Origin of the sequence: Bacillus sp. FSL W8-0770 (assembly GCF_038008705.1) — a bacterium.
Taxonomy (GTDB): Bacteria; Bacillota; Bacilli; order Bacillales; family Bacillaceae_G; genus Bacillus_A; species Bacillus_A cereus.
The window spans coordinates 57,672-115,342 of sequence record NZ_JBBOZR010000002.1 but is presented as its reverse complement, the minus strand read 5'-3'; the positions used below and the strand labels follow the sequence as shown (position 1 = coordinate 115,342).

The following is a 57,671-nucleotide window of genomic DNA, read 5'->3' as shown; positions in this document are numbered from 1 at the left end:
ATTCTTATAGAAGCTGGCGCAAATGGTTCAAACGACTTAGATAATTTTAAAGATCGTAATGGAAAAAAGATCTTAAATCGAAATAGTCCAGACTTCAAGGATTCAGGTGCTATTATGGTTGGGGCGGGATCATCAACTGTTCCACATAAACGTTTATGGTTTTCAAATTATGGAAGTCGATTAGATGTATATGGATGGGGAGAAAATGTTGATACAACATCAGCAAATCCAAGTCAAAATACTACAAATTTATATACATCAACATTTAGTGGAACATCAAGTGCTTCACCAATTATTGCTGGAGCAGCAACTTCGATACAAGGTATTGCTAAAGAACATCGAGGCTCTCCTTATACACCAGTAGAATTAAGAAATATCTTAAGTAATCCGAATACAGGAACAAAATCTCAAGATCCGTGGAATGATAGAATAGGTGTTTTACCTGATTTAAAAACTATATTAGATAACTTAGGTTTTAATTCAGATATACCGAACTCTTCTAGTATTTTAGAAGGAAAGCAGTTTGCATGGTCCCTAAAAGGAATTAGTGATTTTGAGTTTGCTAAAATTAATTTCAATAAATCGACAGAAGAAATGCAAGTGGACTTAAAAGCAGGCGTACCGCATCATTATTTTAATGAAACATATGCGAGTATTAAAGTCCAAAATGCATCAGGAAAAGTAGTATACAATAAAGACATTTATGGAAATAAACAACAAAATGCTGAATCGCAAAAAGTTTCAGTCAAATTAGGAGATTATATTGAGTTAACACATCTAGAAGGTGTGCATAGAGCTACTCTCACAAACGTAGATAATAGTAAACAAGAGAGCTTTGGAAAAAAAGTCATATACGAAGTTACAAAAGAAGGCTTGAAGAAAGTAGAAAAAATGCCAGAAACAACAGTTTTAGATGGAAATCAATTTGCATGGTCCCTAAAAGGAATTAGTGATTTCGAGTTTGCAAAAGTTAATTTTAATAAGTCGACAGAAGAAATGCAAATCGACTTAAAAGCAGGCGTACCGCATCATTATTTTAATGAAACGTATGCGAGTATTAAAGTACAAAATGCAACGGGGAAAGTAGTATACAATAAAGACATTTATGGAAACAAACAACAAAATGCTGAATCGCAAAAGGTTCCAGTTAAAGTAGGAGATTATATTGAGTTGACACACCTAGAAGGTGTGCATAGAGCTACTTTAATAAATGTAGACAGCAGTAAACAAGAAAGCTTTGGAAAAAAAGTCATGTACGAAGTTACAAAAGAAGGCTTGAAGAAAGTAGAAAAAATGCCAGAAACAACAGTTTTAGATGGAAATCATTTTGGGTGGTCTTTAAAAGGATATAGTGATAGAGAAATCGCAAAAGTTGATTATAATAGGACAACAGAGAAAATGCAGGTGAATTTAGAAGCAGGCGTACCACATTCTTACTTTAATAATACGTATGCAAGTATTACAGTAAAGAATTCAACCGGTAGTGTTGTATACAATAAGGATATAGTGGGAAATAGTCAACAAACTGCTGAAAGTCAAACCGTGCCGGTAAAAGTGGGAGATTACATTGAGTTGACCCATATAGAAGGGGAAGCAGTAAAGGAAAAGACACGCGCTACACTTATTAACTTTGAGAATAATAAACAAGAATATATAGGCAAAAAAAGAATCTATCAAGTTACTTCAACGGGATTAAACAAAATAGATTAATATGAAGAACATTCTAATTATTAGTTAGATGCAAATAGTCGTTCATTATGAACGGCTATTTGGCTTTTATTTAACAATACGCTCTCTTTTTTATATACTCTCGTTGCCATCAAATGCTACATTTTTTTATAAATATGTTTTTGAATTAATAAATGTTTAAGTGCAATAGATTTGAGAAAAAAGAAACAGAATAGTAGGGTATTTGTTGATAAATACTCTCAAATATTACAATGTTTTACATATTTGATATGATGTAGATGAGTTCTATGTATATTAAGGGAGGAATGGGAATGAAAAGGTTTATAACACGTGCAAGAGGTAATACAGTCTCAAAAAATTTAGTTTTAATGGTGTTGTCGATGGTTTTAATGATATTTATGATTACACCATCCAATGATGTATCTGCAGCCAACCTATCAAAAGCAGCTACATTAAAAGGCGTGAATTTATTTAATGGAAGTTGGACAGTTGCTATACAGGCAGCAAATTTACAATATGTTTCTGCTGAGCCTTTGGGAAATGTAACAGCAAATCGTAATGTAGTTAATGAATGGGAGAAATTTGAATTAATTCCGACTGGAGAATTATATACGTACGCTTTAAAAGCCAAAAGTAATGGGAAGTATGTTTCGTTTGAGCCAAATGGTAGAGTAGTAGCAGATCGTACATCAATTGGGACATGGGAAAAGTTTATCTTATATAATGGTGGAGACAATAGGATATATGTATTACAAGCACTCAGTAATGGTAGGTATATATCAGCAAATGGTGGTAGAGAATTAACGGCTACTAGTTATGTAGCTGGAAGCTGGGAAAGATTTGTTATTGTATACTTCTAAACTTTGAAGTGTAAAGGGCTGCAGGTAATTAGCAGTCCTTTTTACATGCTAAATAAGGACTTACTGAGGTTATAATGAAAAGAAAAAGAACCCTATAGGGTTCTTTTTCAAGGCATATTAACAGTAAGGAGAATCATGAAATGCTACTTCAAATCTTTATTAGGGGAAAGATTTTGAATAAGCTTAACATACATCTATTTTTACATAAATGTAAGATATAGTAAATTGATAATATTTATACTTACTATTACTAATATTCAATTAAGATAGTTAACACTATGTATATAGTGTTAACTGGTGTTTAGTACAGTATACATTTAGAAATTTAATATTAGATTTCATTTGTTAAAAAAGCTAGAGAAAGTAGTTATGAAAGCAATGAACTAATAAAGAATTTAACAAAATAGTTATTTTGTTAAATAAAAAGCTATGTCTTGTCTATGTAAATATATGTTTGGTTTATACAAACTGTGAGTATTTTTAAGTAAATTATTTGTTTATAAACAAATATAAAGAGCGTCCTCCAGGACGCTCTTCCACCCAAACTTACAATGAAAAAGAATACGTGACATTGTATGCGTTTTTTTTCTCTTTGTGTAGTTTATCAACAAAAAAGAGCGCTTTTAAAGGCGCCCAATGATCAAGATTTATGTAAAAAAGGTGCACAAGATATGGTATGTATGCTTCTTAATCTTGGTGCAGATTTAATACAAAATCCTTATTTGAAAACAAGAAGCCTTAGAGTTAGGGCTCTAGGGCTTCTTGTTTTGGTATTCTCACATGGTTTTTCAAAAAGAATAGAACATATTGAAGATAACATGTGAATGTTTCATAAATGTATCAAAAAAGTGAACAAAATTGCTATTGCAGAAGAAGCAGAAATGAAGTTTCTAATACGTAAGTACGTGAAAGGTATTATTTCCAGTGGATAAAATGCGCATGGGACACCTAATCATTATTTTATCGGGGGAAAAGAATATGTTATGAACTTGGTGGAATGAAAAAATGAAAATTTTACTTTTAGAGTGAAACTAAACAAAAATGCTATTTTGTAGAGCTTTAATTCCATGAGAAAAGAGCACTTCGTAAAAGTACTCTTTTGACCAAAATCCATTTTGTAAAAGAGAGGAATACGTAATATCATATGAATTTATTTTTAAATGTGTTTAAAATCGTATAAAAACTTCTTTTTGCAAAACAAAGCAGCCAGCTTAATTAGCTAACTGCTTGTTGTACAAAAGAAAATTAGGCCCTACAAGTAAAAGATATGTAACTTTAAGTTACAACTATATTATAAGCAGAATTAAACATGTTATGCGGTAGTAAAAATAAGCTTAATCAAACTTTCATTTTGTATTAAGTTGGAGTATAAAAAGAGCACTTAGTAAAGTGCTCTCGTGACGAGTCTCATTTTATAACGACTATTTTATAAAGAAAGGAACTCAGGATATTATATGTGCGCCAGTCAATTGAGTACCTTGTACAAATAAAGAGCAGCTAACAAAAGTTAACTGCTCAAGTTGTATTATGAGTAGTATTGTTAGAATATCGAATTTTATCCGTTTAATAAAAAAAGCAGCTAGCAAAAGCTAGCTACTTAGCCCCAAGGAAGGGAGAGGAGCAATCAATTAGGTCTAAGTTTGGAATAAGGTTTTTAGATTTTAAGATCTAACCTAAGTATAGTATCGATTTTATTTGAGTTATTAGGCATATAAATGGTTCCTCTTAAATTATTGCCTTTTTAAGAGAACGGAAAGAGTTTTTCGAGTTAGCATCTTTTGCATAATAATTATTAAAGAGGGAATTTCTACTTAGAAATACTTTTAAGCAGAAGAATAGACTAGTCTATTTTAATTTCTAATGGTCCCAGTATCTTTTATTTTGACGTGCGTCTTTACATTTATTTTAGCCTCTGCTAACGCTTGCAACCAATCTCCTTTTACTTTTTTCCATTCTTTATATTGAAAAGCTCTAGCATATAGGGATAATCCGATTGGATCAATTTTATTCTGTTGTATTTCATTTAATATATTTTGTAAATTATTATTAATTTCTTTTTGAATAGCACTTTTTAAATGATATATATTTTTTTTATTATCATAGTACCCCTTAATTAAATTCGGATTGGTTTTTTCTATTAAAGCTACATTAGCATATATATCGAGATTAAATACAAACTTTCCGTTTTGAAAAGTAACATCTACCTTCCTTGTCGCGTTCTGTACGAAGATAGAAGTATTTGTTTTTTTGTTGGAATTTTTAGGAGGCAGTGCAAGGTGTAGTATCATTCGCCCGTTACTTTTTGACTTATTTAAAAGATTGAAAAATTTAACATCTTTTTTAGGGATATAAGTTAAATATTTCCCTTTTCGATTTAAAAATGCAATTCCTACTGTGTCGATTTCATTCTTTGTTTTTTTGATAATTGGAACAGTTTGCGTCATTCCATCTTCATTTTGTTCTCTCATTAATTGCTGAATTGTAGAAGAGACGGATTGGTTATTTTGAATTGAGGATTCGATTACACCATTTATATAAGATGATAGTGATGGTTTACTAGGCTTATACATTTTAAAAATTTCTTCTGCAGGCCCATCTACAAGTACTACTTTTGCATTAATGGTAGCGTAAGGATCACGGTAAGAAGAATCAAGCTCCTGTAACCAATTTGCTTCTTGCGCTAATTTTTTCCCAATTAAAATGATTTCAGCTTTGGAAGCTGTCATAAAGCCCGTTAACTTTGTATCTATCTTACTGAATCCAGTATATACAGTTGATGCTTTTGTCCAATGTTCTATAGTACTTTTTTGTTGCTTATGATGAAAGAGTGGTATACTTGTTCCAACTTTTATGTCTCCATTAGCGGTTCTATCCAAGCCAATTAACAGGATTAATGAAACCTTCTCAAGAGGAATTCTTTGACTACAACCAATTATATATACACAACAAATTAAAACCCATATCCATTTTCGAATCAAAGTTGTTTCCTCCTAGTAACCCAAGTAAAAAGAATACTGTAAACGAAAAAAATAATTGGTAATAGAATAAAGAAAACGACATTTAAGATATCCATAAGAGAATATATAAACAAATATTGATCCACATCGGGATTTAGGAAAATAAATAGACTAACTATAAATAACATAAAAGCAAGTAGCGCCCAATTACGAACGTTTTTTTGAAGTGAAATGGTCACAGATTCAAAACTGAAAAATAAATACGGATATATTGTAGTGGAAAATACAATCAAGTAGTAAGCGATATATATAATTTCTAATCTTTCCATGAAAGAAAAACGAACCCCTTTTAACAGATGAAATACTGGCCAGATTACGTCTTTTATCCCCTCTGGACTAAAGTATATATAAGAAAGAATAGTCACATATAGATAGAAAAGCATAGTTCCAGTATTCGCTATTAGCAGCCCTTTTATGGCTTTTTGTTTTTTTTGTAAGAACGGGTATATATAATATGCAATTTCTAAGCCAGCATAAGGTGTAATGGTTTCTTTTGTTGCCTTTATAATAGGGTATAATCCATCTTTAAAAATAGGTAGTAGGTGTAAAGGGTTGTAGTTAGTCTTTAGTGAAAAAAGAAGAAATAGTGGCATCCAAGTAGTGAAGAAGAAAACAAGCATAGAATAACTAGTAAGAGCCCTTAACCCACTCAGAGCTAAAATAATAAAAGGTAATAGTAATAATATGGTGATTTGATAAGCAGGAGTGGAAGGGAATATCCACACTTTTACAATATCAGTTGCCTTTAATAAAGTATTAAATCCAGCAAAAAATAGATAAGAGGCATATGCAAGAAAAAGAATTGTTCCTATCCATTTACCAAAGTATGTTTTTAAGATTTGTGAGAAATTTTTTTTGGGATTTTTTTGTAACATTAATATAATAATTACACCGATTATAGAAGTAACTATCCATCCGAGAATGATCGAAATCCAGCCATCTGTACCAGCAGTAGTAGCAAGTGGGCTTGGCATAATTAACATACCAGATGCAAGTTGCAGCGAATGGATGAAAATAATAAATTCGAATAAAGTTATATTTTTGAATTTAAGATTCCCCATGCGGACCACCTTCTTTTTTCTTTTCTTGTTTCGGCTGTCCAGTACTCGAGCGGGTGGTAATCATCGAAATAGGAAACCTTACAAAAGAATCTTTTAACTCTTGAAGCCGAAATGGCGCGATTGGCAATCCGTATGGTGAACCATAGGAAGTCAGTGAAACAAAATGAGCAAATAAGAGCATTAATCCACTAACAATACCTACAACCCCATAAAAGTATGCCAATAACATCATTGGAAAACGAATAAGGCGTATAGAACTTGATAAATCATAATTAGAAACAATAAATGATGCAATGGCTGTAATAGATACGATAATAACCATAACGTTACTCACAAGTCCAGCTTGAACAGCCGCCTGTCCAATTACAATCCCTCCAACAATACCAATAGTTTGTCCAATAGGTTGTGGTAAGCGAATACCAGCTTCACGTAGCATTTCCAGTGTAATTTCCATTATAAAAGCTTCCAATAAGGGAGAGAAGGGGACCTTAACTCTTGACGTTGCAATAGAAGTGTATAAATCTATAGGAATGATCTCAAAGTGAAAGGATACTATAGCAATATAAAATGCGGGTAAAAAAATAGCTATAATAAATCCTGCAAATCGTAATAAGCGAAAAAAAGATGCAATGAGCCAATGAATATTATAGTCATCTGGGGTTTGAAAAAATCCAATCAAATTCATAGGAACAACCATAGCACCAGGGGATCTATCCATTAACACTGCTACTTTCCCATCAAGTATATGGTTTGAAATAGCGTCTGGACGTTCGCTTAAATAAGCCTGTGGAAAAGGAGTCCAATTTTGATCTTTTGTATAATTAGATAGCTCTCCAATACTTAATACCGCATCTGTTTTGATTTTGCAGATTCTAGTTTCTATTTCTTGGACTACATCTGCGTTTGCTACATCACCTAAGTAAATTAAATAGACTAAAGAAGTGGCTCGTTCTCCAATCGTCAGCTTTTTGATTTTTAACTCTGTAGAAGGAATATATCGACGAATTAGGCCTATATTTTTTGTGACATTCTCAATAAAACCATCATGTGAGCCTTTAATAGTAACTTCTGAAATTGGTTCTTGAATGGCTCTCTCTGCCCAGCCTTTTGTATTTATTAGAAGTGACCGATTTTCTCCTTCCATAAACAGTACACATTGACCCTCAAGTAATCCTTCTTTAATTTCATTCCATGTATATACGATTTTTGTATGAGTAGCAATAATATTAGAATTAAAAATTTGACTGTCTTCATTTACTTCTTGTAATAATGGTGTAACAACATTGGCTTTTAATGCAACACCATCTGTAAGGCCTTCAAAATAATAAAGTAAAATATTCGTGTTTGTTTTTAATTGCAAAGGATGTTCAATCAAATCTGCACTAATATCAAAGATATTATCTAGTGTATTTTTAAGTTGTTTTAGGTTATTTGTTTCGATCTTTTCAATGGTTTTATATGTCTTAGTTTCTAAGGTCTCTTCATTTAAGGACAAAATTGACACCTCTTTAATATATACCGATTAGTTGTAGTTATTATTTTTATATAATTGAATTTTATTCATTAATTTAATCGAATTGGATGTAAGAATTGATAAATTTGATGTGCTATATTATTAATTCAATAATTGAGAGGAAAAAAGTAGAGGTAATTTGTGTGAAAATCTAAGTTTCAAGATAGAATTAAAATTTCAATGATTATAACAAAAAAGAACCATTGATAGGCTCTTTTTCATAGTTGGTAAATATGTTATCAACAATAGATGGCGATTAAGGTAGTAATTTAGATGCCTTTAAGTTAATCATCTGAATTTTGTAGGAAGAATTCTTTTTCCATACCTTAATGCTCAATGAAAAAGGATATTTCATTTATTTGGGTGTTCTAGTGTATTTGAATCTTGCGCACTAACAAATTTTGTTTAGGGACAAAATGTATTTTCTTAATAATCAGAAAAATAATGCGGCAAAATTCTTATTAATTATTTTGGTAGGTATCAAATATTCCTTTGGCCTTATTTTCATGATATTACCGTACGCTTATATGTTTCTAAGGGAAAGAAATACTTTCATTTTTATGACCATCTATTGTTTGATTAAGATGGTAACACGAAATAGAAGCGTTTACAACCAGAAAATAAAGAAAAAATATTAAAATAAGACTTTTTTCGACAATTATTTTATGTTTATATTTCATTTTATTATAGGAAAAGGCGGGGGAAGCGGACCTTTTCCTATAAAATGTTTTGTTGGAATTAGAAATAACTAAAAAAGTAATATTAGCTTAAAATTAAAATGAAATTCAATGATAAGATTATAATTGAATTTTTAAACCTCAGGTGTATTGAAAGTATGGTCAAATTTTAATCCACTTTGCGTTTCTTCCCTTTGTAACTAGCTTAATATGGCCAAACACTTGCAAGGAATTTAAAGCCTTACTGATTGTACTTTCTGCAATATCTGGATAAGTGTTACGAATACTCTCCTTAGTAAAAGGTTGTTTTTGTTTAAGTATAAAATCTTGAATTCTCTCAACTTTAGTATGTTTACATATAGAATCTAGAACTGTGTTATGAAGATCTTTGTAAGCCTCTAATATAATTGTTAAAAACGTTTTTAACCAAAAGCTATTATTATGTTCCTCGCAGTACCAATTGACCGAAGATTTATAAATCGAATTGTAATAATCAGATTCATTTTTCTTAATATATTTATCCAAACATACATATTTTACAAATGTATGTCCACTCTTAATTAACAGCAATTGCATTAACATAAATGCCAGCCTGTTATTACCTTGATTGAAAGGGACTATGCAATAAAAATTTAATATAAAACGAGCTATTAATAAAAGTGAATGTAGCCCCTTACTAGTATTTAATGAGTTGTATTGATCACATAATTGCTCCATAAACTGTGGAATGAGTTCATGCGGAAGAATGCGGTAACTATTCAAGTGCATTCCATGCTCAGGAATACCTGGAATAATAAAAGGTTTTTCACGCCATTTGGCACTGTCAGAGGTAAGGTAATGTATTAGTTGAAAATGTAATTCCTGTATAGTTGCTGGATTAATTGATAAAGTACAGGAGTTTTTATGTACAAAAGAAAGTGTTTGATAATAACAAAAAATAGCATCTTCAGAAATATTTTGAGGTACTATATCATCTAAAATAAGTTCTTTTAATCTTTTATTAGGAACTTTTATATCCTCATAAATAGTTGTGAAATTTTTTATGTAATGTAGTGGTATAGTTTTTTCTAAACTATTAAATATGTCAGGGTTTTGTTCCTGATAAGCAGCTAATTTTCCTTTGAATTCGCTAATTTCACTTATTAAATTGATTAACCTCCTTTTTAATTCAATATTTTTGTACTTATCATCAAAAAAGTCTCTCATTTTTGTTCCTCCTGTAACCCCTTAACACGTTGTTGCATATATCTTTCCATTCTAAAGGTATGCTACGACATCATTGTAAAATAAAGATATTTTCGGTCTGATTTTGAATATATATCAGAATCTATATTTTTATTTAACAATTAAAATATGGAAATTATAAAGAAGAATCGTTAGGATTCAATTTTAATAGGCATAATCCTAACATCAAATGCACAAATGTACAATAAAAAAATAAAAAAAATAAAACTATCGACTCTTTTGAAATATTATCTAAAAGAGTTTTAAGAAATTGTAGGTATAGATGTGCTTTAGTTTAGGAGTAAATAATAAAGCGGTAATAGAGTTTTCATAGGTAATTAAAAAGTAGATAGACTATTAATTTGTGACAATTACGTGCCTAATCTATCATATGCTTTTATGAGAATTTTAAAATTAAATCCTAACGAGCTGAATTTTCTATATTTAGCATAAATATTAGGGAGGCGTGCTGATGAAATGTATCATTTTATATAGAAATATGTAACGTTTAACACTCGTATTGTAAAATATTTTGACATACGTTAATTTAAATATTAGGTACAGGAACATTTAATAAAAATTCAGTACTAAAGTACCCTTTAAACGTTTCACCCTAAGAACGTTTCTCAAGCACACTGAAGTTTACCCGTTGTTTCTGTGCCTTATTAGATAAAAATAATATAATAAATTTTTAGAATATGATAATGAAAAATGGGTTTTCAAATCTTTTCTCCTTAAATATTAACAATCTCTTGATAATCTGCTTAAAGTAAGAAAATGCAGGATAGACAATGGTTATTAATAAAGAAAATACAGTTAAGCTAGATACCTTAAGTCATTTTATAAGTAATTAAGCGTTAGATTGAATTAGTAAGAATATTATATGTGATTGCTAAATGGCTTGTTTTAATTGTTCTGTTACTATTAATTTATGAATTTTAACATTTAGAAGCTAGTCAACATATAGGTTATATTGATTATGTGGGTTTTAACCTCAAGTGTATATGTTTAAGGTTAAGGGATTTGTGAGTGTTATAAAAGAAGTGAAAGTCTGGAAGAAACGGATATAATCGGTTTCTTCCAGACTTTTTTTGCTTTTTTGTAATATAAAAAAATTATTTTTCCTACATGATTTAATTATCTGTTTTAATATTTGAATTTTTTGTGAAATTAAACGAAGTTTTTATTCTTTTTTAAAAACATAATGTTACAAAATAGACTTATTGTATTTATTTTATTTTTATATGAGATTAAAAATAATAATAAACGTACCAATGTATGAGAGGTATTAGTATATTTATTAGTAATTTGTTCGTTTATCTCTATATTGCTATTATATTAGCGATAACAATAATATATTGGGGGGACAAGAATGAATTTGAAATTTACATCTAAATTGGAAAGATTAAGAAAAAGTAAAAAAGGAATTGGTGCTTGTGTTTTAGCTGCAGGGGTAACGGCTATTACTATGATTCCTCAAAGTGCTTATGCACATGGATTTGTTGAAAAGCCAAGTAGCCGTGCTGCTTTATGTAGTCAGAATTATGGAGCATTGAATTTAAATTGTGGAAATATAATGTACGAACCTCAAAGCCTAGAAGCACCTAAAGGATTCCCAGATGGGGGACCGATTGATGGAAAAATCGCTTCGGCAGGAGGACTGTTTGGAGGAATTCTTGACCAACAAACATCAAATCGCTGGTTCAAAAACACGATTAAGGGTGGAGCAAATACCTTTACATGGAAATATACAGCTGCACATCCTACAAGTAAATGGCATTATTACATTACAAAAAAGGGATGGGATCCTAATAAACCATTAACACGTGCTGAATTAGAACCAATTGGAACTGTGAAACATGATGGTTCTGCCGCATCAAATAATTTAACACATACAATTAATGTACCAACTGATCGCAATGGTTATCATGTTATTTTAGCTGTATGGGATGTAGCAGATACGTCAAATGCGTTTTATAATGTAATTGATGTAAATCTAGTAAATAATGAAACTCCCGATACAGTAGCTCCAAGTCAACCAACTGAATTAAATGCCTCTAAAGTTTCTGCCAATAGTGTTGAAATAACATGGAAGGCCTCTACTGATAATATAGGTGTAAAAGAATATCAAGTGTTACGTAATGGCGAAGTAATTGATACGGTACCAGGTACAACTTTTATTGATAAAAAACTAAAAGCAGATACGGAATATACCTATACAATAAAGGCATTAGACTCTGCTGGAAACATATCAAAAGAAAGTGAAAAACTAAAGGTTAAGACAACACATGCAATCCCAGATATAGAGGCTCCAACTCAACCAAAAGGATTACATAGTATGGGTACAACAGCGACAACTGTTGATTTGATGTGGAGTCCGTCTGAAGATAATGTAGGTGTTGACCATTATATTGTATATAGAGAAAGCGCTGGGGTTATGAATAAAATTGGGACAGCGGCTAATACATCCTTTATGGATAAAGATTTGAAGGCTAATACATCGTATAAATATGTAGTGACGGCGGTTGATTTAGCTGGAAATGAATCTAGTAGAAGTGATGTTTTGACTGTAACAACAAAGTCAGAGGATTCCACATATGAAAAATGGGATGCAAGAAAAGCATATACTAAAGGCGATAGAGTAGTACATGAGGGAAAAGTGTATGAAGCAGTTCAAGATCATCAAGGAAATGGCGACTCAAATTGGATTTTTGCCTTATCGCTTTGGAAGCCAGTTTTGAATAAGTGACAGGTGGGAAAAGGTAGTTAACATTTTTGGGTTTTCTTTTAAAAATTAAGGGCTGTTCCAAATATGAATTATCTTATGATTTAAATGTTGAACTACTCACCACTTAACGTCCTAACGGACTGTTTGAAGTGGGAGATTCCTGCGAACACCGATGTATCCATCAGTTATCTTAGCAGGCTCTACCCGTAGTCCCTACGGTGAGAACATAAGTATCTTGTACGCTGACTCACCACACTCCCTACTTTAGCTTGGTTTTCGAGATTTTGAGAAGCGTGGGGCGATAGAACGTTGAAGATTTTACGGTTGCAACGTTTTTCTGCAACCAACCTCATATCTTCAGTTTTCGAAGAGCAATCTGTACAAGTAAATGATAGCGAATATGTTGGCTTATGCCAACCGACATTCATCTCTCACCTAAAATTGGTGTTTCACACCTACACATTTTTGAGGAAGGAGTCTTCTGTCGGAAAACGATAAATCAATAAGATTTAAACCCCATCCTAATGTTTACGAAATGAAATTAAAAAAGAATCCCAATGGAATTTCATTGGGATTCTTTATTTTCTAATTTGTAATAGCGTATATTTTCACTGTGAATTTGTTAGTGGCACCCATTGGACTTGCAATATAATATTTAGTATTTGTGTAAGCTTCAGTCCTAGATCCATGTGAAATGTTTTTCCAACGAGTAGAATCTATTCCTAGGGAAACATCAATCATTACATTGAAAGAGATAGTAGAAGAATAATCTTTATCTGAAGGCTCAATAACCCATTTTAATTCTTTGGTACCTACAGGTAAAATATCAATTTTAAAGTTTTGACTGGATCGATTTTGTTGCCCGGATAAAGGACTAGATTCAGATGAAATTTGCGAAATTAATATTTCTTTTTCATTAGAATGTATACCATTTAATTTAATGATACTATCAATTAAACCTGGACCAGGAAAATCAGCTGCGATGATACCAGAATGTTTAATTATGCCTTGTTGTAAGAGTTTGGTCCCAAGTGTATTCATTCCCCCATAGTATACTTGTCCGTTTCTATCGCGAGGGAAATCACTCCATGCATTTGTGGAATTCGTTTGAAGCAATTTAGGACTACTATCAGTATTTCTGCTCTCTTTTCCGCTTGCAATAAACCAAGGATATACATTATTTAAAAATGCCGCTACGCCCCCCGTACCACTAAAATGGTTGAGATGAATTTTTCCATTATTAAAATTAGTATTTGCATTTTGTAGATGGGTTTTTATCGCAATCCATTTTGCATATATTTCGTCTGGTCCGCTTCCAATTTCAAATTTATCTTGTATATTCAAACCTTCGTAATCAATACCGTACAATTGAGTAGATGTAAAGTTTTGTAAGATTACAATTTTCCCGCGGGTATCTCCTAAAGTAGGGTTATTTCTATCTGAGGTTGGTACGGAATTAGGATTCCAAAAATATGAAGCATTAACGTTTTTATATTTTAAAAATATCTCCTCAAATGATAGAGAGCCGCTTTCAGGAGTAGTTTCTTCTTTTAGGCGCATTAATATTGTTTCTGTTGGATGCTCTTTTAAAAATTGAATTGTCTCTTTTAATACATCTTCAAACAAAGCTTTTTGATTTACAATGCCATGATACATTGCAAAAGAATCTTTTACACGTTTAACACGCATATCTACATATCGGATTCCAGAATTTAATTGTTGGGATAGACTCATAGTTTGATTTCTTGTCAAATTTTCATCAAGAAAGCTTGCTCCATGTAAAGCCATTGTACCGTGAGTCCCTGGAATAGATATTTCACTTAATTTTGTTGAATCTTCTATTTTGGACATCCACGATGGATTTTGATATCCTATATTGGATTCATAGGAGTAACCTGGATGACTATCAGCTAAAAGAGTAGATGGTGTACTTAAACTTGCTAGTGTAATACAAGTGAGGATGCTAATTTTAATGAAATTTCTCATTTTTATTTTCTTCATTTTATCTCTCCTGATCTTTAAACAATTGCTAGATGATGTTTTTACTATATTTATTGTTTTTCATTCTTGAGGTAATAAATTTTTGGATTTGAAAATAATTAAAAACAGGGGGAGTAAGTTATTTGAGACTTTAATAATTTGTTTTTATGAATTGTACCTAATAGCCAAACGTATTCTTGAAAAATCGAAATATAGCCTCCAAAAACCAACCGTTGCTCGTATTGTATACAAACAAAACAGAAGCCTTAAAAAAGACTTCTATTTTGTGACATATAATGAATGATAAGGTGGTAAACAAATCAAGATAATGTGAATGAGTAGTAAAAGTTTATTAATAGCTGTTTTAGAATCTCTTATAACAAGGCTGATTACAAAAAGTGAATCCCTACAATGCTAATAAAAATTGAAAAATTCTACTCATTAAAACTTAGACTAACTACAGTTGCGATTGATTGGGCTGCATGTTCCCAGCTTCCATCTATAACTTTACCAATCTGCTGACCAAGTGTATTTAAATCATTTGGATTAACTGGAATTCCATTATAAGCAGCAAGAATTGATAAAAGTGGAGCAGCAAATGGTGTCCAACCACCTCTATCAATACTAAATACAGGCTTATCTACTACTTTTCCATCTTGCACAGTAAACTCATAATAAAATTGATCATCTGGACGGAAACTTAAATGATGAGAAATTTGTCCCTTAACATATTTTTTTCCTGCACCTAGATTTACTACTTCTATTTCCTTTACGTTAAATTCATGTTCAAATACTTTTATTTTTTTGACTTCTGGACCATTTAAGGCAGCATTAACAGCTGTTTCTAAATTATTTTGTGCTAATGGTTGAATACTCATTTGTGCCTTGTTTTGTTGGATAGGAGCCTCTTTTTTTGCAGCAAACACTGATGTGGTAGGTAGTGCACCTGTAGCTAATGTTGCTGCAAGTGCTGTTGTCATCATGATTTTCCTTTTCATCTTCATAGTTTTTCTTCCTCTCTAAAAGTTTTGATATATAATCTTTTAAAGACTGACATTGTGTAATATTTTATTTCATAATGAACAAAAAACTAGTTTAAGAATGATGTGGAATTATGTCAGAGCATTAAAATTAATTATATATGTACTTAAGATGATATATATCTACACATATTTTTTCAATTTTTAGACAAATATAATGTTATGACTTCTTAAGAGTCAATTTAGTACCTTGTTTATCTATAGAAATCCTATAAATAAACTAATTTCATAGTGAATGTAATATATTTGATATTAAATGTCTTACATAATGATATAAAATTTCACATTTTTTTATTTTTAAGAATGAAGCGATAAGGCTTCAAACCGCAAGGGATGCGGGGATAGCCTAGTCAATTAGAGTTTGAAAGAATCTTTACTTAGGAATCCCTCATTTCTAAATGAAGTGAAAGTGGGTGGAGTTCAAGGAGAGTAAGCTTTTGAACGATTTTTCAACTGTAATAATTGATCCATTTAGATATCTTAATACCCAGTAAGAATAGAATAATTAAAGCGTTACAAAACACTGAAGTGAACCCCGAAAACGGGACACCAATCAAAACACCTAAACCACTTGTTCCCTAAATTCTTTAGGGGATAGGTGGTTTGATTTTTCTTGAAATCGCACACAATTGTAGTAATGAATGTATTCTAGCACAATCTTTCGCACAGTTGTGTTGGATACTTTTGTTATCTTTTGTGAATAGAAAGCTTTACTTTTTAAATGACCAAAGAAGCTTTCCATGACGGCATTATCATGGCAATTTCCTCTCTGGGACATGCTGGTGATAATGCCGTTTTCTATGGCATACGCTTGAAATTCTTTTGCTGTATAAATACTTCCTTGATCCGAGTGAAGAAGGATATCTTTTACTTTTCGCCCTCTCATTGCTTGTTTTAATGTCTTCATCGCTAATGTCAATGTTTGTGATTCGCTGATGACACAACTAATAATTTCACGATTAAAGGCATCCATAATCGTTGATAAATACAAGGTACGCTCTCCAAATAAAAGATACGTCACATCCGTAAACCACTTTGCATTTAGTCTGGATACATCGAATTGGCGCTCCAATCGATGAGGGGCTACCATTAGTTCCGCACCATTGATATATTTCTTTTTCTTTCGATGCACTTTTGAAAGAATGTGATTTTGTTTCATGATTCGTAATACTTTTTTATGATTAACACAGAGTCCCATTTTTCGAAGAGTAGCGGTTACTCTTCGATATCCATACCGGAATTTATGCCTAAGACAAACGTCCGTTACTTTCTCTTCTATACCATCTTTCAAATCTTCCGTTCGTTGTAACCAACGATAAAATGTGGAACGGGGTAATTCTAATACGTTACACAATTCTTTTACCGTTATTTTTGTTTTTACATTTTCCCATAAAGTAACTACAGTTTCTGGTTTCAGCCCCTTTCGATTTCCAGATACTTTCCCCATACAAGTAATTTTGTTTTTAGATGTTTATTTTCTAAACGTAGCTTTTCTAATTCACTGAGCTCTTTTGGTCCTTTTTCATAAGAATATTGTTTTCCTACAGGTTGTTGAAAACGATACGTTTGATCTGTACGATACCATTTCATCCATGTCTTAATTTGGAAAATATTTTTAATTCCGAGTTTCTCCATAATTGTACGATTTGAATAGCCGTCTTTCTTCATTTCAATAACTTTCCACTTTGTTTCTTCTGGGTAATGAACTCTTGTCTTCAAACGAAAAACACCTCCATTGAATTTGCATACTTAGTATGCGAATTCAGGAGGTGTTTTTTTCATGTACCACTATTCGGGGTCACTTCAGTACATAATGATAAGCTTTTTATTATTTTCTTCATCTCTTTTTCGTTTTAGGAGGTATTTTATTTTCTTAGCTTAATTGCGATGAGCGGTACCCCATAAAGATCCCTGATACATAATTGATATTCTGCCATTTGTAGAAAACAATCCACTTATACCATTTTAACAAGAAGAAATATCTCGTCCATGTTGTAATATTGGCTTACGTTAAGCTTGTGAATAAATCATATTCATGTATAATACAATTAATGTATGATACATGAGTTGTAGGAGGGTGACCTTTTTGAAAAGAGAAGATGCCTTAAAACTAAGAACAGATATTAAGAAAATGATTATAATAACTGGGGTTTTTGAATCTCAAAATTTGCCCAAAGGACCATTTGAAAAACCTTTACCAACTTCTCAAATGATGGCGTTAGAGGAACTAGAGGTGGAAAAATTAACTGTTTGGCAACTATCCAATAAACTTAGATTAGAGACTTCAACTGTAAGTAGATTGGTAGATAAGTTAGTAAAAAAGGGGCTTATTTATCGTGAAGTAAATGAAAAAAATAGAAGAGAACTTTTTCTGCACCTCACAGAAAAAGGTCACATAACTGTTAATTGCTTAAGAGAGCAATCCATTACATTTTATCAAAGTATTCTCAATAACTTATCAGAATCAGAACAAAAAATAGTTGTGGATGGTTTTGAATTATTTATTGATTCTATTTCTAAGCCTTTTGATTAGAGTGAGGTAAGTCATAACATTTGGAGGATAAAATGAGTTTGCATTTTGAACGTCCTATTATTGAATTAAAAGAGAAATTTGATGAATTAAAGAAAATTATGAAAGAAAATAATATAGATTTATCGTCAGAAATTCATGAATTAGAAAAACGTTTAAATAAAATGCAAGATAAAATTTATTCTAATATTACACCTTTTCAACGAGTTCAAATTGCAAGGCTACGTAACCGCCCCACGACATTGGACTATATACCTTTATTGTTTACAAACTTTCTCGAACTTCATGGTGATCGATTATATGGTGATGATAAAGCAATGATAGGTGGTATTGCAAAATTTAAAGAAATGCCCGTTACGGTTATTGGTCATCAAAGAGGTAGAAATACAAAGGAAAGTATAGAAAGAAATTTTGGAATGGCACATCCAGAAGGTTATAGAAAAGCGCTAAGACTTATGAAACAAGCTGATAAATTTAATCGCCCTATTATTACATTTATTGATACAATAGGCGCCTATCCAGGGATAGGGTCTGAAGAACGTGGAATTTCTGAAGCGATAGCTCGAAATCTATTTGAAATGGCTACACTTAAAGTGCCAATTGTTTGTATTGTAATTGGAGAGGCATCAAGTGGTGGAGCTCTTGGCATTAGTGTCGGTAACCATATCCATATGTTAGAGTATTCATGGTACTCGGTAATTTCTCCAGAAGGAGCAGCATCTATCCTATGGAAGGACGCTAAGTATGCTCCAGAAGCTGCTGAACATATGAAAATTTCAGCAAAAGATTTAAAATATTTAGGAATTATTGATGAAATCATTCCTGAAATTAAAGGCGGAGCACAAAATGATATAAAATTACAGGCAAAAGTGATTGAATCTGTAATCGAATCATCTCTAAAAAAATTGATACTATTATCCTCGGAAGAGCTTATACAACAGCGGTATGAAAAGTATAGACAAATAGAGAATTATAAATGAAAATATTTAAAGTTTGTATTACATTTCGGAGGGATATCGCAAAAAAATTCTAAATGTTTTGTAAGTAACCTCTTAAACTGGGATATGCTGATACTATTACTCTACAAAAGGTGTGTGATCGGTATGGAAAAGGAAAATTTGTTCAAATGGAAGCATTATCACATAACCATCAACTTAAGAAATTGATTGTTCCCCAAAACAAAAAAATGAGCTGAATTCTCATAAATAACTGTAAAAAGGTGAAAATTTCGTTATGGGGGGGGTATCTCAAAAGCTTAGGTTGCTGGTAATGGAGTATCGCCAGCATTTCGGCCCCCGCATGCTAAGAACATGCAAGATTTTATACAACTTTTCGGATAATCCAGTAACAAACAAGAACCCTAAAACCGCGATAGGATAGGAATGTATAAAAAAATGCATAGATCCATAAAACAAAAAAAGAATGTTCTTTTGTGAGAGTAGGGTTACCTCTCTTTTCTTTGCTACCGATAATGAGACGTTATGTTAACCTCACATGCATACGATATACACTGTTTCTTATTTAACTAAATGACAGATCAGTTAAATAAAGAAAAATATAACTCTTATTACCATTTCAATCCATCTTTATATATAATTAATTTGTATTTTTATATAAATAGGGGGAAATTTATGACTACAAATAAGGACTACATCCGTTATATTCGTGAAAAAGTAGGACACGATTTAATATTTCTTAATTTTGCTGGAGGTATTATTTATAACGAACAAAATGAAATTCTTTTACAAAAACGGGGAGATAGAAATGAGTGGGGTCTTCCAGGTGGTGCTATGGAACTTGGAGAATCTCTTGAAGAAACCGCTAAACGAGAAATACTTGAGGAGACAGGATTAAACGTTGAAGTTGAACATCTTATAGGTGTCTACTCTAAATATTTGGGTGAGTTTCCGAACGGAGATAAAGCTCAGACTATCGTTCATTGTTTTCAATGCAAGCCAATTGATGGGGAACTTACTGCAGATGGTATTGAAACTTTAGATTTAAAATACTTCCCAATAGACCAAATACCGAAATTATTCACAAAACTACACGAAGATGCCTTAGAAGATTGGCTTTCCAAAAGAAAAGGTGTATTTAAATAAAAACTTTTAACTTCCTATATCGAAAATTATGTAAATAAGCTGTCCATATGGGCAGCTTATTGTATTTTTTGCTTAGCGTGGGGTTTTTCCAAAATGCTGGAGGCACACTTTTTTTATTAAACTTTAATTCAAATCTATAATTGTATGTATTTTGTTATTTCCTGTTGCAGAATCCTTATGATAAGGATTCTTTTTTTATATCAAAAATCACAAATAAAAAAAGATAAAATCGGCGAACACGATCTTATCTTTAGCACAAGGAGTAAACAAAAGGATAACCATCATATTTTTATTATAATTTATTTTTTGTTAATTTTGAATATTATAACCATTCTTAACAAGTATATCTATATTGAGAAATTTATTACAAAATTAGTTATAAATGATTCAAATCTCCAAAGTAAACTTTTAGCCAAAAGTTTACTTCCAAATTAGAAAAGATTAGGTCCTTAATTGGCTTTACCCCAGCCATAAACCTTCCGATCAAAAACAAAGGGTAATTCAACTATCAAACTCATATAAAATCTTAATCTTGTCTAAGCATTCATTAGGATATACAATTAATCATCTATTTTTCTTTACATAATCTCCAGATACAGTCCATATCAACTATAGATTCTTGCCTTATGCTAAATGTAATCAAAAAGCAAGTAGATAAAGATAATGACTAAAACATTAACTCTAGATACTTTTTTGATGAATATTACAAATATACAGGAGGTAATGAAGAATGATTAAAACATTATTAGCAGGAGCATTTTTAAGTACAGGATTATTAGCGAGTGGTGCAATTGGTGCAGAAGATTCGAAAACGGACAATTTAAAGTCAAATGAAAATTCAAATCAAGTAATTACACAGAGTGTAGATGGAACAACGTCTTCCTCACAAAACTTTGATTTACCTAAAGATGCAGTGCCAGCATCTAAAGGAGATGTAAAAACTGTTGAAAAATCGGAAGGTACAGGTACAGATTCTCAAGAAGGAAAAATGGTAGAAACAAAAGAAGGTACAGAATCACAACCTGGAAAACATGCAAAAACTGTTGAAAGAACAGAAGGTACAGGTACAGATTCTCAAGAAGGAAAAATGGTAGAAACAAATGGAGGTACAGAATTACAACCTGGAAAACATGCAAAAACTGTTGAAAAATCAGAAGGTACAGGTACGGATTCTCAAGAAGGAAAAATGGTACCAACAAATGAAGAAATTTAAATAATATATAGTTATAACGAAGAGCATCCAAAAAGGGGTGCTCTTTTTATATTATAGGGATTAACTAGTTTTACTCAACATAGAGCTGTAGGAGGAATTGAGGATTAGAACATAGGGTACTGTTTCTTCAAATTATGGTGTTTAGAGCAATAGTTTTGGTAGTAACGTTACAATACAAACATTTTGTTAGAGATTTTTTAAATCTACATAGACTCTAGATAGACTACATATAAACTTCGGATACTTGTTTTATGATACAAGTAATTAAACAAAAGGAGGGGGTTACAACAGTATTAACAGGGCAATCTTTTAAGTACAGGAGATTATTAGTAGATGGAGAAAATGTTGAAGATGTACAGACAGATAAAACATATTTCATATAAATAAAATGAATTGCAACAAGCTAAAAGTACGGTTTTAAGAAGTTTGAGTTATAAGAAGAAAATAGATAAGTATAGTGAAAATAGATAAATTGACAAGAGAAAAGCACTTTGTGTATATCACAGGTGCTGTTTATTTTTATTTTAATCTAGGACTTGAATTAAACTTTTATACTAAAATATATATAGGAAAAGGTGGAAGTTCATTGTACAAAATTATGTATGGAATATTAATTTTAATTTATACTTTGTATTCATTTTTTGTAAGTGATGGAAGTGAAATAAGGGTTATAATCGTGTTAACTATAGTACTTATCTTTTCTGTGGTTTTAGAAAAAAGGATTGATTAAAGGTCGTTTTTTTAACACTTTTTAAAGATATCTAATGTAAATTATTATTCATTAGTTTACTTTCATTTCCCCTTAAACATTGAATTTACTATATATACATTCAAATCATTGTAAATAGAGGGATTGAAAAGTAGATGAATAAAAAAACAATATATATATAAGTTTTACAGTAAGAATACACCATTCTTCTCTATTTAACTATACTTATATTTTTATAAATTATTACGATATAAATATAGATTTAAAACGTTTTGTTCAAAATGATAAATTAGGATTTTCAGGGGTTAAGACCGTTATTTATTCTCCTATTTTAAATTAGCAAAATTTTCAAACGTTAAAAGTGCATACGTTAAGATTTTGTATATAATATAATAAACCCGTAGTTATAGTGTTTGCTCCGATTCAAATTATGAGATAGTTTACTTTAACTTTTTTACATTATCTAAAAAAGAACTTGTAGGAATTCCTACAAGTTCTTTTTGTTCTTCGGATTGACGAATAGTAAGTGTTATGGGAGATACCGCTAACATTTTAAGAGTTGTCATATATTCTTATGATAAAATGTTGTAGAAAGCTTAAGAATTCTTAAGAACTTTTACCCCTTTTTCTTAAGTTTTGGACTCTAGAGTATGATAATGAGTTCAAACCTGTAGGATGACTAGGTATGAAAACAATTCGCTTTCTTATTTCTGTATATAATGTACTAAAAATCAGTTGATGCAGATATTCCAAGTTCAAGGTTTCATGGAGACAAAAAAATTGAAGGAATTGATTTGAAGAAAGTAAATTATATTGTCAAATATGGACTGAGTACAGGTGTATTCACAGAAAAATTAATCAAAAGAAGAAATCTCAAGACAATTATTTTATTAGTAGAAAATAATAAGAAATTTTTAATTTTACTAAAAGCAAAATTAAAAGAAAAAGGGAACTTATTAATTGTATATGGATCAGTAGCAAATATTGAACAATATATTAGGGAGAACGATATTACGTATATACAGTATGTTATTTCTTGTCTTTCATTTGCAATCTTAAGAAAAAAAGAAGATACAAATGTCTCACCTGCTTATGTCTTTAGCTGTTTTATACGAGAAAAAATATGGAGGAATCATATGGAATCAAAAATTCTTATTGTCGATGATGATAAAGAAATTAGAAATCTTATCTCTGCTTATTTGGAAAATGAAGGCCTGAAAACTCAAAAGGCAGAAGATGCTATGGAAGCTTTACAACTGTTAGAAGAAAAGGAGTTTGATTTGATTATTTTAGATATTATGATGCCTAATATGGATGGTATTGAAGCGTGTATGAAGATTAGGGAAGACCGCAATATACCTATCATCATGCTATCTGCAAAATCTGAGGATATAGACAAAATTCAGGGGCTAGCCTCTGGTGCAGACGATTATTTATCAAAACCGTTTAACCCATTGGAATTAATCGCTAGGGTAAAATCCCAATTAAGAAGGTTTAAAAAATACAATTCATCAATAGGACATAATAAAAGCATTCTAGAAATTGGTGACTTAACCGTGAATACAGATACACGTCAAGTATGGGTAAGAGGAAAAGAAACAAGATTAACTCCAAAAGAGTTTGCTATTTTAGAACTACTTGCCCGCAACAAAGGGATTGTCATGAGTGTAGCAAAAATATATGAAGCAGTTTGGGAAGAGGTTTTTTATAAATCAGACAATACTGTCATGGTGCATATTACAAAAATAAGAGACAAAATAGAAGAGGATTCTAAACATCCCATTTATATTAAAACTGTGTGGGGAATTGGATATAAAATATGAAGAATGTTAGTTTTAGAAATAAGATCATTATAAAACTTCTTGGTGCTGTTGCAGTTAGTTTTTTTATTTCAATTGGTTTAACAATTCTCATTTTGGCATACGTTATAGATCCGTTATTTGTAAAATACGAAGAGTTTAGTATGTTTGAATTCAAATTGGCACTGTTGTTTTTATTCGCGTTCGCAATCTTTACCTTTATCATACTTTTTTTGATATTGGTTCGAAAGAAAATAGTATATTTGAAGTTCATTTCAGATAATGTAAATGATATTGCCAATGGAAAACTAGGTCTGACAATAGGGATCAAGGGGAATGACGAATTGACCCAACTTGCCCAAAATATCAACTATATGTCCAAGGAATTGGAGCATACATTTGAACAGGAAAGACGATTAGAACGTACAAAAAATGAACTCATAACGAACGTATCTCATGACTTACGCACACCGTTGACATCTATTATTGGCTATATAGATTTATTAAAAAGAGGGCAATACAACAGTGAAACACAATTACAGGAATACCTTGAAACCACGTATTTAAAATCAAAGAGATTGAAATATTTAATTGATGAACTGTTTGAATATACTCGTTTATCAGGCATCGATGCTAAGTTAAACTTTAATGAAGTTGATTTATCAGGTTTGTTGGAGCAAATAGTTGGAGAATACATTCCTATATTTGAAAAGGAAAGTTTAATCGTTCAAAAATCAATTACACAAGAAATAATACCTATCTTCATAGATGCAGAAAAAATGGTACGTGTATATGAAAATCTGTTTATGAATGCGATAAATTACAGCATGAAACCATCCCAATTATTCATATGTCTTGAATTAATGGATAACAAAGCAATTTTAAAAGTATCAAATATAGTCGAGAGACCGCCTGTTAGCGATCCAAATAAATTGTTTGAAAGGTTTTTCAGGGGTGATAAGGCAAGAAAAAATGATCAAGGAAATGGACTGGGACTTGCTATCTCAAAAAGAATTGTTGAACTTCATGATGGTAATATACATGCAGAATATAAAGATGGCTGGATGTCCATTATTGTTGAACATCCAATCAAATAGACCGGCTTATGGAATTACAGGTTCCATAAGCTTTTTTTATAAAACTTAAGAATTCTTAAGGATTTTACAGGGTGTTTCCTAATTTTCATAGTTTATCATAGGTGTATTCAAAGTGATGAGGTGAGCAAAGAAGAAAAAAGGAAAGACTTCATTGTAGCTTTAGGGTGAATGCAACATGACTATTTTATTAGTAGTAAACAAACGTAGTTAGCTTATTGTAATGAAATAAAAAAATGTAGGAGGATATAAATGATAAAGCCAGTTGTAGATGTAAAAAACATTCAAAAATTGTACGGTAAAAAAGGTGAGAATCAATCACATGCATTAAAAGGTGTATCATTCTCAATTCAAGAGGGGGAGTTTGTCGGTATTATGGGGCCTTCTGGTTCTGGTAAAACAACATTATTAAATGTAATTTCAACGTTAGATAAAGCGACAGGCGGCATTGTTGAAATTGCAGGAACGGATATTACGAGAATGAAGCAAGGTGAACTTTCTGATTTTCGTTCACAAAAGTTAGGGTTCATTTTCCAAGACTTTAACTTATTAGAAAATTTATCTATCTATGAAAATATCGCACTCCCACTGTCACTTCAAGGTGTTTCATCTCGTAACATTGGAAAGAAAGTAGAAAAAGTAGCTGATATGTTAGGCATTACAGCTATACTTCAAAAATATCCTTCTGAAGTATCTGGTGGACAAAAGCAACGTTCTGCAGCAGCACGTGCGTTAGTTCATGAACCAGCAATTATTTTGGGAGACGAGCCGACTGGAGCTCTAGATTCTAAAAATGCAACGAGTTTACTTAATGCCATGACAAGCTTAAATAAAGAGCAAGGTGTATCCATTATGATGGTTACGCATGATCCTTATAGCGCAAGTTACTGTCAGCGTATTTTATTCATTCAAGATGGTGAGTTATATAAAGAAATTCATCGCGGTGGTACCCGTGAAGAATTCTATAAAGAAATTTTAGACGTGCTTGCAAACTTAGGCACACAAAAAGCGTAAGGAAGGAAGTTCAATCATGTTATTTAAGCTTTCTATGTCAGGCCTAAAAAGTAAGTTGCAAGATTACATTGTTTTACTTGTTGGTCTTATTGTCTCTATTTCAACTTTTTATATGTTTCAAACGCTAGCATCCAATAAAACGTTCCTTGAATCTAACTCTTCTATTAGGGATATTGTGGCTGTCTTTAAAATTGGTTCCTTTTTGTTAGCGGTTATCACATTTTTTTTTATTTTATATGCAAACTCTTTCTTATCAGCTCTTCGTCAAAAAGAATTTGGTATGTATATGATGTTAGGAGCAAAAAAGCATAAAGTTACATTACTTATGTTTATCGAAACAATCGTATTAGGCGCTGCGTCTCTTGCGATTGGTATTACAGTTGGTGTAGGACTTGCAGAAGGGATCGGTCAGTTATTAATGAAACAACTCGAGTTTGCTGGTGAAGGTTATAAAGCATTTTATCTGCCATCATTAGCTATTACTTGCGTCTTCTTCTTTGCACTATTTGTATTATCTGCAATTATGAATAGTATTAAATTATCGCGTATTTCTGTACTGCAACTTGTACATGCAGATGCACAAACAGAACGTGTTGCCATAAAAGGAAAAATGACAGTTGTAATTGCATTCCTTGGTATTCTTTTATTAGGTATTGGTTATGCATCACTGATCTATATGTCATATGCAAATTCGCTAATTGCTTTGGGATTAATGGCCGTTGGATTAATCTCAGCAACCGCTGGTACTTACCTTATATTTGGATCCCTTCTCCCAGTTATGATTAACAAGCTAAAGAGTAATAAAAAACGTAGTGAAAAAGGCCTCAATGCTTTTACTTTTGCACAATTAAATTTCCGCATTAATAGTCTAACAAATGTGCTTGCAACAGTAGCAATTTTAGTGGCTCTTGGTGCTGGTGGAATTGCTTGTGGTATGGCATTTAAAAACAACATTATAAACATGACAGATCAAATGCGAATTTACGATTCAGTCATTCATAATCCAACTGCGGAAGAAAAGACAATTTTGGGTGGTATCTTATTTCAAGAAAAATTTGAATACCATTACAAAGTTGATGATAGGTATGTTTATTATCTTAAAGAAGATGTAGAAAAAAATCGCCCTTTCTTGCAAGGTATGAAAATAGAGAAAGTTTCAGAGGAAATACCAATTGGTGCATTTTCAATAAAATGGGTTAAAGGAGAAATCGACACAAAACAATGGATTCAGGCTTTCAGAACGATCCAGCCAAATTATATGTATCCTCATTATGAAATCAAAATTGTAGAACAAAACATATACGATGGGTTGAAGGGTAAAGAAAGTACTGTGTTTATAGGGAAAACAGATGATTTTGGATCATACATAAAAGAATGGAAAAAACTTGATGAATTACAGATAGCAAAATATAAAAATGTGAAAGAGGAAGAATTGGATAGTAAGTATCAAAAATATATTATGAGTCATGATTTTGCCAGCGGACTAATGTTTATGGGTTTCTTCGTTGGAATTGCATTTTTAGCAATGATGGCAAGCTGCTTAATGTTTAAAGTTCTGTCGGGAGCATCAAAAGATGTAGCACGTTATCAAATGCTTCGTAAAATCGGTGTTCGTCGTGAGTTATTAATAAAATCGATTTTTAAGGAGTTATTCTTTATATTTTTAGTCCCAGCAATTTTGGGTATTGTTCACGTATTGGTTGGTATGAACATGTTCAGCGTTCTTTTGGCTGATCCTTACTTTCGTATTTGGCTACCAATTATTATTTTCGTAGTAATTTACTCGATTTACTACTTGATTACAGTTCAATTGTATAAAGGAATTGTACTTCCGAAAGAACATTAATGTAATGGTATTATTTATACGGAATATCACCATAATCTGCCCCATTTATTAAACATTCTAAATGGATTTGGAAATAATAAATGGAGTAGTACTATAACCCATAAACGGTGTTTAATGTTCCGTACGATACTTTGTTTTTAGTAATGAGTTTTAGAATTTCCGGAAAGTATTGTTGATAGTGCCATTAGAGAAGTTAAAGAAGAAACTGGTCTTGAAGTTAGCAATCCTGTTTATAAAGGACTTTATGAATATGTTAATTCAATCGTCAAAGACCAAGATATGATATTTAACTATTTTACAAAAGACTTTAAGGGGGATTTACTAAAAAATTCGCCAGAAGGAAAAGCTGTTTGGTTGAATATCAATGAAGTTTATAATCTTTCTATGCAGAAATCCATTCGTAGAATATTCCCTTTGTTCTTTAAAGAAGGAAGAAAAAATAAAGGGAATGGGATCAAGAAAAAAATCAAGAGGGACAAGTTACTATAAAGAGAACATATACAAAACAATGCTGGCCTACACATATTAGTATTATATAATATGTGTAGGCCTTTTAATTTTAAGCATCTATTAATTTAGGTCTTAATAATATACGAAAATCGCGTTTTGTTGACGGATTTCCTTAGGATAAGGATTTTTTTAAATAAAAAATGATAGGATCGGCGAGCATACACTTATCTTTGGCCAAGGAGTAAACCAAAGGATAACCATCATATTTTTATTACAATATCTCTTGTTAATTTTTAATAGAAAAATCATGTGTAATATTCATATCTATATTGAGAAATTTATTACAAATTTAGTTGTAAATTTTTTTTAATGAAACAATCTCGCCTAAAATTAAATTTATATAATTTTAGCTTGATAGCGATGTGGTGCTGCCCCTTATAATAAGGATTCTATTTTGTATCAAAAATTCAAAATTAAAAAGATAAGATCCGGCAATAGGATTTTATCTTTAGCGTAAGGGAAAAACAAGTGACAGAAACCAGCTTATTTTTTATAGTATTATATTTTTTGTTAATTTTCGATATAAAAACCATATATAACATCTATATCTATATTGAGAAATTTATTGCAAATTTAGTTTTAAGTGTTGCCAAAAATGAAAGGAAACTTTTATCCAGTAGTTTACTTTCATAATATTGATTTTTATACGTGTCTGGTAAAGAAGATACAATGAATTACTAATAAAAACTATAACGAAATCTAGTTCGGTATAGTAAAGTGCAAATGAAAATTCCCTCTTCGCTATCTCCCCAAAAAAGAACCACTGCTATAATCTTATAGACTGTATTTTCAGAAACATTACAAGCGTGTAAGTAAAATGAAAGGAAATTCAATATGAGAAAAAAATCTTACTACTATAATGAATAACAGAAACACTCATGAAAAAATGTGTTGCGAATCTAGTTGATTTTTATGTCTTTCCATTAAGGTTTTGTCGCAGGAGCAGTACTGCATTAAAATTCAATTGAAAAATTTGATGAAGTTATCACCTTTAGAAAAGATGATTCCGTTAAGTATACATCAATTAGAGAGAACCACATGGATACGGTATAATTCTGGATTAATAATTACTAGAGGTAACGATACTTCGTTATTTTTATATAGAATATTATTTAAACTACCTAACACGGAACCTAATGGACTGTTGGAAATAGGCGATTCCTGAGAACACCGATGTATCCACCAGTTATCTTAGCAGGCTCTACCTATAGTCCCTGCGGTGAGAACATAAGTATTTTGTACGTTGATTTATCCCAATTTCTACTTTAGCTTTCTTGTCACAACTTTGACAAGCGTGGAGCCATAGAACGTTGAAGAATGATTTGTACCAGTATATAGTGGCGAACAGATTGACTTAGGCCAACCGACATTCATCTTCAACCTAAAATTAGTGTTGCACACCCTCACATTTTTTGGAAAGAGTCTTCTGTCGGAAAAAAATAAAAAACACAGAGGTGTAAAATGAACATTATTTCCGAACTATTCGTTAGTTTTGCAATTCCTACGATACAACTCACATTTTTATTCCTTCTCATACTTATTTTTAGCTATTTTGTAGTATACAAAAAGGTATGTAAAGGTGAAAAAAAGTTTACCGTACAACAAATTATATTATTGATATTAATAATAGGATATTATTCTCTTGCATTATCAGCTACTTCATTTGGTCGTTCAGATGATATAGCTTATGCAAGAACCATTGATTTTGATGTACTTAGTGTTTATAAAAAAGCATGGAATACATTTTCATTTACTTCCTTTTTCCATATCATTGTGAATATAGGTATGCTTTTTCCTTTAGGAATTTTATTGCCTTTATTTAGTAAGGTTTTTCAAAAAACAAAATGGATGTTAATGATCTCAATTATAGCAAGTTTATTAATTGAAATACTTGAATTTACAATGCAACGTGGAAGTATGGAACTTGTTGATTTACTTCATAATATTTTAGGAATGATGCTAGGGTATTCTGTGTTAAACATAGTTCTTATATTATTGAAGAAAAAAGAAACGCATGCACAGATGATGAAATATTTATTCCTTCCCATTACAGTAATTCTCATTGCATTTGGAATAATTATTTCGTACCATATGAAGGAATTTGGAAATATGCCTATTGATCCCAATACAAAAATAGATATGTCTCACGTTACGATAAAAACATCAATAGAGTTAAAAGAAGAAGGGGGAAAAAAAACTGTTTACAAAGATTCCGTTACTAAAAAATCACCTGTTCGAGATGTTGAAATTCTTTCTCCAAAGGAAGCATTTCAAAAACTGAAACAAGGAGAATTTGAACCTATAGGATCTTTCAATGCAGGTGATACATTATTAATTACAAAATATAATATAGATTACTACACTGATACAAAAGGTTTCTCTCAACCTATATATGTCTTTGAGGTACATGTAAATGATAATGAAGAAGATATTTGGTCTCAACCTATTTCCGCAAGGAAATAGGTTGAGAAAATATTATGAAGCTACTAGTACTGGTTGTAACCCATGATACATGGGAAAGGCGGAGTCTGTTTTGGAAGACTTCGCCTTTGTTTGTATAGTGCATGCAAGGGTACGGAAACGATTTAAAGAGAAGGGGACATCATCTATCAACTCTCATTTTTAGTTTGTAAATTTTGGGGGGATTTATCCTATAAATATAGTAAAAGTAAAAGATCTTAGTAAAGAATATACAGGTAAAGCTTCGCATATAGCACTTTTAAATGTAAATTTAACAATCATAGAAGAGAATTTGTTGGGATTATGGACCTTTCTTGTAGTGGAAGAACAACGTTATTGAATATGATTTCTACTATTGATTTTCCAACATCAGGGAGTATATTAATAGTAAAAATCCGTATTAACTTTCTACCAATAATTTAGCTTTATTTTGCAGACACGGGTACGGCCGAGATATATGTAATTTTGAATATAATTCATACATTCTTTTCTAAACGTACTTGTGATTACGGATTTCTTTACCACTTTTTAACTGATTATCATACATCCTAATCATACAGTTGGAACAAAGTGTTTTCAGTAGCTAATAGATGGATTCTTAGGGTGTACCCATAATAGACGAAACTGCATTTATAAGCCAATCTCATGCATACATTAACAGTAAAAGGGAAGATGGTTCTTCCGCTCGTATTAGATGACCTGAATGTGAAAAGAATAAATAAACGAGGATAGGAAATATCAGGAGGACAAGCACAGCGAACAGCGATTGTCTGTGCACCCATTCATTCCCCTAAATTAATTCTACCGATGAGCTAACAGGGAATTTGGATACTAAACTCTCTCAAGATGTAATGGAGATATGAACACAATTAAATATAGAAGAAAAGGAAACAATGATGGACAGTTATATAATGAAATTTGCCACAATGACAATTGTCCATTACTTTATAAAAATATTATGGACAGTCTTTCTATGTTAGGAGGGAATAAAAATGACTTTTCGACAACTAGCATTGAATAATGTTATACGGAATAAACGAATATATCTTGGGTATTTTTTTAGTAGCATATTTGCGGTAATGATTTTCTTTACTTATGGTCTACTTTTCTTTCATCCAAATCTAAAAGGTGAACTGACTCATGTAAGTACTATAATGAGCACATTTGGGAAAATAGGATTTCAACTATCGTATTCCTTAATTTTTGTTTTCTCTTTCTTATTTATTTTCTATTCTGCTAGCGCATTTTTAAAAAATAGAACAAAAGAGTTTGGATTATTAATGTTACATGGAATGTCTCATAAACAGTTTCATCGATTAATTTTTTTCGAAAACATGTTGATTGGAATCCCTTCTATACTAGTGGGTATTGGACTTGGAATGATTTTTTCTAAATTATTTTTACTAGTTAGTGGGTCTTTATTGGCAGTAGAGCAGAGGTTACCATTTTATTTTCCATTAAAGGCTATTGGAGTAACAGCTCTGTCCTTTTTTATCTTATTTCTACTTATTTCTTTGTTTACATCAAAAATGGTGAAAATGAATGAGCTTGTAGAACTCATAAAATCAGAAGAAAAGCAAAAACCTGAACCTGAAGTGTCTGCTTGGCTATCTTTGTTGGCTATAATCTTAATTGGAGCAGGCTACACTTCTGTCCACCACAGTATCGATGCAATCGCAATTAATTATATGAGTGGGAATGAAGTATTACTGATCGTTGGATTAGGGGTCACGCTTATTATATTTGGAACTTATATTTTCTTTCATCAATTTTGTATATATGTGATATACAATTTAAAAAATAGAGAAACTACATTCTTTAAAAGAACCAACCTCCTTGTTATTTCAGAATTAGCATTCCGAATGAAAGATAATGCGAGAATGTTCTTTATGGTTACAATTATATCTGCGGTATCTTTTACAGCAATTGGAGCTTGTACAGCTATCGGAAATCCTGAATTAGCAAAAAATGAGACCCCATTTGCATTTACCTATAGATCAGATTGGGGAAATCCACTAGAAAAATTTCATATTGAAGAGATAAAAAAACAATTAAAAGAATCTGGATTTTCTTATAAACTTGCAACAGCAAAATTTAAAATAACACAGAATGACATTAGATTAATTAATCTTTCTACGTATAATGAATATGCTAAAACACTAGGATATGAAATAGAAAAATTAACAAATGAAAATGAAAGTATCGTTATACTACCAATGAAAAAACACAAAAGTGTAGAGGACCTAAAACCTTTTGTGTTAAGGCATGGTGAACTAGAAGTACCAGTTACTGTTCAAAAAACATTAACTGTCCCAGAGTTAAAAGAGATGCTTGCTAAAACTGTTATTATCTCTGATGCTGTTTACAATGAAGTCCTAAATATTAAAACTGTAGATGTTGGTATCTTGCAAAATTACACTATATACGGTTTTATTATAAAAAATTGGCCTGAAACAACTGCAGTCTCAAAAAATCTTATGAAATCAGTTGGTACGAAATTAGGCGATTCTTATACTTTTTCATCTTTGAGTTTGAAATGGCTTGAACTAAAACAACAAAATGGATTACTTTCTATTACAAGTATATTGGTGGGAGTTGTATTCTTTGCATTTGCAATAAGTTTTTTATATTTCCGTCTATTTACTGATTTAAAACGTGATCAAGAGCAGTATCAAATGATTTCAAAATTAGGTTTAAGTCAAAAAGAGTTAAAGAAAATTATAACAACACAAATGATGATATTATTTTTCTTACCCATTGTAGTAGCTATGATTCACAGCAGTTTTGCATTTCTAACTTTGCATCAATTAGGACAAACCATAAGTAGGGAAATGTCCGTTATTCAAAGCTCAATTGTTGTATTAGTAAGTTTTTTTTGTATTCAATTTATTTACTTCCTTATCATTAGAAATTACTATATAAAACGCATATGTACAAAAATATATTCATAAAAAAGAGAAACAAAAAATTGAAGGTGCAGACTCAATCACTATATATGATTGAGTCTGCATCTTCAATATGTTAAAAAATATACTAAGATTAATCTATGTTGACTCATCTTTTATACATTATCTGAAAAAGAACTTGTAGAGATTCCTACAAGTCCTTTTTGTTTTTCATTTTAAATACTTAAAAGGTATAAGCTCAGTTTTACTTTTTACCAGTAATATACTGTTAAATTTATCTTTCTTGTCCATCTGTTTGATTGGCTTGGAACTCCATGTTTAGCGCAATACTATCCCCTTGGAACACGTTCTGATCTGTGCCGTTGTCTTCAAATACAAACTTTATCCAAAACCAATCCATTTTCCCAGGTTTTAATCCCCCTGTTTCAGTCCACTTAGAATGAAATACTTTTTTGGAGGCAATCTCTGGGCTTTGTGATTTTAGTTCTGCAAGAGTTGTCTCGTATACAGGGCTTTTCGCAGAATCCCAATCCAAAAGAAATTGTACTTTAATATGTTTACCAAAATCTTCTGTAGTGTTATTTTGTTTTAAATCGTTTACAGTATAGTCTATTTTCATCATGATATCTTTAATATCTAATGTACCACTATTTTTTTAATTGAATTTCTTTAATATTTTATCCCCAGTACTGTAAAGTTTTAAACACGTAGGAAATAAATCCAAATTTACTGATAACAAGGATCAAAAAAGGAGGAATTCTTTTTTTTGTACGATAGAGCATTTCAGATACTGTGACACATGTATATCCATTGTTGTTTAAATACTTCATGATGCTTTCTGATGCTTCAACAGTTTGAGATGTCTGGGAAAATTCGCTACCATTCCAATCATGAAGTAGAATGATATTTCCAGGTTTAACACCTTTTGTTATATGCCTCGAAATCTTGCTAGCTGTTGGACTTCTCCAATCTTGGAGATCTTGATGCCGCGACCATAATATTACAAGTTTTCTATTTTATACAAAATTATACCTTAAGTTGATGGATGTTTGGTGCTCCCCCTATATGAAGCTATACAAAAAGACACCCAAGAAGGATTAAAAATTTGCCTTCGTCTGTTTGACCTCAAATGGACGGGAATCGCATCGATATGAGAAAAAGACAGTCTTTGATATATTAGGTGTCGTTTACAATTGTGCTGTATCCAATCTAAATCAGAAAACTGCCAAAATGACTATGAATTCATGTCTTTTAAATAGAGCTGTTGTTACGCTGTAACCACTTTGTTTATTTCCGCAAATTACATAAGTTTTATCGTTTTTGCACCAGAATCGATAGCCCTACATTTATCTGCCTCCTTGGTAAGGCATCGAATAATTCTTACATATACCATCGCGATTTCTGATAACTTACATGTAGAGAGGTATCACTCAATATAACAAAAATGTAATGTTAATGAAATGTAATTCCACCGATACTATTAATGAAATTATATAAAATGAAGGGGAGTTAAAGAATTTTTATAATGAAAAAGGAGAAGTATTAATGCGAAATATATTAAGTGTAGAAAAAATTGAAAAATATTATGGTAATAAAGATAATGTAACAAAGGCTATAGATAATATTAGTTTTAAGGTAGATGAGGGGGAATTTGTTGGGATAATGGGGCCCTCAGGAAGTGGAAAAACTACATTACTTAACTGTATATCAACGATTGATCATGTTACGACGGGAAAAATAATAATCAATAATAGTGACATTACACGGTTAAAATCAAAGTCACTAGACAAGTTTAGAAAGAATGAATTAGGGTTTGTATTTCAGGACTTTAATTTATTAGATACCCTTACTGCTTATGAAAATATTGCCCTAGCGTTAACTATAAAAGGTGAGGCAAGTTCAAAAATTGATGGAAAAATACAAGCGGTTGCAAAATATTTAGACATTGAACAAGTATTAAGCAAATACCCGTATCAAATATCAGGTGGACAAAAACAAAGGGTTGCTTCGGCAAGAGCTATCGTAACAGATCCATCTTTAGTACTTGCAGATGAACCAACAGGATCGTTAGATTCTAAATCAGCTAGATTATTACTCGAAAGATTTGAAAGTCTTAATAAGGATTTAAAAGCTACCATACTTATGGTTACTCATGATGCATTTACAGCAAGCTATGCTCGTAGAATTCTATTTATTAATGATGGCAAAATATTTATCGAGTTGGTAAGAGGAAATGATTCCAGAAAAGAATTCTTTACTAAAATTATCGAAGTTATAACCCTTCTTGGAGGTGACGATAATAATGTACTCTAAAATTGCTATTGGGAATGTAAAGAAAAGTCTTAAAGATTATGCGATATATTTCTTAACACTAACACTGGCTGTTTGTATATTTTATAGTTTTAACTCAATAGAATCACAAAAAGCGCTTATGGAAATTGACGCTTCAGGTAGAGAGTATGTGCCTACTTTAATGAAAGTTATCTCAAATGTGTCAGTATTTGTATCCGTAATATTAGGTGGTTTAATATTGTATGCAAATAATTTCTTAATCAAAAAACGTAAAAAAGAATTAGGAATATACATGACTTTAGGTATGGGAAGAAGAAACATATCTAGAATATTACTAACAGAGACATTTCTAGTTGGCGTTATATCTTTAGTGAGTGGGCTTATAATAGGTATTGGAGTATCACAGGGATTATCTACATTTGCATTAAAGTTATTTGACTTGCCTATGAATAAATATAAATTTGCAATTTCAACAGGTGCTATAGGTAAAACCGTATTATACTTTGGAATCATGTTTTTACTTGTTATGTTATTTAATGTATATGTTGTTTCTAAATACAAAATAATTGATATGTTAACAGCAGGTAGAAAAAACGAAGATGTAAAATTTAGAAATCCTCTTATCTATGTAATCACATTTATTATGTGTGTAGCTTCACTTGGATATGCATATGTGACTGTATTAAAAATCGGATTGAATTATATGAATCCTATGTTCATGGTATCGATCATTCTTGGCATATTAGGTACATTTCTGTTTTTCTTTAGTTTATCTGGATTTATATTATATGTTGTAAAGAAGAATAAAAAAGTCTATTTTAAAGGGTTAAATATATTTATCATCAAACAAATAAATAGTAAGGTTAATACAAATTTTATATCCATGTCTGTAATCTGTTTAATGTTATTCCTTACAATGGTGGTTTTATCTACAGGAATCAGCTTAAAAAGAAGTATAGATGCAACAATGAAAGAAGCAACACCATTTGATGCCAGTATTATGTTGGAGAATAGGGATGAAAGTTACACGATAGAAGACGTATTAAATAAATTTAATTTTAAAATAAGTAATAACGAAAAATATGTATCTTATAATGTATATCAAACAGGGATGAAAGTGATGGACTTTGTACCAGAAGTAATTAAAGATTTTAGGGATAGCGGTGCGGATTTCATTAAAGTATCTGATTATAATAAAATTTTAAATCTTAAAGGCGAAAAGGAAATCACTTTAAATAACAATGAAGTTTTATTTTTATCAAATAATGACCGGTTGGTTAATTCGATAAATGAAAGATTAAAAAATAGCAATAAGATGAATATTAAAGAAAAAGAATATCTGGTAAAAAACGCTAAAGTTATACAAGAGAATCTTTACACTTCTGAGGGGATAACTAATTTCTTCGCAATTGTTATAAATGATGAGTTTTTATCAGGCTACAAAATTAGTACATCCGTACTCAATGTAAATTATTTAGATGAAAATAGAGAAGAATATAATAAAAAATATGATAACGTTACACCGGTCTTTTATGACAAAAATGGCCCAAAATTAAATATTTTGTCTATAAGAGGCATATCAAAGGATGAAGCTTATGCGGAAAATAAGGGGTTGAAAATTGTCATACTGTTTATGGGGATATATATAGGTATTGTATTTTTAATAACAAGTATGGCTGTATTAGCTCTTCAACAATTATCAGAAGCCAGTGATAGCATAGATCGATATAAATCTTTGAAGAGAATTGGTTCAAACGGAACAATGATCGACAAAACGATTTTTATTCAAACTTTCGTATACTTTAGTCTTCCAGTTACTCTTGCCCTAATTCATTCTGTAGTTGGAATTTATTTAGTCAATAATTTTATTAACGCATTTCATCAAACAGACATTACTTTACCAGCATTGATGACTGGCTTAGTATTTCTTGTAGTTTATGTAGGATATTTCTACACGACATATGTCGGGTATAAAAATATTGTAAAAAGTAATACTTGATTTTATAATGCTCATTAAGGCTATTACACCTTGTTTCTCAAGATGTAATAGCCTTATATTCTATATAGGAAGGGAAAAGTCATGAAAAAAATCATTCTGATTGAAGATGATGAAATCATCAGAGAAGAATTACAACATTTTTTTATAAAGTATGGATATGAAGTAAAGGCTCCCACAGATTTTAATCATATTATCGAATATATAGAAAGTGAGAATGCAGACCTTATATTACTAGATATAAATCTTCCTGTGTTCGATGGCTATTATATATGCAGAGAAATACGTAAAACTTCAGATGTTCCAATCATCATGGTTACAAGCAGAGATAGTGATGTAGATGAACTAATAAGTATGAATTTAGGAGCAGATGATTTTATAACAAAGCCTTATAATACAGAAATACTATTAGCAAGAGTAACAAACATTTTAAGAAGAACATCTGGAGATTTAAAGACAAATCATATCTTAATGTATAGGGATTTTAATTTAAATCTTTCAAATGCAACAGTTACTTATCAAGACAAGTCTGTAGAGTTAACTAAAAATGAAGTTAAAATACTCTCATGCTTAATAAATAATCGTGGAAATATTGTAAAAAGAGATTCACTCATAGAAACTTTATGGAAGTCTGATTATTTTGTGGATGATAGCACCTTAACTGTTAATATAAATAGATTAAGAAAAAAGCTTGAAGAGATAGGTATAGAAAATCCAATTGCAACAAGAAGAAGCTTAGGGTATATAATGCCATGAATTTAGGTGAATTTATTAAAGATAAAATAGTAGTAATACTATCTAATGTACTGGTATATATCATACTAGCAGGTATATTGCTGACTGTGCATGTTCCGTTCATTATCATATTCTTTGTCTTTTGTATTTGGTTTTTTCCATTGATTTCATATATGGCTATAGAATTTATAAGATGTAAAAATTATTATAATGAGATTAATGGTATATTAGAAAACTTGGAGAAAAAATACTTACTTCCAGAGGTAGTAAAGGAAGCAAACTTTATACATGGAGAAAAGCTTAACGCTATACTAAAAGAAGTAAGTAGAGATATGCATGAAAATGTAAAGTATTATAGAGATATGCAGTTGGATTACAGAGAATATATAGAAACATGGGTGCATGAAATTAAGACACCAATAGCTTCTACAAAGCTTATAATTGAAAATAATCAAAATGAAATAACTAATAAAATTGACTCTCAAATGGATCGAATCGAGGGGTTTGTAGAACAGGTTTTGTATTATTCTCGAAGCAATAACGTTAATAAAGACTACATTATCAAGCCAATCAACCTTGATAATGTAGTAAGGAATGTAATTAAAAGAAACTATAGGGATTTTATTCATAAGAGAATAAAATTAGATATACAGGATATTGATGAGATTGTATATAGTGATGGAAAATGGGTTGAATTTATTATTAATCAAATAATAGGAAATTCTATAAAGTACTCAAATAACAAAGAACAAATGATACGTATATGCTCAATTAAGAAAACTAACTCAGTAATACTAACTATAGAGGATAATGGAGTAGGGATAGCAACTAAAGATATAAATAGAGTTTTTGAGAAAGGATTTACTGGAGAGAATGGAAGGAAATTTAGCAAAAGTACAGGAATGGGATTGTATCTATGCGAAAAACTGTGTTCAAAATTAGGTATGAAAATTACCATTGATTCTGAAGTTAATAAGGGAACTAGGGTTACATTAATATTTCCGTTGTCAGGTATGGTAACTTTTGAGCCTTATTTATAAAATAGATGCTGCTATCCTTCCACGAATTTCGTATGAAACTTAAGAACAAACGTAAAACGGTATGAAAAGACTAGTAATTCTCTTCATACCGTTTGTATTATTTAGTCATTTAACATATTGGTATATTTAATTGTGAATTAGATCAATGTTAATCTGGATTAGTCATTACTATTTTTGATGCCCACTAATACTTAACGTAAGATTTGGTTTGGTTGCTACACAGACCTCGTAAGCGAGAAATTGTACACTATATAAAACAGTAAAATAAATAGCCGATCCCTTAGCGTACAAGGAATCGGCTATTTTATGTCTAAATTCTGTTCAAACGCACAGTTTTCTTTTTTTGATATTGTGACTCTATGCCCATCAAGCTAAGATTTTTAATTACCCCTAAAACGAAAAAGTTATTTCTCTACAGTCATTTATGAAAAATTAATCGAATTTCTTTTTTTACAGATGATTAATTTTTAAAAATTATACTCAAGGGTTAGGGTTTTACAATAACTTTTATGAACTATTAATACTTCATAAAAGTTATTGTGAATTTAGTGAATGAGTGTTTTTGACTTTCTACTTTAATAAATCCATGGTGAGCTTCGATAATTGATTTCGCTAGTGCTAAGCCAATTCCAATGGAGCCTTCTTTATTAGAATTTTTTGTTTTGTAAAATCTATCGAATATATATGGCAAATCTTCTGATGCAATACCTTCACCAAAATCTTGAATTATTATTTCAGTATGAATAGGAGAGTTTGTGACTTCAACATAAATAGAACTATTATCATTTGAATGTTCAATGGAATTCTTTAAAATATTTAATAAAGCTTCTTGCATCCAAATACTGTCATGGAAAAGTGATATTTTTTCATTGGTTTTTAAATGTATGTTCATATTTTTTTTATTTAATTTACTGTTCAAACTAGCAATGACCTCATAAATTGTATCAATAATATCAGAGTTTTCTTTTTCAAATAGTATTGCTCTAGCATCTATTTTTGAAACTTTTAATAAATTATGTATTAAAAAGTTGATTCTTGAAATTTGAACATCATTATTGTGTAAAAAATGATATTGTTGTTCATTTAATTTACCTTGTAATAAGATATCATTGTTCACTGTTAGTGTTGAGAGGGGTGTTTTTAGTTGATGAGAAATATCTTGTAAAGTTTGAATTAAAAATTGTTTTTCTTCCATTAAATTATGCATACTTTTTCTAATAACATTTTTCAGTTTATGAAAAGAATTAGCAAGTTTAGCTAGATCACCTTCTCTATTTTCCTTGATATCAATGGTGTAATCACCTTCAATAATTTTATTCGCTGCAGCTGTTACATTTCTAATTTTTAAGAAAAAAGATTTATATTGTAAGTAATTTAGAAAAATTAGGATTAAGCTGAACCCTATTGCTCCAAGGAACATGTATATATTGTTTTGGGATATATGTTTATTTAAATAAGGAAAAAGTCTTGAATCCAATTCAGCAGATAGACCGTATTGTTTTAATAGCATTTCTCCATCACTGGAATAATCATTTTTATTGGCTGTATCATTTGTAAGTGCTTGTATTATTTCGTATTCATTTTCTGGGTTTTGTTCAATTAGTTTTCCAGTAATTTCACTCCAAATAGTAATATAATCATTTTTTAAATGGTCATATAGAATATGAACTGTGATAACTTGATATATAATAAATAAAAAAGAGATTAATGCTAATGTAAGTATATTAATTTTTATTTCTCTATTTATCATTAAATTACTCCTTACTGACGTCTTTATTCCAGAAATATCCGACACCTCTTTGTGTGATTATACAGTCAGGATTTTGTGGATTATCCTCAATTTTACTTCTCAATCTTTTTACATAAACAGAAAGAGTATTTTCATCGAAAAACACTTCACCTTCATCTGCTATTTTTTTCAATATCTCATTTCTTTGTAACACTTTATGAGGATTTAGCATTAACGTTAATAAGAGTTTGTATTCTAAATGTGTTAAATTTATACTTTTCTCATGCTTAAAGGCTCTGGCTGCTTCAACTTCAAGCTGTATATTTCCAGACCTCAATATAGTATTAGAAGCTGTTTTAATTTTTTTTCTTAATTGTACTTTTACTCTAGATAATAGCTCTTTTACCCTGAAGGGTTTTGTTATATAATCATCTCCACCAATATCAAGGCCCATTACTACATTTGCCTCCTCATCCAGTGCTGTGAGAAAAATAATAGGTACATCACCTTTTCTTTTAAGGTAGGTACATAAATCATATCCATTTCCATCTGGTAGTCCAACATCCAATATAGCTAAGTCAAATTTATTATTTTCGTATTGGTCTTTTGCATCTTGTACAGTAGAAACTCTTATAACCTCAAGTCCTTCTCCTTTTAGAGTAAACGCAATAGCCATTCCTAGATCGTTATCGTCTTCAACGAATAATACTTTATCCACAGTATCTCTCCTCATTTGTCTTTGATTATGGCAGTATTTTAGATTATGACAGTTATTTTACACGTTGATTGGCTAATTTAAAATAGTTTAGTATGGAAATGGAATTTTAGAGGCTTTTCTGAGTATAAGCATAATACCCAAATCGGCTTGAAGCTTTTTAGTACATAATGAGATACAAACAATTACTTAAAGTAGAATATTTATGTAATTCATACATGTACTTGCTTATATTTTGAAAAACCTTGTAATAGTGTCTTGTTGAATTTGTACGTTTTTATAAAACCATTAATGTTTTGTTTAAGTTATCTTATACAAAAATGTTAAATGAAATTGAATTCGCATTAATTATGTAAATGGATTTAAAAAAACAAATCATTGAGAATAAGAGCCGAATGGGAGCGGATTTTTGAGAATTTGAAAAATATGTGTGTACTTAAATAATTGTATAAAAGCCATTTAATTTTAAAGTATATCAAAAGTTAGATTTAGTAATCTTACTAAACTGTAAGATTAAAGTATATATAGTAAGACAAGAGTTATTCAATTAACAATTAAAGACGTCTATACTGAAGGTAATCATTCTTTATTAAGACTTGTAGCATTTTAGCCACTGTTTATATAAAGAAAAAATCTACTGTTCTAATCCCAGATTAAACATAGTATATGAGGAGGAAGAAAATGAAAAAGATAATAGGATTTCTAGTAGTAACAGCAATTTTTATAGGTATAGGGTTTGCTGTAAATCGGTATATAAATGGTCCCTCACAACCAGTAAACGGTATCATGGTATCTGGAACGAAAGAAAATATATCAGCTGTCAAAAATCTGTATAAAGATCAAAACGTACGAACAACAGATTATAGTTATAAATTGGTCACAGAAATAATAAAACAAGAATTTACTACCGAACAGAAAGAAGAAATTAAGAAAGAATGGAAAGAAAAAGGAGGAAATATGACTGAAGAAGAGATAGACAAGGAACTTAATAAACCATCTGTTACAAAGAAACAATATGCGGTTATTACAAAATCTACAGCTGAAAAATTCTTAAAAAAAGGAATTATAAGAACACCCTTATCTAAAGAAGATAGTTCAATGACTTCAGCCTCGGTAAAAGAAATAAAAGAATTAGCGAGGGAAAAAAACATCTTTTATAGAAAAAATGCGGAAGATGGGGAAGTTAAGGATGGAAATTTAAATTTAAATGGACAAATGATACCTGTTCAACATATTGAACAAAATAATTGGATTGGCTATTTTTCATCACCGATAGTAATTGTTAATGAGGAAGCATATAAACAATTAAAAGAAAAAGAAGTAAGCCTTTCGTTAATTCAGTTTGCAAAAGAAAATTTTGATTATAAAAATAAAAACAAGGTAAAAAAGGTGGTCGAATACGTTTCGAAAGTGTATGCAGTGAAAGACGAGAATGGTGAGTACGATAAGGATAAAATCTATTTTGTAGAGATTCAAAATTAATCTGTGAAAAGGATGAGTTGTATGGAGGTTGTTAGATTAGAAAATGTAGTAAAAACATATGGAGAGGGAGAAACACAAGTACAGGCGTTAAAAGGAATTAATCTTTCCATTCATAGAGGAGAATTCGTAACCATAGTTGGAGCATCAGGTTCTGGTAAAAGTACCTTATTGCATATTTTAGGAGGGCTGGATCGTCCGAGTTCGGGAAATGTGTTTATAGGTGATGAAAATATCTACAATTATAAAGATAATGAACTCTCTATTTTTCGCCGAAGAAAAGTTGGCTTTATATTTCAGTTTTTTAATTTAATTCCTGTCTTGAATGTACAAGAAAATATTGCTTTGCCAGCTCTATTGGATGAAGAACAGGTAGATGATCATTACCTGGATGAAATTATAAGAACTCTAGGGTTAAATGAAAGACGAGATCATTTGCCTTCTGAATTATCGGGTGGTCAACAACAAAGGGTATCTATTGGTAGATCTCTTATAAATAAACCCGATATTATCTTAGCGGATGAACCAACCGGAAATCTAGATACAAAAAATACAAAAGAAGTTCTGAATTTATTAAAAGTAACGGCTAAAAAATATAATCAGACGGTGATTTTAATTACTCATGATCCTGCTATCGCATCAAACTCTGATCGAATTATAACCATTACAGATGGCATGATTATTTCAGATAAACAATTAGTGCAAAATCAAGAAAAATGTGGAGGGGAGGAGTATTGATTCATAGTTACAAACAGTTAAGTCAAAAATATCTCAGAAGTAATATAAAACGTACTTTGCTAACATTAACAGGTATTATTCTAGCGTTGGCGCTAATAACAACGATTGGACTTTTTTTAAATAGTGGATACACTTCGGGAATTGAAAATGCTAAAAAAGGTTCTATGGGTTCTGCAAATATTTCAGTTGAAAATTATAATCAAAAGCTTTTCAATATGATAAAAAGTAATCCGAATATATCTTCTTATGGCATCATAACTCCAGGAGAGGTGATCCAATTTGATGAGATAGCTGTCTCTTATATGTATGCAGATCATCAAGCATTGAAGCTGTTAAAGTCTAGTATTCCTGTAGAAGGTAAGCTACCTTCAAATGAAAACGAGGCTGTTTTAGAAAAATGGATGCTGCCTTACTTCGGGCCTAATCTTAAATTAGGCGGTATGTTTACTATTCATGAAAAAAAATATAAACTTGTTGGTTTGTTAAATAAGTCTAGTAGTAATCAGGAAAATAAACCCGGTCAATTATTGACATATAAAAATAAGTTTAAAGTTGGAGAAGGTAGCGTATTGATTGAATTACATAAGTACGCAAACTTTGATGAAGTTGAAAATCAATTTAAATTATTGACGAATAAAGAAAATATAAGAGTGAATGACCAATTAAAGAAAGCCTTAAAGCCTAGTGTGGAGATAATGGCGGCAGCCGCTATTAGTATTGGGATTGTTGTGATTTCTACAATTGTTATTATTTATAATGCATTTCAAATTAGTATAGTAGAGCGAATGAAACAGTTTGGCCTATTGAGGAGTATAGGAGCTACAAAAAAACAAATCAGGAAAATTGTGATAAGAGAAGCAACATTTCTTTCTATTATTGCTATCTTTTTTGGGATTTTGTGCAGCATATTAGTAGTCTTTTTACTTAATCAAGTACTGATAAACATACTTAAAAACTCTATGGGATATACAATTAAATTAGATTGGTTAATTATATGTGTATGTTCTTTAATTACATTGATAACTGTTTATATTTCAAGCTATTTTCCTGCTTTTTTTGCAGGTAGAATTTCACCGTTATTGGCCGTAAGTAGCCGATTAGCTATAAAAAAAGAAAAAATAAAGAAAAAAAAGAGAACAAAATTAAAGAAACCACTATCTTTTCCGTTAAGTATGGCATTAAAAAATATCAAAAGGAATCCGAATAGATATACAGTTACAATCTTGTCTATTATTATAAGTAGTGTACTGTATATCACGTTTACGTTTCTCATAGATACTGTCATTCAGCGTAAACAACCGGAAATTCAAGCTCTAAAATCGGACATATCAGTTAGGGTTAATTCAAATTTAGACAAGCCTAGCATAGATCATATGAGTCGAAATATTTATAAAGTTAATAACGTAGAGAAGCTGTACAAGCAATATCAGGCAAATGATTTTTATACGAAAATACCAAAAAATAAACAAATTAAAGAATTACAAGGAAATGAATCGCTGTATCAAAAAGTAAAATATAATGATCAAACTGTAGAAATTATGAAAACACAAATAAAAGCATACGATGAGAATAGTTTAAAGAAACTAGCTGAAAATGTAACTAGTGGAAGAATTGATATTTCAAAATTAAATCGTGAAAAAGAGGTTATTTTAGTAAAACAAGCTGTATCAAATGATATGAATACAAGTAAAAAATATATAGGTTCTCTAAGTACTTTTCAGGTAGGGGATGAAATCCAAATAACAAGTCAGCAGGAAAGAAAATCTACAGAGGAAATCTCCTACAATGAAGAAAAACTAGAAACTTTAAAAATAGCTGCTATTGTAGAATTGGACATTTTTAATATGAGCAGAGTGATGGATACCATAACTTTTATTACTAGTGAACAAATAGCCGAATATATTACACCATCTCCACAAAAATTAAAAGGCTTTGAAATTGATTTAGAGAATCAATCTCGGGCTGATGCTACAATTTTAGATATACAAAAGAAACTGGGTGGAGATGCATCTATAGATGTACAAAATAATATTGTTCAAAGTAATTTCCATACAGACAATATACTTTATATAAAAATATTAGGGTACGGATTTATAGCTGTTATTACACTAATTGGTTGTGTAAATATTTTAAATACCATTACAGTCAGCATCATTATGAGAAGAAAAGAATTGGCTGCTTTAAAATCGATTGGTATGTCGCAGAAGGATTTGAAAAAGATGGTTATATATGAAGGACTTCTGTACGGTTTCTTTGGAAGCATACAAGGGATCTTTTTCGGCTGTATGCTGTCGTATATTCTTTATGTAGCACTGTCAAATACGGTGTCGTTTGAATGGATTATACCTTATCAATCTAGCTTTATCACATTTATAACTGCACTTTTGATTAGTTATGTATCGGTACTAATTCCGCTTCGGAAAATTAAAAAGGATAACGTTATAGATGTAATTAGAGAAGAATAGCAGTAGTTAAAACAATATGTGATTCTGAAGTTTAACTGAGATACGTATAAAACGGTTCGTAATCTGTATTATATTTCAACTTTACAGTTCAAATCGAGGAATTCTAAAACATAAAATACAAAAGTACCTTATATTATATAAGGTACTTTTGTATTTTTTAAAATGACATAAGATACGTTTACTTGAGTTTTTTAGGTAGTTAGGGTTTGATATACTAACTTAAAATAAAAAAGTTGAGTAGTTCATTTTCAGTATACATCAATATATCTGAATTAAAAATGCAATTTTGCATCGAAATATCTGCAGTACCAATTCCATAATAGTCTCAAGTCTATTACAGTGGGAGCATTGTTGTTACTAGTTGGTGGAGTCATTTTCTTAAAACATAAAAATACATAAAAAGAGAAGTAAGGACGAGTTACGTAAAGTTGTATATGATTACACGCAGTGAGAAACAAGAATTAGAAATGTGTATGATGTATTGATGGCTACATGTTATGGGGGGAGGATACTTGTTATTGGAAAAAGTATTTAGTGAAAACATAAATTGAAGTGTTTGTATAAAAAACCTCCCAAAGGAGGCTTTTTATGAAGATAAACGTTTTGAAGCAGTCATCTTTTTAACTTTCATAATAATTTCACGTTCTAACATTTCATTTTTCTTACCAATTCGGCTTCCAATAAAGAAAACATCGATTAAAGCCCAGAAACCAAGCCCTCCAAGAGTCAGTGTCATGGCAATTGCCATACCAAAGTCACGTGCGTAGTAGCGGTGACCACCAAGTCCGCCTAGAAAAAACCAAATTAGGTAAGCAAGTCCTTTTGATTTTTTCTTTTTCTCAAACTCTGAAGTAACAAGAACCATTTGATCCGTTGTTAAGTCCTTTTTCAATAGTAGGTTATCCATTAAAATTCTCCCTTTAAATGTAAGATATAATTATTCCGAATATAAATATATCACAATATTAACTTTAATGTAATAACCCAGAAAAATATTATTGGTAATTCAAAAATTAATGATTAAATACAATTTAAAGAATATGGTCAATCATTTGTGTGAAATAGCTTGTGTATACCATTTGGGATACTATAATTAATTTCCAATTTCATTTCAAGAACAACGGAAACAAAAGAGAAATCGAAACGAAATCATGAAAGAAACTATATTAAAAGCACTACGATTTAAAAATAGAAAAGGCCTCATCAAATAAAGATGACATTGGTGGATCAGTTTCAAGTTGTATAAAATTTAAAGCGCATTTGTAGAATCATGGAGAAATAAGAGATTGTTTGTTCGGTTCGCATAGCGAATCTGTTATTTAATTAAAACAAGAGATTAAGAAATATATAACATACATAATTATTATAGATGTCAATGGAATTATTGTTGATGCCAATTTAAATAAAAATGTAAGAGAATAAAAAAATCGTCAGTTGCTTTTTAAAAGCGCTGACGATTTTTTGTATAGTCTCATAGCTAGACTTAATTATTAAAAGTTAAATAAATTTCTATATAGTTTAAATTTAAAGAAATTAAATAGGAATTTTGGGCTATATTTGTTTTAAAGGGATTGAGGTGGATCTAATTTCATTGAATCTATCATAACTTTAATATTTTTCGAATTGCCTTTAACAGATAGTTTCACTTTTTCAATTTCCAATGTTATTGAAAATCTAACTAAGGATAAAGTTATGGAACGCATCAATAAACGGATTATTAAGGATGGAAAATAACGGATAAATAGCAGAGAGATGAATATGAACGGAAGAAAATCTTGTGGCTCACAAAGAATTTAAGAGCTAGAGATATAAATAACAGTACAGATAAGGTTGAAGAAATCTACAAAAGGCTTTATCAATTCTAGCTAAATGATAAAAGCCCTGCAGGGGATGCAGGGCAAGACTAAGGGTATTGAAGAATTGTCGATTCTAAAAGTAAAGGACTTCTTGGAATGTTTTAAGTTTAACACGTAATATATTGAAACGTTATATAAAGATGTTACAGAAATATGAATATAAAAAAACTCTCATAAATATTATGAAAAAGTTGAGAATCTATAGAAGCTATAAGGGATTATATTTGCAATGGTGTCTTTATAGAGTTAATAGGACAGGCTTTTGTTTGTCTTAGTATTCGGGAATCTAGTAGAATTCCCGAATACTAAGACAGGTTCCTGGGTATTACGAAGCATGAAAGCATCAAAAAAGCCCGTACAGAAGCACAGGCCGGTTGATACACATATCGGTAACTAAATATTAACAGAAATAGTTAGTAAGTACTATTGAAAAAATAAAAAACTACTTTCCTCCTAAGACGGTTTGAAGAAAACACATATAATAAAGCACTTATATTATACCAAATGTTTTCTCCTAATTAATATATAGTATATATTAATCATCCAGCAGAGGTGCTTTTTACTTCTTTTATAGAATTTACACATTAAACATATATGTATACGCATTGCATTGTTACTACACGCTCAGGAATAGTAATAAAAAGATGATACCAATAAAACTGTATAAAAACAAAAAGAATCCTAATAGGGGTAATTCTTTATGAAAGTTGAGCATGACAAACCTCCTTGGATATATAGAATATTTTAATATATTGTTGGTCTATTTAAAAAGAAAAACATAACTTAGTACATTGGATTAGAGGATATCTATATGAATAGGTAGAATCTAATTATCTGGTTCACATTTTAAACCAAGGGGTACAAATTCGATGCGACGTGAAAAGGATTTGTTGAAACAATGGAAGGCGGATTTGCAAGCTATCCAAGAAGAGAAAAGGCTGAAGAAGAAGTCTAAGAAAAAGAATAAGAAATATAGCATTCCTGGTAATACAGCTGACTTCATGAATGGAAAGAATACTTTTCGTAAAGAGAATGGGGTATGGAAGCAAAGAAATAAATAATGTGAGGATAAATGATTTTGATTAAATGTATAGGAATTATAGTAGGCGCTGCCTTGATTTTGGCGACGTCTTATTTGTTGTTAAGGAAAGATAACAAAACAAATAAATACAAGGTAAAAGGATATTAACGAAAAAGCCAAATTAGTAGGAAGTAAATTTAAAAAGTCCTGTCTTTTGACAGGACTTTCAAAAAGGGAACAACAGTTAACAATTGAAGGTACCTTTATATTACCATTACTGGTAATATAATTCCATGTGTTATGTGTTGAGAAATAATCTTCTATAAGATGAAAAAAAGTAACCAATGAAGTTAAGTAACGAATTGATGTAAAAATGACATTTGGACCTGTAAGTAATGGATATGAAACATATAGTTATAGTCAAGAAAATGAACAGTTCATAAGCTAGAAATTTTAGCTTGCATATAGTATATGTTGTAAAGAAAGGGTGGGGATGAAGCATGGAACGACCGAACTGGGGCATCGGGGGATAGTATTCGTGGGCTGTACGTTTCTTGGCGCGGGAGTGGGATCTATGTTTGGGGGCGCCAAAACTGGGTGGATGATTGGGATGGGCGCTGGGTTTCTTGGTATGGCTTTGACGAGATGGATTGGGAAATAATATAACAGGTTCACTTTCTTCGATAAATAAAGCGATAGGCACATAAGAATGTACTTACATAGGATTTCAAAAAGAGACACCAAAGGGCGTCTCTGCATACTTACATTTCCACTTTAATTATTACAATACCCTTTTAACATACCTTTAGAAAAACGATTTGGATATAAAGCAATAAGCATCCCGTAGGGGCTTCCTTTCCAATAGCGTTGTAAGGGTGTCCGTAATTTTTGTTTTATGAGCCATCGTTGATTAAATACGTTTAATAGCTGTTTTTCATCCAGTTTTTCTTTCTCTTCAATGGTCCATCTTAATGCTTCTAGTGCTTTACATTTGGACCAAAAGCCAACTGGTGTAACTTTAAATTCCCATTCTTTAAAGCGACCTGGATATAAGTCGTTTATCATTTTAAATGGACTATTTCCCCACATTAATTGACATGGAGACGCTAATCTGTGAGTCTTTAGCCACTTTATACTGTAAACATCCAGTATTTGTTCGGGCGTTAATTTTTCTTTTTCTTCAATGGTCCATTTCAATGCTTCTAATGCTTTTTCTTTTGTCCAGAAGTTATTGGGCGTCATGAGAAATTCCCATTCTTTAAAACGACTAGGGTACAAATCGTTAATCATTGCAAACGGACTACTATTCCAGTATATAGCCAGAGGGGCACTAAGTTTGTTTTTCTCCAACCATTTTTTGCCGTATACGCGTAAGAGCTTTTCGTTCGATAAACCTTTTTTTTCTTCAATCATCCATCTCAAAATCGTTAATGCCTTTTCTTTCGTCCAAAAATTTAAAGGAGTCATACCAAACTCCCATTCTTTAAACTCACTTGGGTATAAATCATTTATTGCTTTAAAAGGGCTATTTTCGTATCTATGTTTGAGTAATCCTCGTAATTTATACTTTACAAGTAATTGAGTGTTCCATTTTTTTCTGATGTCTTCCTTATCCCATTTTAAGATACTGTGTAATAAATATGTGATTACTCTGCGGGCGAGTTTATTATCCAAATCTTCTTTCCAAGTATTTGGAGGGAATCGTTTCCTTTTGCCATCCAATATTTCTTGATAAATTTCTTCTATCGTAACTGCTTTTATTGCCAACATATAAATCCTCCTATATTTGTATTTATATTTGTACAATATCACTATCAGAATTATTATATATATATTATATAATTTACATAAAATTATCATCGAAAACAACACATAAATTAGTTTTTTCTTAAAAATCTAATTATTACACAAATAAAAATTTATTTAAATTTTCTATCTTTTGGTATATACTTAACAATGAATTATTATATTTGTATATTAGGAGTGTATTTGTATGGAGAAGCTTAACAAAAGCGATATCATTCGCACCGTTCCACAAAATGGTTTCTTTGGACATCCAAAAGGGCTATTTACCCTATTCTTTACAGAATTTTGGGAGCGATTTTCTTACTATGGAATGAGAGCAATATTACTTTACTATATGTACTATTCCATTTCTAAAGGTGGCTTAGGGATGGATCACGCCACAGCTGCATCTATTATGGCTATCTATGGTTCGTTAGTTTACATGTCTGGCATTATTGGTGGGTGGATTGCTGACCGCCTATTAGGTTCAAGTAGAACAATATTTTGGGGTGGCGTTTTAATAATGATTGGTCATCTCATCTTAGCTCTACCAGGAACGGTTAGTACATTATTTATCTCAATGGTATTTTTAGTACTTGGAACAGGGTTATTAAAACCGAATGTATCTAGTATTGTTGGTGATTTATATAGTGAAACAGATACTCGTCGTGATTCAGGTTTCAGTATTTTCTATATGGGTATTAATTTAGGAGCACTATTATCTCCGTTTGTGATTGGAACACTCGGTCAAAAGTATAACTTCCACTTAGGTTTTGGTGTGGCAGCAATTGGTATGCTATTTGGATTAATTATGTATGTCCTTACGAAAAAGAAAAATCTAGGATTAGCAGGAACGCAAGTACCAAATCCTTTAACAGACAAGGAAAGAAAAAAGGTCCTTATACAGTTTAGCATTGGTATTATCGCAATTGCACTAGTTTGTGTGTTAACAATTCCAACAGGTATTTTAACGATTGATCGATTTACTTTACTTGTAAGTATCTTAGGTATTCTAATTCCAACAGGCTACTTTGTCTTTATGTACCGTAGTCCAAAGACGACAAAAGTTGAAAAATCTCGCTTAATTGCTTACATACCACTATTTATCGCTGCTACAATGTTCTGGGCGATTCAAGAGCAGGGAGCCATCATCTTAGCTAGTTATGCTGATCAACGTACGCAGTTAAACTTTGCAGGATTGGAGGTTCAATCTTCATGGTTCCAATCATTAAACCCTATTTATATTGTTTTACTAGCACCAGTATTTGCTTGGCTTTGGATAAAGCTGAATTCACGCCAACCAAGTACAGCAAATAAATTTGCTATCGGTTTATTATTTGCTGGTTTATCATTCTTAGTGATGATTATTCCTGCATATATCCATGGTACCGAATCCCTTGTTAGCCCAATTTGGTTAGTCATTAGTTTCCTTCTAGTCGTAATCGGGGAACTTTGTTTATCACCTGTAGGTTTATCTATTACTACAAAACTAGCTCCAGCAGCGTTCTCTGCTCAAACAATGAGTCTATGGTTTTTAACGAGTGCATCTGCACAAGCTATCAATGCGCAGCTTGTGCGATTATATAATCCTGAAACAGAGATTATTTATTTCGGTGTAATTGGCGGAGTATCCATTGTTTTAAGTGTTATTTTATATTTCATGGCTCCAAAGATTCAGGTACTTATGAAAGGGATTAAATAATAGAACTGTGCCAAAAACTTGTTACCATGCAGGTTTTTGTGCACAGTTTTTTTAGTGCTTTATCGTATGTAAAACTAGCTCCTTTTAAACGAAGAACAACAAAGGCAAATTGATCAGAAGTAAGGCATTTATCGATATGGATGATTAGGAGAAAGCATTTACGGTAACCCCAAGTCGAGAATATTCCGATGCTAATATAGTTTATACAACTAACCCTATTTAATAGGTTAGTTTTGAAAGATGGAACTCCCGCATTCGAAAATGATGTACATAAGTTTTCCGAATGGGCAGCTTATTTTTTGTTTTGGGGTTACTTCAATATCTAAGCTAAATGCCTATGGAGCAAAACTAAAAAAAGACGCCAAATGGCGCCCCCAACTTGGGTTAATGAGGTTTTAGTTTTCCAATCTAAAGAAATATCGTATCAGCTCACAAAGAGAGTATATCATAACATCCAAGAGAAATAATATGCATTCTTACATATCGAAATAAATTTTGTATTCTTGCACTGACGGACCAGGAATAGCAAGATATGAAGCAAATAAGCGCTGTAAAAATATCAATTCATAGAAGCGATTAATTTCTGATATGACATGTTTTAATATCACAAAAGCCATCACGAAATGATGATTGCATGATGGCTTTTGTTGTTTTCTTATTTCTTTGTCTCATTGACCCATGTAACGATGTTCTGGATGACATACGCAGGAACATTGGAAGGGACTTCGTATTCATTAGGGTGACTGAATTCCCCGTCGCCCTCCGTGAAGATGTGATTCAATTTCGGATATTCTTTGAACTGAACATTACTGCGGCTTGAAAGCCCTTCTTGCCACCTCGTAAAATCGTCTTTTACAGTTACTTGATAATCACGTGCGCCTTGCAGAATCAGTAATGGCTCTTTTCGTGATTTCACTTCCTCAACTGGACGCCAACGAGTCACATCATACATGAAATGTGGAGAAGGATAATTATAGCCAGCTGGTGGGTGATTTGGATCAAAAGTAGGATCCTTAATATAAGCGAATTGTTTTTTTAGTTCATCAATAAAATCCTTAGGTGCCCCGAGGTACTGATACTGATCAAGGAGCATGTCAGTAAAAGGACGTGCAGGAGGTGCCATTAAAATACTTCCTCTTACAAGTGATGAAGGTGCTTTGCTTAGTATGCGCGGCATGGTGCCTGCTCCTTGGCTATGTCCGAGAATGAAAATGTTATCTGGATCAATGCCTTCCTGCTGCGCTGCTGATTTTGCTGCATATATGGCATCATCTGTAGTATCGCGGTCTAATGTAGCAGGTTCTGCACTCATTTTAAAACCGTGTTCTAAGGAACGTTTCTCGTAACGTAGCACTGCGATACCTCTTGATGAAAGACCAGCTGCAAGGTCTCTAAAGATTTTAGCTCCCATAAATGTACTGTCACGATCTTGTGGACCAGAACCGTGAACAAGAACCACAACAGGTACTTTTTCGCCAGGTTTATGTTTTGGAACCGTTAATGTGGCTGGTAACGGGTATGTAGTATTTCCAATTACGATTTCACGTTCTTGGTAGGAATCAGGTTGGTCATAACTAGGATGCGGGATGGTATAAGATTTCTGTGGCATCGTCCTTACGCCAACTTCATCAACTTTGCCGCCAGGCGTGAATTTAAGGAGTAGTGGAATAGTAGTTCCTTCGATAGCTCCTGGAATTTCAACCGTTTGATGGACTAAGTTTCGTTCTTTAATAACAGGTGTTCCCATGCTTGTAATCCTGCTCCCGCCACTTTGTGTCCACCAGTTTTGTAATATGTTTGCCGTAAACTTGGATTGAAAAGCAGCAGACGTTAACTGAAGTGCTTCTGCATATTTATCTTGCTGGAGATAGTCAAAAAATAATGACGTACGCTCCGTTAAAGAGACTTGTTTCTTTTCTGCAGTTTGTGCCCCTTGTGTATCCGCATGAATGGTTGTTGTAAGCGGAAAAGAAGAAATACATAAAGAAAAGAGTAGGGTAAAAGAAAGTGCTGATTTTTGTAACTTCTTTTTTTTCATCCTGTTTAACCTCCAAATGTAATGGTATGAAATGGGTATGGTGATTAATGGAATGATTCCCTATTGGGGTTTCGGTATATGTATGGGTGAATCCTTCATACATATCATAAAAAGTCCGTATGAAAGAGTAGAATAGTTCAGCAATGGATGTATACATAAACCTTTGCTACATCATAGAAATCCATCGTTTTTCCAACAATGATTCCAATCTCGTTATGATGTCAGGGAAGAAAACAAGAAGAGAAGGAGGCATACGATGAAGAGATTTTTATGGTTCATTTCTACATTGTGCATGATTTTAGGATTGGTAACAGGGTGTAGTAGAAAGATGACACTGAAATTCCCGTTACAAGAAATGTAGCGGAGAAGGACCAGCAGAAAGGAAGCGAAACAAAGAGAAACAAAGCAAAATTAGAAAGAAGAGAATAGTTATGAGGCAGCAGCGTCCGTACCTGTAAAAAAAGAAGAGTTTACGGGTAAACTGCAGTATCCAGAATTGGTCGAGCAAGCAATAAACCCAGTACCTGGGGAGAGTAAGAAACAAAATGCTAATAGAATCATCAAAGCTACGATACTGGATCATATCGATGGTGATACGTTTCGAGTGAAGTTAGCAAACGGTAAGGTAGAGGATGTGAGATTTCTATGTATTAAGATACGACTGAAGTACATCATCCAAGACTAGGGCTCCAACCATTCGGATTAGAAGGAGCGGCATTTACCGCAAAGTATGCGCCAGTGGGAAAAGAAGTAGAGTTAGAAATGAATGTAGGGGAACGTGATAAGTTTAAAAGATTAGTAGCCTACGTGTGGGTCGATGGACAACTCTTAAATCAAATGCTGTGGAAAGGGAATTAGCGCGTGTTGCTTATATTTATCAGCCCAATACGAAGTATGTAGATTATTTGGAGAAGACGCAAAATTAAACACAAAAAGAAAAACGTGGCATATGGAGTGTGGAGGATTATGCTACATCAAAAGGGTAACAACTGAAAAAGTAACGTTTCCTATTAAAAATAGGAAGCGTTTTTTATATTGTGGTGTACTCGAACAGGCTAGAGCGACTATAGTGATGTAATTATGTTTTCTGTGTAATACTATGATATCATGCTTTTACAGATACAAAAAAAGGAGCTGTTAGTAAAGCTAACTGCTCCAGATCAAGGAATCTCCAAGGGGAAAGGAGAAAGACTAAGGACTTTAAATGAGTTTTTGCTAATGCCTATCCCTATTATTGACGGAATAATAAGTTTTATTCAATCGTAATGAAAGTAATGTGTAAGTATGTTACAAGAATAGTCCAATACCTATCCATGCAACTCCTAATATAGACAATGATTCGATAATAATTAAACGTTTAGCCTCATCTTGTTTTGGCGTAGTTAGCTTCCTAATTAGGGAGAATAGTCCACTTATTCCACACACAGTAAGAGCTAATAGTAGTAAAGTACTTGTCATCCTGATCACTCCTAGTATTTGGATATTCTTATTGTATACCAAGCTACAGACTGAAAAATAGTAATGTTATTGTATCTTTTCTATGAAGTATGTAAAGTGTGACGTGAATCTTCAATGGATAGAGGTCGTGTAAGGTAACTTTCAGTATTAGAAGTATGAATATTGCGTGAAAGGAATGCAGACTGTTGAAAATATAAAAAACGTATAGTACAATAAGGGTGTAAGCTAGATTATAACGAACAAGAAGTCGGGTGGTTCTGATTCTCGTTCTATTGATAGGTCGTAAGCTTCTTGAAAAGTCTTGGTTTGGTCACCAAGGCTTTTTTCGTACGCAGACAGGAATAAAAGCACTGCATGTCGCAATACTATGTAGAGTAGTAATCTGGGTTTCAACGTCTTTGCACTTCAAAATGATACTGCATTGGTCGTGTGCAATGAAAGTATGGTCAGTACTTCACCTTGGAACCCAATCATAACTACAAACTGGTCTTAGTGTCGCTACTTATAGCGGCACTTTTTTATTTAAGAAGATGTCTTACATATTCAGTTATACCCTTACCTATTTCACTTTTGGTGAAAAAGTAATGTATATTTCTAAGGAAACTGAATGCTGTAACGATTGTGCCAAAAGAAAAAAGACGCTTACGTTT

The 57,671-nt window shown here is 31.5% G+C and carries 38 protein-coding genes and 8 pseudogenes (1 of these 46 only partly in view); 31 read left to right on the top strand and 15 right to left on the bottom strand.

Annotated elements, in window-relative coordinates; translation table 11 throughout:
* The 3 genes from NST27_RS27395 to NST27_RS27385 form a co-directional block, all read left to right on the top strand.
* Positions 1–1,710 carry the 3' portion of a putative mucin/carbohydrate-binding domain-containing protein gene (locus tag NST27_RS27395; RefSeq protein WP_047387447.1) on the top strand. It extends 1,014 nt beyond the left edge of the window, so only the last 1,710 of its 2,724 coding nucleotides appear in the window; its start codon lies beyond the left edge, outside the window; the stop codon is at positions 1,708–1,710.
* Between the two features lie 290 nt (positions 1,711–2,000).
* On the top strand, positions 2,001–2,549 hold the full coding sequence (locus NST27_RS27390; protein ID WP_047387444.1) for a fascin domain-containing protein: 549 nt from the start codon (positions 2,001–2,003) through the stop codon (positions 2,547–2,549).
* A 575-nt stretch (positions 2,550–3,124) separates the two neighbouring features.
* Positions 3,125–3,373 (top strand): hypothetical protein, encoded by a 249-nt coding sequence (locus tag NST27_RS27385; RefSeq protein WP_047387441.1) that lies wholly within the window; start codon positions 3,125–3,127, stop codon positions 3,371–3,373.
* A 1,026-nt stretch (positions 3,374–4,399) separates the two neighbouring features.
* Here NST27_RS27385 and NST27_RS27380 read toward each other — a convergent pair.
* The 4 genes from NST27_RS27380 to NST27_RS27365 all read right to left on the bottom strand — a co-directional run bounded on the left by NST27_RS27380 (position 4,400) and on the right by NST27_RS27365 (position 10,023).
* The gene (locus tag NST27_RS27380) at positions 4,400–5,527 is read right to left on the bottom strand and encodes a Ger(x)C family spore germination protein (RefSeq protein ID WP_047387438.1); all 1,128 of its coding nucleotides are present in this window, start codon (positions 5,525–5,527) and stop codon (positions 4,400–4,402) included.
* Entirely contained in the window at positions 5,524–6,627 is a 1,104-nt protein-coding gene (locus NST27_RS27375) for a GerAB/ArcD/ProY family transporter (RefSeq protein ID WP_047387435.1), read from the bottom strand. The genes NST27_RS27380 and NST27_RS27375 overlap by 4 nt, the downstream gene beginning before the upstream one ends.
* Positions 6,614–8,122, bottom strand: a complete 1,509-nt coding sequence (locus tag NST27_RS27370; protein ID WP_047387432.1) for a spore germination protein — start codon at positions 8,120–8,122, stop codon at positions 6,614–6,616. The genes NST27_RS27375 and NST27_RS27370 overlap by 14 nt, the downstream gene beginning before the upstream one ends.
* Positions 8,123–8,979: 857 nt before the next feature.
* The gene (locus NST27_RS27365) at positions 8,980–10,023 is read right to left on the bottom strand and encodes a Fic family protein (RefSeq protein ID WP_001204220.1); all 1,044 of its coding nucleotides are present in this window, start codon (positions 10,021–10,023) and stop codon (positions 8,980–8,982) included.
* Between the two features lie 1,390 nt (positions 10,024–11,413).
* On the opposite strand from NST27_RS27365, the gene NST27_RS27360 reads away from it, so the two are divergent.
* Positions 11,414–12,790, top strand: a complete 1,377-nt coding sequence (locus NST27_RS27360) for a lytic polysaccharide monooxygenase (protein WP_001049447.1) — start codon at positions 11,414–11,416, stop codon at positions 12,788–12,790.
* Between the two features lie 564 nt (positions 12,791–13,354).
* Here the strand turns inward: NST27_RS27360 and NST27_RS27355 are convergent.
* From NST27_RS27355 to NST27_RS27345, 3 genes are all read right to left on the bottom strand, one after another.
* Complete coding sequence (locus NST27_RS27355) at positions 13,355–14,770, bottom strand: phosphatidylinositol-specific phospholipase C (protein ID WP_000721441.1); 1,416 nt, start codon at positions 14,768–14,770, stop codon at positions 13,355–13,357.
* A 413-nt stretch (positions 14,771–15,183) separates the two neighbouring features.
* On the bottom strand, positions 15,184–15,753 hold the full coding sequence (locus NST27_RS27350; protein ID WP_000782804.1) for a hypothetical protein: 570 nt from the start codon (positions 15,751–15,753) through the stop codon (positions 15,184–15,186).
* Between the two features lie 598 nt (positions 15,754–16,351).
* Positions 16,352–17,508 (bottom strand): IS3 family transposase gene (locus tag NST27_RS27345; protein WP_085962505.1). Its coding sequence is split into 2 segments (ribosomal slippage): positions 16,352–17,256 and positions 17,256–17,508, totalling 1,158 coding nucleotides; the frame shifts between segments, so codons are not numbered across the junction.
* Positions 17,509–17,875: 367 nt separating this feature from the next.
* On the opposite strand from NST27_RS27345, the gene NST27_RS27340 reads away from it, so the two are divergent.
* From NST27_RS27340 to NST27_RS27275, 14 genes and pseudogenes are all read left to right on the top strand, one after another.
* A complete protein-coding gene (locus tag NST27_RS27340) occupies positions 17,876–18,322 on the top strand; it encodes a MarR family winged helix-turn-helix transcriptional regulator (RefSeq protein WP_000817656.1) in 447 nt (148 codons plus the stop codon).
* A 32-nt stretch (positions 18,323–18,354) separates the two neighbouring features.
* Positions 18,355–19,299: an acetyl-CoA carboxylase carboxyltransferase subunit alpha gene (locus NST27_RS27335; RefSeq protein WP_000052081.1), complete on the top strand. Its 945-nt coding sequence runs from the start codon at positions 18,355–18,357 to the stop codon at positions 19,297–19,299.
* Positions 19,300–19,950: 651 nt separating this feature from the next.
* Positions 19,951–20,421 carry an NUDIX hydrolase gene (locus NST27_RS27330; RefSeq protein WP_000210485.1) on the top strand — a complete coding sequence of 157 codons (471 nt, stop codon included), beginning with the start codon at positions 19,951–19,953 and terminating at the stop codon, positions 20,419–20,421.
* Positions 20,422–21,151: 730 nt separating this feature from the next.
* Positions 21,152–21,634: a hypothetical protein gene (locus NST27_RS27325; protein ID WP_000598088.1), complete on the top strand. Its 483-nt coding sequence runs from the start codon at positions 21,152–21,154 to the stop codon at positions 21,632–21,634.
* 251 nt (positions 21,635–21,885) lie between these two features.
* Positions 21,886–22,018: pseudogene (locus NST27_RS29665) on the top strand (histidine kinase); the annotation flags it as partial.
* A 1,461-nt stretch (positions 22,019–23,479) separates the two neighbouring features.
* On the top strand, positions 23,480–24,166 hold the full coding sequence (locus NST27_RS27315) for a response regulator transcription factor (protein WP_033667543.1): 687 nt from the start codon (positions 23,480–23,482) through the stop codon (positions 24,164–24,166).
* On the top strand, positions 24,163–25,239 hold the full coding sequence (locus NST27_RS27310; RefSeq protein WP_000800293.1) for a sensor histidine kinase: 1,077 nt from the start codon (positions 24,163–24,165) through the stop codon (positions 25,237–25,239). The genes NST27_RS27315 and NST27_RS27310 overlap by 4 nt, the downstream gene beginning before the upstream one ends.
* Positions 25,240–25,488: 249 nt before the next feature.
* Entirely contained in the window at positions 25,489–26,250 is a 762-nt protein-coding gene (locus tag NST27_RS27305) for an ABC transporter ATP-binding protein (RefSeq protein WP_000595165.1), read from the top strand.
* A gap of 16 nt (positions 26,251–26,266) precedes the next feature.
* Entirely contained in the window at positions 26,267–28,096 is a 1,830-nt protein-coding gene (locus NST27_RS27300) for an FtsX-like permease family protein (RefSeq protein WP_000897815.1), read from the top strand.
* 168 nt (positions 28,097–28,264) lie between these two features.
* Positions 28,265–28,585 (top strand): NUDIX domain-containing protein, encoded by a 321-nt coding sequence (locus NST27_RS27295; RefSeq protein WP_306302922.1) that lies wholly within the window; start codon positions 28,265–28,267, stop codon positions 28,583–28,585.
* A gap of 1,482 nt (positions 28,586–30,067) precedes the next feature.
* Positions 30,068–31,069, top strand: coding sequence for a VanZ family protein (locus NST27_RS27290; RefSeq protein ID WP_001021567.1), 1,002 nt, complete (start codon positions 30,068–30,070; stop codon positions 31,067–31,069).
* Between the two features lie 190 nt (positions 31,070–31,259).
* Positions 31,260–31,453: pseudogene (locus NST27_RS27285) on the top strand (bacitracin ABC transporter ATP-binding protein); the annotation flags it as partial.
* Positions 31,454–31,705: 252 nt separating this feature from the next.
* Positions 31,706–32,087, top strand: a pseudogene (locus NST27_RS27280) (ATP-binding cassette domain-containing protein); the annotation flags it as partial.
* Positions 32,059–34,017 carry an FtsX-like permease family protein gene (locus NST27_RS27275; protein WP_000144214.1) on the top strand — a complete coding sequence of 653 codons (1,959 nt, stop codon included), beginning with the start codon at positions 32,059–32,061 and terminating at the stop codon, positions 34,015–34,017. The pseudogene NST27_RS27280 and the gene NST27_RS27275, both read left to right, overlap by 29 nt.
* Positions 34,018–34,246: 229 nt before the next feature.
* Here the strand turns inward: NST27_RS27275 and NST27_RS27270 are convergent.
* Positions 34,247–34,660: pseudogene (locus tag NST27_RS27270) on the bottom strand (TasA family protein); the annotation flags it as partial.
* Positions 34,661–34,698: 38 nt separating this feature from the next.
* A pseudogene (locus tag NST27_RS27265) lies at positions 34,699–34,988 on the bottom strand (chitooligosaccharide deacetylase); the annotation flags it as partial.
* A gap of 39 nt (positions 34,989–35,027) precedes the next feature.
* Between NST27_RS27265 and NST27_RS27260 the strand changes: the two are divergent.
* The 5 genes and pseudogenes from NST27_RS27260 to NST27_RS27240 all read left to right on the top strand — a co-directional run.
* Positions 35,028–35,250, top strand: a pseudogene (locus tag NST27_RS27260) (hypothetical protein); the annotation flags it as partial.
* A gap of 267 nt (positions 35,251–35,517) precedes the next feature.
* Positions 35,518–36,285, top strand: a complete 768-nt coding sequence (locus NST27_RS27255; protein ID WP_001244394.1) for an ABC transporter ATP-binding protein — start codon at positions 35,518–35,520, stop codon at positions 36,283–36,285.
* On the top strand, positions 36,275–38,263 hold the full coding sequence (locus tag NST27_RS27250) for an FtsX-like permease family protein (protein WP_000286991.1): 1,989 nt from the start codon (positions 36,275–36,277) through the stop codon (positions 38,261–38,263). The genes NST27_RS27255 and NST27_RS27250 overlap by 11 nt, the downstream gene beginning before the upstream one ends.
* 81 nt (positions 38,264–38,344) lie before the next feature.
* Entirely contained in the window at positions 38,345–39,016 is a 672-nt protein-coding gene (locus NST27_RS27245) for a response regulator transcription factor (RefSeq protein WP_000720523.1), read from the top strand.
* The gene (locus NST27_RS27240; protein ID WP_001048441.1) at positions 39,013–40,035 is read left to right on the top strand and encodes a sensor histidine kinase; all 1,023 of its coding nucleotides are present in this window, start codon (positions 39,013–39,015) and stop codon (positions 40,033–40,035) included. Before NST27_RS27245 ends, NST27_RS27240 begins: the two co-directional genes overlap by 4 nt.
* A 517-nt stretch (positions 40,036–40,552) precedes the next feature.
* Here NST27_RS27240 and NST27_RS27235 read toward each other — a convergent pair.
* Complete coding sequence (locus NST27_RS27235; protein ID WP_047387410.1) at positions 40,553–41,785, bottom strand: sensor histidine kinase; 1,233 nt, start codon at positions 41,783–41,785, stop codon at positions 40,553–40,555.
* Positions 41,786–41,789: 4 nt separating this feature from the next.
* On the bottom strand, positions 41,790–42,482 hold the full coding sequence (locus tag NST27_RS27230; RefSeq protein ID WP_061662049.1) for a response regulator transcription factor: 693 nt from the start codon (positions 42,480–42,482) through the stop codon (positions 41,790–41,792).
* A gap of 678 nt (positions 42,483–43,160) precedes the next feature.
* On the opposite strand from NST27_RS27230, the gene NST27_RS27225 reads away from it, so the two are divergent.
* The 3 genes from NST27_RS27225 to NST27_RS27215 are packed head-to-tail and all read left to right on the top strand — an operon-like array spanning position 43,161 to position 47,161.
* Positions 43,161–43,961 carry a lipoprotein BA_5634 family protein gene (locus NST27_RS27225; protein ID WP_000720127.1) on the top strand — a complete coding sequence of 267 codons (801 nt, stop codon included), beginning with the start codon at positions 43,161–43,163 and terminating at the stop codon, positions 43,959–43,961.
* Between the two features lie 21 nt (positions 43,962–43,982).
* Positions 43,983–44,696: an ABC transporter ATP-binding protein gene (locus NST27_RS27220; RefSeq protein ID WP_000454407.1), complete on the top strand. Its 714-nt coding sequence runs from the start codon at positions 43,983–43,985 to the stop codon at positions 44,694–44,696.
* The gene (locus tag NST27_RS27215) at positions 44,693–47,161 is read left to right on the top strand and encodes an ABC transporter permease (protein ID WP_000581948.1); all 2,469 of its coding nucleotides are present in this window, start codon (positions 44,693–44,695) and stop codon (positions 47,159–47,161) included. Before NST27_RS27220 ends, NST27_RS27215 begins: the two co-directional genes overlap by 4 nt.
* A gap of 586 nt (positions 47,162–47,747) precedes the next feature.
* On the opposite strand, the gene NST27_RS27210 is transcribed toward NST27_RS27215, so the two are convergent.
* Positions 47,748–48,068: a TM2 domain-containing protein gene (locus tag NST27_RS27210; protein WP_000369371.1), complete on the bottom strand. Its 321-nt coding sequence runs from the start codon at positions 48,066–48,068 to the stop codon at positions 47,748–47,750.
* A 112-nt stretch (positions 48,069–48,180) separates the two neighbouring features.
* Between NST27_RS27210 and NST27_RS27205 the strand changes: the two are divergent.
* The 3 genes and pseudogenes from NST27_RS27205 to NST27_RS27195 all read left to right on the top strand — a co-directional run.
* Positions 48,181–48,440 (top strand): annotated as a pseudogene (locus NST27_RS27205) (IS3 family transposase); the annotation flags it as partial.
* A gap of 1,446 nt (positions 48,441–49,886) precedes the next feature.
* Positions 49,887–50,078 (top strand): hypothetical protein, encoded by a 192-nt coding sequence (locus NST27_RS27200; RefSeq protein ID WP_001250597.1) that lies wholly within the window; start codon positions 49,887–49,889, stop codon positions 50,076–50,078.
* Positions 50,079–50,576: 498 nt separating this feature from the next.
* A complete protein-coding gene (locus NST27_RS27195; RefSeq protein ID WP_002063117.1) occupies positions 50,577–50,699 on the top strand; it encodes a hypothetical protein in 123 nt (40 codons plus the stop codon).
* Positions 50,700–50,812: 113 nt separating this feature from the next.
* Here NST27_RS27195 and NST27_RS27190 read toward each other — a convergent pair whose 3' ends face one another.
* Positions 50,813–51,808: a DUF4046 domain-containing protein gene (locus NST27_RS27190; RefSeq protein WP_423739654.1), complete on the bottom strand. Its 996-nt coding sequence runs from the start codon at positions 51,806–51,808 to the stop codon at positions 50,813–50,815.
* Between the two features lie 223 nt (positions 51,809–52,031).
* Between NST27_RS27190 and NST27_RS27185 the strand changes: the two genes are divergently transcribed.
* On the top strand, positions 52,032–53,525 hold the full coding sequence (locus NST27_RS27185) for a peptide MFS transporter (protein WP_000413417.1): 1,494 nt from the start codon (positions 52,032–52,034) through the stop codon (positions 53,523–53,525).
* A gap of 655 nt (positions 53,526–54,180) precedes the next feature.
* On the opposite strand, the gene NST27_RS27180 is transcribed toward NST27_RS27185, so the two are convergent.
* Positions 54,181–55,563 (bottom strand): alpha/beta hydrolase family protein, encoded by a 1,383-nt coding sequence (locus tag NST27_RS27180; protein ID WP_000727498.1) that lies wholly within the window; start codon positions 55,561–55,563, stop codon positions 54,181–54,183.
* A 714-nt stretch (positions 55,564–56,277) separates the two neighbouring features.
* Here NST27_RS27180 and NST27_RS27175 point away from each other — a divergent pair.
* Positions 56,278–56,421, top strand: a pseudogene (locus NST27_RS27175) (thermonuclease family protein); the annotation flags it as partial.
* Positions 56,422–56,850: 429 nt separating this feature from the next.
* On the opposite strand, the gene NST27_RS27170 reads toward NST27_RS27175, so the two are convergent.
* Positions 56,851–57,021: a hypothetical protein gene (locus NST27_RS27170; protein WP_172793814.1), complete on the bottom strand. Its 171-nt coding sequence runs from the start codon at positions 57,019–57,021 to the stop codon at positions 56,851–56,853.
* Positions 57,022–57,671: the final 650 nt, after the last annotated feature.

Bases quoted from the DNA above. Each gene is read 5' to 3' on its own strand.
- NST27_RS27390 (WP_047387444.1), top strand. From the start codon at position 2,001: ATGAAAAGGTTTATAACACGTGCAAGAGGTAATACAGTCTCAAAAAAT.
- NST27_RS27385 (WP_047387441.1), top strand. From the start codon at position 3,125: ATGCGTTTTTTTTCTCTTTGTGTAGTTTATCAACAAAAAAGAGCGCTT.
- NST27_RS27375 (WP_047387435.1), bottom strand. From the start codon at position 6,627: ATGGGGAATCTTAAATTCAAAAATATAACTTTATTCGAATTTATTATT.
- NST27_RS27365 (WP_001204220.1), bottom strand. From the start codon at position 10,023: ATGAGAGACTTTTTTGATGATAAGTACAAAAATATTGAATTAAAAAGG.
- NST27_RS27360 (WP_001049447.1), top strand. From the start codon at position 11,414: ATGAATTTGAAATTTACATCTAAATTGGAAAGATTAAGAAAAAGTAAA.
- NST27_RS27355 (WP_000721441.1), bottom strand. From the start codon at position 14,770: ATGAAGAAAATAAAAATGAGAAATTTCATTAAAATTAGCATCCTCACT.
- NST27_RS27350 (WP_000782804.1), bottom strand. From the start codon at position 15,753: ATGAAGATGAAAAGGAAAATCATGATGACAACAGCACTTGCAGCAACA.
- NST27_RS27335 (WP_000052081.1), top strand. From the start codon at position 18,355: ATGAGTTTGCATTTTGAACGTCCTATTATTGAATTAAAAGAGAAATTT.
- NST27_RS27330 (WP_000210485.1), top strand. From the start codon at position 19,951: ATGACTACAAATAAGGACTACATCCGTTATATTCGTGAAAAAGTAGGA.
- NST27_RS27325 (WP_000598088.1), top strand. From the start codon at position 21,152: ATGATTAAAACATTATTAGCAGGAGCATTTTTAAGTACAGGATTATTA.
- NST27_RS27315 (WP_033667543.1), top strand. From the start codon at position 23,480: ATGGAATCAAAAATTCTTATTGTCGATGATGATAAAGAAATTAGAAAT.
- NST27_RS27310 (WP_000800293.1), top strand. From the start codon at position 24,163: ATGAAGAATGTTAGTTTTAGAAATAAGATCATTATAAAACTTCTTGGT.
- NST27_RS27305 (WP_000595165.1), top strand. From the start codon at position 25,489: ATGATAAAGCCAGTTGTAGATGTAAAAAACATTCAAAAATTGTACGGT.
- NST27_RS27300 (WP_000897815.1), top strand. From the start codon at position 26,267: ATGTTATTTAAGCTTTCTATGTCAGGCCTAAAAAGTAAGTTGCAAGAT.
- NST27_RS27290 (WP_001021567.1), top strand. From the start codon at position 30,068: ATGAACATTATTTCCGAACTATTCGTTAGTTTTGCAATTCCTACGATA.
- NST27_RS27275 (WP_000144214.1), top strand. From the start codon at position 32,059: ATGACTTTTCGACAACTAGCATTGAATAATGTTATACGGAATAAACGA.
- NST27_RS27255 (WP_001244394.1), top strand. From the start codon at position 35,518: ATGCGAAATATATTAAGTGTAGAAAAAATTGAAAAATATTATGGTAAT.
- NST27_RS27250 (WP_000286991.1), top strand. From the start codon at position 36,275: ATGTACTCTAAAATTGCTATTGGGAATGTAAAGAAAAGTCTTAAAGAT.
- NST27_RS27245 (WP_000720523.1), top strand. From the start codon at position 38,345: ATGAAAAAAATCATTCTGATTGAAGATGATGAAATCATCAGAGAAGAA.
- NST27_RS27240 (WP_001048441.1), top strand. From the start codon at position 39,013: ATGAATTTAGGTGAATTTATTAAAGATAAAATAGTAGTAATACTATCT.
- NST27_RS27235 (WP_047387410.1), bottom strand. From the start codon at position 41,785: ATGATAAATAGAGAAATAAAAATTAATATACTTACATTAGCATTAATC.
- NST27_RS27225 (WP_000720127.1), top strand. From the start codon at position 43,161: ATGAAAAAGATAATAGGATTTCTAGTAGTAACAGCAATTTTTATAGGT.
- NST27_RS27220 (WP_000454407.1), top strand. From the start codon at position 43,983: ATGGAGGTTGTTAGATTAGAAAATGTAGTAAAAACATATGGAGAGGGA.
- NST27_RS27210 (WP_000369371.1), bottom strand. From the start codon at position 48,068: ATGGATAACCTACTATTGAAAAAGGACTTAACAACGGATCAAATGGTT.
- NST27_RS27200 (WP_001250597.1), top strand. From the start codon at position 49,887: ATGCGACGTGAAAAGGATTTGTTGAAACAATGGAAGGCGGATTTGCAA.
- NST27_RS27190 (WP_423739654.1), bottom strand. From the start codon at position 51,808: ATGTTGGCAATAAAAGCAGTTACGATAGAAGAAATTTATCAAGAAATA.
- NST27_RS27185 (WP_000413417.1), top strand. From the start codon at position 52,032: ATGGAGAAGCTTAACAAAAGCGATATCATTCGCACCGTTCCACAAAAT.
- NST27_RS27180 (WP_000727498.1), bottom strand. From the start codon at position 55,563: ATGAAAAAAAAGAAGTTACAAAAATCAGCACTTTCTTTTACCCTACTC.
- NST27_RS27170 (WP_172793814.1), bottom strand. From the start codon at position 57,021: ATGACAAGTACTTTACTACTATTAGCTCTTACTGTGTGTGGAATAAGT.